Genomic DNA, 57,359 nt, shown 5'->3' on the forward strand with positions numbered 1-57,359 from the left:
AAGAGCTCGGGTTACCACAACCTAGGACTCTTCCCCTTCAAGACGCTCCACTCACAGTAGAATACGGCACTCTCAGGCAGGAATATCTCCCCTCTCTTCCACCCCTTCTGAAAAAACCAACTTGTTCAGCGCTTCCAAAAGGGACGTTTCTTCTTTAGCACTTTATTCGCGATTCCCACAGCCTCACGGAATGTTTTCTTAGTCAGGTTTTTTGCTAGCAAAAGAGTTCTCTTGCTCAGAAAACGTCGGGCGTCGAAGTTTTGGCTTCGAGGGTGGCTGTGCTCTCCCTTTCGGTTGAGTCTGGCTAAAAAATGGCCATATCTCTTCAGGGCGCTCGCTAACTCTTCCTCGGTCGCTTCTAGGCCAATTGTCCGAGCGGCCAGGCTCACTTGGTCTTTAGTAAACGGGATCTTTTTGCCATATTGAAGGGGGAGAACGCGCTCAGGATTTTCCCGAGCAGCCTCGAGGGCAGCCGAAACATGATGGACCCAAAGAGGGAGAAATCTCTGGAAAAACGTGTCCAAATCAACCCCTTCTGCCGACTCCTGCTTCTGAGCGCGAAGGAAGTGGTAATGAGAATAGAGGCAGCTCAGAGGCGATCGGAAGAGATAGAGAATGGGCCCCGAAGACCGGACACGGACTTGGCTGAGATTATGAGATTTAAACAAGGGGCGAATCAGCTGGCTTACTGGTTGCGGTCTGGCCCTCCGAGCATTGTAGGCATTGGGGACGACCTCGCTCGATTTAAAGCAGTCTTTGACTTTGGAAGACCTGGCTTTTTCAAAGTCGAGCTGGTAAGTATAGAGCTCTTCGGGATGTCGCCCCAAACGCTGATTGACAAGGTCCGCCAAGAGCAGGCGAAGCCAACGGGAGCCGGACCTCGGAAAACAGACGAGGAAATGGTCGTCTCTCTCGATCGCGTTCACGAACCGCTCAGGAAGCGGCATGAATTCTTCAGGGATGTTGGCTTGTTCGGAAGAAGGCGGGGCGGAAGCACGAGGCACATTCAAAGCCAGGAGGGAAAAATTGAGTGTTGGGAACGTAGCAACCGTCGAATTTTCGCTTGCTTCCACTTGTCGCTTTCTTTGCTCGAGTTGCTGAACCATCTTTTTTCTCTCAGGGGACTGGTAGGAATTCGCGTTGGTCCAACCAAGGAATGAAGCGACCCACCCTCCTGCGAGGCGTGACCCTCGGGAATTTTTCTAGAAACTCCGGTTGCCTTGAGACGGTGTCTCACTACGATCCCTTATGCGCCATCCTCAACTTCTTACCCTATGTGTCGTAGTGCTGTCTTTCGGCAGTGTTTTCGCTGAAGAATTCAGGCCCATTGAGCCTTTGACGGTCATTGGTTCACCGGAACTGGTGAAACAACAGACGGGCTCAGCCGCATTCGTGGACGCGGAAGAGTTTCGTCGCCAAGGTTACACCAATGTGAATCGAATCCTCCAGCGGATCCCAGGGGTTTATGTCCGAGAGGAGGACGGTTACGGAAACTTCATCAATATCTCCATCCGGGGCGCGGACGGCACTCGCTCTGAAAAGGTGACTATCATGGAAGACGGGATTCTCTCGGCTCCGGCTCCTTATTCAGCGCCGGCCGCCTATTACAACCCGAAAACCGCTCGTATGGCAGGGATCGAGGTCCTCAAGGGTTCAAGTCAGGTCCGCTATGGGCCGCACACCACTGGAGGCGTGATCAACTTCCTTTCCACGCCCGTGCCCGAAGAGCGCTCAGGATACCTTCGGTATACCTTCGGGAGCGACAATACCCAGCTCATTCATGGTTGGTATGGCGATGTTTTTGAGACTGACTTTGGCAAGTTTGGCTTCGTGGCGGAGTGGCACGGCCAATCCACAGACGGCTACCGCAGCATTCCCGGCGTCGATCAAGATACTGGTTTTGATCTCTACGAGCCCATGTTGAAAATCTATTGGGAGCCGAAAACCAGCTTTGAACAGCGCTTTGAGTTCAAGGTCGGCTACACTGATTTCGATGCGGACGAGAGCTACCTTGGGCTGGCCGAGAGTGACCTCGATCGCAATCCTTACAGCCGTTACCTGGGGTCGGCTCTCGACAACTTCGACTCCGACCACCTCCGGCTTTACCTCCGCTGGACCGGCCGTCCCACGGACAATCTCAGCCTTGAATCCACCGCCTACTACAATCGCTTCAATCGGAATTGGTTCCGGATCGACCACGTGGGCACGACCCAAAACCCAGCTGTCGATTCCCGAGGCCGCATCGTCGGGCGGAGTGATTTGCACCTTGCCCTCTTGGAGAACGGTAACGCTTTCCTCCCCGTCCTTCGGGGCGACGCTCCGGGCGCTTACGGCATCCGAGCCAGTAATCGCTCGTATGCCTCCCTTGGTATCCAGAATGCGGCCACTTATACCCTCTCCACTGGACCCGTGGATCATGCCCTTACTGGTGGCTTCCGTTTCCATCACGATTACGTGGACCGCTTCCAGTGGGTGGACATCTACAACACGGATGGCAATGGAAACCTGACCCTGGCTCGGAGCGGAACTCCTGGAGATGAATCGGATCGGCGCCAAGAGACGACTGCGGCTTCGATTTTCCTTCAAGACGAGGTCACTTGGAACAAACTGAAAGTCGTCCCCGGTGTCCGCTTTGAGTTTTTGGACTACGATCTCAACGAGCGTGGTGTCGGGGAATCTGGAAATCTCGATACCTGGGCCGCTGGGATCAGTGCCAGCTATGAGCTGACCGACGAAAGTCTCCTTTTCGGTGGGATCCACCGTGGAATCTCAACTCCTGGACCGGCCGAGTTCTTCTCTCGCGGAATCGAAGTGGAAGAGTCAATCGGATATGAATTGGGCATTCGCCACAGCAAAGAGGACTATTTCTATGCGGAACTGGTCGGCTTTTTGACTGATTTCGAAAACTTGGTGGGAACGGACGCCGGTCTTGGAGCAGCTTTGTCCAATAGCGTGAATGCCGGGGAAGCCACCACTTGGGGCTTCGAGGGCACGGTCAGCTATGATTATGCCGCCCAAAAAGGTTGGGGCTTTGGTCTCCCAGCTTATTTCAACGCCACCTTCACCAGCGCGGAACTTGAGAGCGCGCTCAGTAGCGGCGGCGGCGATGGCATTTTCGCCGGTGGCACCGCCGGTGCCGATATTCCCTATGTCCCAGCCTGGACACTCGCTGCCGGCATCGCCCTACAATATGAGAAGTTTGCTTTCAATGTGGACGCGATCTGGGTCGATGAAACCTTTGGAACCGCCGCTAACCTGGATGGTCCGGTCACCACTAGCCGCCAAGGCAAAACGGACAGCTACTTCCTCCTCGACCTGTCCGCCTCCTACGCTATCAACAAATACCTGACCATCCTCGGTGGTATCCAGAATGTTTTCGACACGGAGTATGTCAGCAGCCGACTGCCCGAAGGTCCCCGGGTGGGTGCCCCGCGCAGCTTGTATGCTGGCTTTGAAACCAGATTCTGAGCCGAAGGAGCTCGATTTTCCTTTCCTGGGCGGCTTCGACGAAGCCGCCCAGGTTTTTTATCTATTTGTCTTTGATCAGGCCTCCCGTGCGATTCAGAAAGCCCGGCTGTCGGGAAATCCCTGTCACGAAGAGGCTCGTTCCACCCTTTGCTAGTTGAATCAGGAATTCATGCCGCTCCCCGAAGGGTTTCTCAGCGCCCTTCAGCCGACAGACTCCTTTTTGGTCTGTTTCCCTCGTTCTGGATCTCGTTGGTTGCGGCTTCTGCTCTCAGACATAGTCAACCAACTCCTCGACCGAGATCCGAGCGGGCTGTATGACACTCAACTGGAAGTCGAGACCGGGACACTCCGTTACCAATCGAACTGCCTCGAAGCCAAAGAAGTCATCCCCAATGGTTACGTGGACCCACGAGAGCTCCCCGTGGAGCTGAGCGGTCTCATCGATCCAATTTTCAAGTCTCACAATTTCACACAACTCTCCTCCCGCCCCTCCGCTCGCATTCTCTACCTCTTCCGAAAGCCCGAGAACTGCTTGTTTTCGCACTACCACTACCTCCTCAAAAAAAAGCACCCCTCCACTCTCGAGCAGACTCTCTCGGAGTTCTTCCTTCAGTGGTTCCCTGTATGGACCAAGCACGTTTCGGCGGTCACCCTCAAGGCCACTCCAGACCCTTCCCCCTTCGCCCTGGTCCAATACCAAGACGAGATCCCGTTTTCCTGCCAGCAACTTCGACTGGCCGCTCGCTTCCTTCATCTGGACTACTCCTCCGGCATGGAGAAAGCCGCCTTTGATCGATTCTCTTGCTTTCTCACAACGCTCAATCAATCGGGAGAACACAGCTACCCTCGCTGTCAAAATATCGATCTCTCGGACTTATTGGAAACTCCCGCCCTCCGAGAAGTCTGGGCCCGCAGCCGCGCCGCTTTTGAGAAGGCCAGTCGGCTGGCTACGCAGCACTTGCGCTCGGACGGGGAGGAAAGAAGAAGTTGATTGGCAAATAAGCGCTCGCCTCCTAAGGTGACCTCCCGCCATAGTGGCGGAAAAAACCTATACCTTCATGTCATCCCAAGCACTTCAAGTCGGTTTTGTCGGGGGCGGGCCCCGTGCCATGGAACATCTCTCCGGCCTCCGCTCCTTAGCCGGGGAGATTCAAGTCAGCTTCCTTTGCGATGTCAGCGAAGCCGCCTTGGAGCGGGCCAAATCCCTCCTCCCAGGCACAGCTCTCGGGACAGATTTGGACGCTCTTGTAAAGAGCCACCCTTGCGACCTGCTCGTCCTATGTCTTCCGCCTTTTGCTTCCCGTAAGAAAATCGCCGCCAGCCTCGGGCAAGCGCCTCACCTCAGAGCCATTCTGGTAGAAAAGCCTGCCGCGGCCTCGGTCGCCTTGGCTGAAGAAGCTTTCGGCAAGCTGACCATACCGGTCTTTCTCTGCCATCAAATGAGGCTCCTCCCTTGGTTCGAGGCCTTCCAAAACCAGGTCGCCGTCCTCCGCCAAAGAGGGCCCGTGGAGTTTCAGGGAAACTGCCTAGGGAAGCTCTTCGACCAAGGCATTCATTTGCTCGATCTCGTTTACTCTCTAGTCGGCTCTCTACCGGAGGAGGTCTCCCAGGTCATAGCCGAAGAGGACCCGGCCCGAGTTAGCGCCCAAGCACCGGTGCCAGCCAACTGGCGAGTGGACCGTAAGCACCCAGGGCCCGTCCAAACCAACATTCAGGCCCAATGGACCTCGGGCGATTCTCTCTCCTTCAGCTGTGGCCCCAACGGCGCTCCCGACTGGTTGGACAAGAAACTCCGAGTCCAGCAGGGAGAAGATTGGGTCGAAATCACGACCGATGGGGTCCGGCACGGTGGGCCCTTTTTTGCGGAAACTGAAAACATCCAAGGAAGCACCCAAGAATATCTGGGGGCCACCACCAGCTGCTACCGGGAAATCCGAAGATGGCTTCTCGAGGAGGGGGAAGCGCCCAGACTGCCGCGCTTGCAAGATCACTTGCCCCAAATGAGCTGGTGCGAGAATATCGAGCGCTTTCCGCAAAAAGAGCGCCTACCCAAGCCGCACTGGATTCGGGAAAACCAAACGACACCGCAGATCGGCGTCGTCATCCCGCTGAGCGACCATCGGAACATGGCCCCGATCTGCGTTCGCAGTTGGACCCAAGGGCAGGAAGCCGCTCCCGATGACTTCCAGCTCATTCTCATCGCCAATCGAGACACCCGAGAACTGGGTGAATCCCTCCGGCCCTTCCTGAGAGACCACGACCTGATCCTCCAGACTGAGCAACCTTCGGCCGCTCTGGGCCAGGGAGACATGGAAGAGTATGTCGCTGGGATCGAAGCCACCGATTCCGAATGGCTTTTTCTCACGGAACCCCATTGCGAGGCCCCACCAGAATTGACCGCGGAGATCCGCCACTATTTTGAGAACAACGAGGCCGCCGGATTCTGTTCCTCTTGCACGGACGGCTACGCCACTCCCTGGGGCCGGATGGAAGCCCTCTTCTTTGGCGAAGGGTTCCATGACTGGCGGCAGCCCGGCCACTGGGCGAAGATGGTCATCCGTGGCTTTGGAATTCGCCGAAAGGCCTACGAATTGGCTGGAGGGCTCCGGCTGGACTACGGCCGTTTCAGTGAATGGCTGCTGGCAGGCGACCTCCATAGACAAGGGCTCTACATCGCGCACGCTCCCGGTGTTCGAGTGATTCATCACTACACTCCAGACAAAATTTACCTCGACGAAGCAATCGAGGAATTCGTCAAGGGGCAGGCGAAATACCTGCTCGACGTGCCGGAAGACGATCGGCTCCCCTACTTCCCCAATCCTCCGCTCGACTTCCCAGGCGCGCTCGATTGGCGCGAACTGGAGCGGAAGGCAGTCAAACTTGCCGGCCATAAAAGAGCCGGTTGGCTTCCTTCCCTCTCCCCTGTCCAGAAGGCGGCTCTCACCCGCGACTGGAACGCTTGGCTGGTGAGACTACTTGCTTGGTGGAACCCCAAGGGGGCTCTCCCCTTTTTCGCCCGCTACTATGAAGCCCAGACCCTGCGCTGCCTTCTGCATTACCTCGAACTGGCTTCCCGAAACGCCTCTCCCGCCGCCAGACTGGGTGACGAGCAACGTTGGGAGGCGCAAGAAAGTGGGATTCCTCTTCTTCCGGGAATGTTCCAGAAGGAAAACTATCAAGGCAAAGCCTTTCACTGGGCCAAACCCGTCTTCGGTATTCCTCTGACCATCTCCCCGCAGGCCAAAACCCTCGAGCTCTCCGCCCTGCCGCTGGTCAAGGCCAATGGGAAAGGATCTCCTGCTCTCTTGTGCAGCCTCTCTCCGGAAAAGAAAATCGAGGCCGAGGTCGAACGCGATGACGATCTCATCAAATTCCAATTCGATCTCAGCCAAATCGAGCGGGCGGAGTCTTCTCAAGACTGCTGGGTCGGCATCATGTCTCAACCCATTGAGGCGGCCTCCCCTGAAACGCGCGAACTCGCCCTCCCCGTCACCTCCATCTCACTAGTAAGCTAAGCCTCTCGCCATTTCCCTTGATCCCGGATCAAGAGCTGGGGTAGCCGAAGCGGACTAAGGTCTCGGCGAAGGTTTGGTTGAGTTGGGTAAGGGTTACGCGGGAGAGGTGTTCGCGAAATTGTTGAGTTTTCCCACTTCGCTGGTGACCACCCACTTCTTCGACCGTCTTGGGTCGAGATCGTTCCCTGAGTTCTTCGAGCGCTCCTGTTTTCACAGGCACGAATTCACTCAACCGTTCGGCAAAGGTTTCCCAATCCTCGATCATATCCTCATAACGCAGGAGAAGCGCCTCGTTGGCGTTTTCTATCAATTCCGCCGCAAGCTGGAAGTTCTCTTGCAGTCGCGAGGAATACCCCAGCGCATAATCATCTATACTCAACGACAAAAGATACGCCCGGGACTTTCGCTGTCGCTCAGCAATCTCGGGAACGGTGCTTTCCCGATGGGAGTAGCGAAAGGAAAAGTAAGCGGAGACGATGATGTCGCGGGGATCCCTTACAAAAAATAAACAGCGCTTGCCGGCCACAAACTCGCTGGTAGCCGCCTGCCGAATCAAATACCAGTATTCCTGCGTTGGCTCCTTTTCGGAGTTGGTGGCCGGAATTGCTGACAAGCGCAAGGGGCCGTAAACATGGCCCTTGGGATGAAACACGATTTGCTGGGCTTGAGTGATCTCGCCAGCGCTGATTTGGCGAGCGTAATCAATATGGTGATACCCGAGAAATTGCTTCAAGCCGAAGACCGAGAACAAGGTGCTGGCGCTCTTGTGAAAGGTATAGAAGAAGATGGATTCGGGAGGCTCCTGGCTCTCTCTCCCGCTCCCCCCTTCAGGACGCTCTCTTTTTGAAGCGAAGAGTCTTCTTAAAAACTTCATAGGGGCGGTGTGCGGGAGCTACGGGCGGTTGCATCCGGCAGGCTATCAGACGGTCTGGGCAAATTGCAGTTCCACCACTCGCCGATAGCCATCACAACTCTCAACAAGCTGGTGGTGGGAACCATGCGAGAACAAACGACCTTCCTTCATAAAGAGAATGCAGTCCGAATTGAGGACCGTCGCCAGCCGGTGGGCAATGGCAATGACTGTCTTGCCTTCGGCCAAGCGGTCCAAGGCCTCTTTGATCCGCTGTTCTGATTCGGAGTCGAGAGCCGAGGTCGCCTCATCCAAGAGTAAGATGGGGGCATCTTTCAGAAACGCCCGCGCGATTGAGACGCGCTGCTGCTGTCCTCCCGAGAGCTTGGTTCCCTTGTCCCCCACGATCGTTTCATACCCCTCCTCCTGGGCGAGGATGAAGTCGTGGGCATGGGCTTTACGGGCCGCCTCCTCGATTTCTTCCCGAGTGGCATCCAATTTTCCGTAGCGAATGTTGTTCTCGATGGTGTCGTGAAAGAGAAAGCTATCCTGGCTGACAAAGGCCACCAGTTTTCTTAGCTCTCGCTGCTTGATCTCGCGCAAGTTTTCCTCATCCAGAAAAATATTGCCTTTACGGGGATCATAAAATCGGAGGATGAGCGAAAAGAGAGTCGACTTCCCGGCCCCGCTCTCGCCCACCAAGGCATACCGGCAATTCTTTTGGAAATCGAAGGTGAAGTTTTTGACCGCACTGACCTTTTTTGAATAGGAGAAAGTGACCTCGTCGAATCGAATGGAGGCCGCTTCGGGAGAGGCCGGTTTGGCCTCGGGGTCATCCTCGACGGACACCGGCGCATCAATCACACTGAAGACCCCATTGGCCGCAATCATGAATCGCTTGGTCTGGATCTGGAGGCGACTGAAGGCCTTCACATGGGGATACATCGCAATCAATGTGATGTAGCGGAACCAGAAATCATTGGCCTCCATCCCCACGCTGGAGGCATAGACCAGACCGGCAGCGATGCCGAGGGAAGCGACCGTTTCGACTAAGGGAGGGACAATCTCGAGCGCCTTGGTCCAACGCATCTGCATGCGAATCATCCCATCACTCGCCTCCTGGAAGCGCCCTTCTTCATAGGGCTCGCGGGCATAGGACTTGATGAGTTTGATCCCCGCCATGGATTCCTGGATTCGCACCAGCAATTGCCCGGCTTGCTCCTCTTCGTTTCGTCCGGAATGTCGCACCCGGTTCCCAAAGTAGATCACCGGAAACATGCAGAGGGGAAAGACGAAGAGGGCACAGATCGCGAACATCCAATCCGCCGAAAAGAGCGCCACCACGTAGGAGAGAATGGCTACCGGGTGTTTCACCGCGTCCACCACCAGGGTGACCCCGGCTTTGGAGAGCATTTGGGATTGGTTGAAGAGAGTCTGAATGAGGTGCCCTGACTTTCGCTGATTGAAGAATTTCAGCGATTGCGCCATCAGCTTTTCATAGACCTCTCGCCGGATTTCCTGGAGCGCCTTGTTGCTCACCAAAATCATGAAATAGCGATTCAAATAGGTCAGCAGACCCCGACCGGCCATCATGAGAGGAATGATTCCACAGACACCCATCACGCCCCACAAACCGGAAGCGCTGTCTTCCGCCTCGGTGGCGGCGGCTTCCACAATCTTGCCGGCCGGACCCTCGGCGGTGATCTCGCCGATCAAAGCAAAATCAATAATCGCTTTGAAGACAAAGAGCATCAAGGCGTTGAAGGGGCCAGCGATCGCTCCGAAGACCAAGGCGAGGATCAAGAGCTTCTTGAAGGGCTTGATGTATTTGGCAGAGCGCTTGAGGTGAGCGAGTTCCTGCTTTTCAAAAAGTCGAAAACGCATGGTGGGCGGTCTCCCTACGCAGGCGGTCGGACATTGACAAGTGCTTAATCCATCGCCCCGCTTGGTGGCCTTTCAGCGGAAAAGAAGCACGGGAACATGACAGGTCCGCAAGAGGGCGGTGGTGGTGCTGCCGATGATGAGCTGCCGGATGCGGGAGTGGCCGTAGGCGCCCATGACCAAGAGATCGATGCCGCGGGCTTCCACTTCGGCCGCGATGGTTTCTTCCGGATCACCCACCACGAACTCTGCTTCGACCCGCCGATGGGCCCCCCGCAAGCCAGTGGCCACGTTTTGTAATTCCCGCTCGAGCGATTCATTTTCCCGACCCGTCGAGAGCAAGGTGATCTTCAGCTCCTCAAACAAAGGGTTGGTGGCGGCAAAATGGACCGCTTTCAAGGCACTCGGGCCACGATCGAAGGCGATGAGGACCTTTTGGATCGGCTGGAAGGCTCGGGAGGCCACTAGAACCGGAATCTGCGAAGAACGCACCACTCGCTCCAAATTGCTCCCGATGTGCCCCTTGGCGAAATCGGCGTGCTCACCCCGCTTCCCGATAATCACCAGAGACGCGTCCTCCTCAAGATCGACCAAGTTTTCCACTAGCGAACCATGGCGCTGCAAGGTGACAACCGGCTCCACCCCCGCCTCGGCCAGTTGCTTCGCGCCGTCTTCGAGCAAGGCCTTTCCCCGAAGCCGGGCCACGCGAGCGTGGGCCTCATCCAGCTCCACCAACTGCTGCAGCAACTCCTGACCCGCGTCGAAGCCAATGCTGCCGGTGAGGTCGGCAGCGGGCCGCGATTCCTCCCGCTCAATCACGTGCACGAGGGTCACACCCCAGCCGGTCTTCCCAGCCACCCAGGCCGCGTGTTGATGGAGGCTGGCCGCGTAGAGGGAGCCGTCGGTGCAGGCAAGGAGGTGAGACATGAGCAGAGGGGGAAGGCCAACTAATGATCCATCAGGCGGGCTTCCGCATCCGGTTTGTCATGGATCGCTAACTTACCGACGAGCGTGGCACTGGCTTCGTTCATTCCGAGCACCTCCACCTCGGTGCCTTCGCGGCGGAATTTGAGGACGACTTTGTCTAAGGCGCCGACTGAGGTGAGGTCCCAGAAGTGCGCGTGCGAGACGTCGATCACCACCTTGGAAAGCACTTCCCGGAAATCAAAGGCCTCGATAAAGCGATCCGAAGAAGCAAAAAACAGCTGCCCTCGTGCGGTGTAAGTCCGTGTTTCACTCCCTGCATCCAACTGACTCGTCACAACCATCAATTGGGAAACTTGTCGCGCAAAGAAGATCGCGCTCATCAGCACGCCCACGCCCACACCGATGGCAAGGTTGTGCGACCAAATCACCGTCACGACGGTCGCAATCATGACAGCGCTGGAAGACTTAGGGTGGACGGCCAGATTCTTGAAGGATGACCAACTGAAAGTCCCGATCGACACCATGACCATCACGGCCACGAGCGCCGGCATGGGAATCTGCTTCACCCAAGGGCCGCAGAGCACGCAGAGAATGATGAGGACCACTCCCGCCACCAGGGTGGAGAGTCGCGTCCGGCCCCCGGACTTCACATTGATGACCGATTGCCCGATCATGGCGCAGCCCGCCATGCCGCCGAAGAAGCTCGTGATCATGTTGGCCAGCCCTTGGCCGCGGGCCTCGCGGTTTTTATCGCTCGGCGTGTCCGTGAGATCGTCCACGATCTGGGCCGTCATGAGCGATTCCAATAGGCCCACACCGGCGATGCTGACCGAGTAGGGAAGGATGATGAAAAAGGTGGCCCACGTCACGGGGACCTCAATCCAGGCGAACGATGGCAAAGCTGTAGGCAGCTGCCCCAGGTCCCCCACCGTCCGCAAATCCAAGCCACCCCAAACGGCGATCAGCGTCAGCACCACAATCGCCACTAGGGGCGAAGGGACCGCTTTGGTAAGCCTCGGTAGAAGGTAAATGATGGCCAAGCCCCCTCCCACCATGGCGTAGCTAATCCAGTTGACCTTGGCGATCGAGAGATCCAATTCGGGGAGCTGAGCCAAGAAAATGAGGATGGCCAGCGCGTTGACAAAGCCGGTCATGACCGACTTGGAGACAAAGCGCATGACTTCGCTGACCCGGCAAAATCCCAGGATGAGCTGGATGACGCCGGCTAAGAGCGTGGCGGCAAAGAGATACTGGACGCCGTGATCTTCCACCAAGCCCTTGACCAAGAGGGCGGTGGCGGCAGTGGCGGCCGAGATCATTCCGGGACGGCCCCCGGCAAAGGCGATCGTGACGGCGATGAGGAAGGAGGCGTAGAGCCCCACTTGCGGGTCCACTCCCGCGATGATGGAAAACGCGATGGCCTCCGGGATCAAGGCCAAGGCCACGACCAAGCCGGCCAAGATATCGCCTCTGAGATTGGAAAACCAGTGATGGGAAAGACGCTCTAAACTCAAAAGTCGATTGGCTGGTGCTGGGCGGGGCTTGGGGACGGGAGGGCCGCTATCGTGGCACGCTTCCAGATTTGCGCCAGCCTCAAATCCGCCTCACAAAACCCAGCCCAAACGGAGGAATTCCACAATTTCCAATTGGAGCGGGCCCGGTCTCTCGGGCAAGCCGGGCGTGACCCGCAAACGGAGAATCATTCGCTGCTTCATGTCCTCCATGACTTTCTCCAGCTGCGCACTTTTGACCGCCTTGGCCGCTGCCGAGTCTTTCATGGCGTAAGCAAAGCCCGCGGCATCCCCGCTGGCCATTTCAAAGCGGAGGCAGAACCACTCTTCGCTCTCGAGGAACTCATAATTGAAATAGTTCCCGGGGGTCGCCAAAACACGCAGAGCGACCCCGTCTGGCCAATACTCGGGTGCAGCCAAATACTCTTCCAGCGAGGGCGAGTTGTGCCCCAAGTAGGCTGCCACATCCACTTTGGGGCCCAGGTCCGTAGCCACGACGGGGATTCGCAAGACTTCCTCGCTCAAAGGATCGCCAATCTGAAAATAAAAGTAGGGCGCACGCAGTGAGGTTTTCTGAAATTCCAAGACGGAGGTCACCTGGGCCTCGCTTTGGGCCGACCAATCCTGGAGCGTCGCCAAATCGGCCGCCGGATCGCGAACAAAGGCTTGCTTGGCCTCCCATCCGTCCGCCCGCAAAAAGCCAAGCAGCGCCTTCTCCGCCTCGGCGCTGGCTTGCAGTCGCTCCTCCGCAGCCACATCAGGCCCCACGCGGGAGTTGCTTTTTTGCCGGCTGACTGTCAAAAGAGTCAGCAGGGAGACTCCCATGAACACCCCGACCAGAGCCAGGATCAGACGTGGGATTTTGCCGCTGGACTGGGGGGTCGTTTCCCAGGAGGTGAGATCATCGCTTCGGGCTTGGCCCACCCGCCAACGGGCTCCCAAGAACTTCAGTTTCCCCTGCTGGATCGCACGCTGGATGCGGGCCTCGAAGACTTCCGGCACGGGAAAGCGAAGCAGCCCTTTGCTCCGGGAAGCGGTCTTTTCAGTCCGGCTCCGTTCTTTGCTGAGGAGGCCAGACAATTCCTCCTGATAGCTTTCCAGGGAGCTTCGGCACTCTTGGATTCTCTTCCTGAGGGTGTCTGGGGCGACCGCTGGCCGCCCGCCGGCCTGCCCTGCGATTTGCGACAGGGTGACCTGCAAAAGAAAAATCTCCCTCAGGAGGGCTTCTCTGCTTTTCCAAAAGCGCCGCCAAGGAGAGCTATTCTGCTTGGCGGTCTTCGGGGAGCGGGGAGACAACATACTGAAGGGAGAGGTTTGGCGGAAAGAAGTTGCCCCGTCACCCCCGGCACCGCAGGCTGAGAGATGGCAAAAGAGAGCGAAGAATCCCTGCCCCCTCTGAAAAGTCTGCTTCCAGAGAACAAAGGCAAATCATTCGTTCCCCAACCCCGCAAGATAAAAAAACCACCCGAGCCAGGGCCAGGGCTGGCGGACGAACTACGCGGTCTCCTGAAAACCCTGGAAGACGTTCTGCCTGCGATAGAGGCTCAGGAAAAAGAACTCTTCGCTTCCCCAGCAGACTCACCAGGAAGGCCCAAGAAGAAGCAAGCCTTCCAGGTGAAAAAGAACGCGACGCCTCCGGTCGGCGAAAGCAAAGAATCACCTGGCGAAGCGACCTGATACCAAGCTCCAGAATTGGCTGGAAGAATGGAGGGAAGGTGTTGTGGGGAAGAGGCGCTGAAGCGCGGGGAAGGGAGAGCCGGTGTCTTTCGAGCCAGCCCTGCGTTGCTCCTCGGTTACGGTGCCTGCACCGCGCCCTCGTCGCGCCTTGGTCTGGCCCGAAATCCACTCGGCCATTCTACCAGCCAATTCTGCAGCTTGGTATAATCCGGCGGTTTGCCCCTAATCGATCAAAGGCGCGCTTTCCTCTTCAGCCTGGGTCGTGACCAACGGATCTCCTTTGAGGATTCGGACGAAAACAATGTCCTCGATTCGAAAGACCAAGTCACCGGTGTAGGTTTCATCCTCGTAAATCACGAAGTTGTCTTCATTGCTCCAGTAGCGAACGTCTCGAAAGAGAATGGGGCCGGAATCGACTTTCCGATCGAGATACTCCTGGTGGAGCTTTCGCGAAATTCTCCCGTAGTAGAAGTAATCGTCGATTTTTCCCCCGGCTTCTGGAACATTAATCTGGGCATAGACCCAAATGGTGTCTTGATCGATCGTCTGCTCGATCTGGGCGACCGCGTCCTCCATGTTGCAGGAGGCGAAGATGAAAGTGGTGAGGACGAGGAAGGCCGGAAAGGGATGTTTCATGAGCGTAGGGGAGAGAGGGGACGGGAGAACGTCTCCCTCAAAAAACGCTCTCTTTCAACTTCTCACTGCGGCTCCCGCATGGTGATTTCCACGCGACGATTGAGAGCCTGTTCCTGCACTCCGCCCGTGGGGCTCGCGATGGGGGAAGACTCCCCGCGTCCGCGGGCCACGATGCGGCGGGGGTTGATTTGCAGCGATTGCACCAGCCAATCCTTGACCGCTTGGGCTCGCTTGCGACTGAGCTCAAGGTTGTAGGGTTCTCCTCCGAAGGTGTCGGTGTGTCCATCAATCAGGAAGAGTGTCTTGGGATTGCGCTCGATGAGCAGGCCCAGCATCATCATGCTGACTTTGGCCGATTCTCGGAGTTCCCATTCGTTGTAACCGAAAAGGAGGTCGGTCGGCATCAAGATCGGCTTGCCGCGATCGGCGCCCGCTTCGCCGTTCAAGAGGTCCCCGAGGTTGGTGTAACCCTGGAGGGCAGAGGCATTGCTGCCGGAGCCTTGCTTGGCGAGATTTTCCAGATACTCATCCGGATTGGTTCCGGTGGGTAGGCTATCGAGGAGCATTTGTTGATCGCTCGCTTGCGGCTTGAGGGCGGCGGCCGCGTCTTCCAGTTGCCGATCCAACTCCTGCTGCGCTTGCTCGGACATCTCGCTCATGGCGTCGGCGAAACTTTCGGTCGAAGCGGTGACGGAGGGGGAGTCGAGAAAGTTTTCCGGTTGGCTGACCTCAGGGCTGAGGACGGTTTCTCTCTCCGGCAGGATTTGCTGAATATCAATCAGGTCCAATTCTTCGACCTCGGTCACGATTTCCTCGGCCCCCAGGCTAGCGGCGGTTTGTGTCTCTTGTTCACTTTCCTGCCGGCTCATCCCGGAGGCGTCGATCGTGGGCTGGGTCGTGAAGGCCGGCGAGAGCTGATAAATCTGGTATTTCATTCCCACGGGCACTTGAAGGATGTTGAACCAGACCCAGAGCCCGAAATGAATGGCAGCCGCCAAAAGGATGGCCAAAAAGACATAGCCCACGAAGCGACTCCGATTCCGGAAGGTCCGGTAGCGGGTCCGTTTCATGTTTTTCCAGGAATAGTCGGTCGCTTCCATGGGGTCTTTGAGACGAGAATACCGGGTCCTTCATTCGCTGGCAAGCCGGGGATTCCTAGCCGCGAAGGCGTCTCCTCCGGTTCCCGCTTGTCAAAAAAGACCTCTGCGCTTTCTTGCGGCCCCTTTTTTCCACCCTGATTTCATGGCTTCCAAAGATCACACCGACCCCGTCCGCATGGAAAAAATCGTTTCGCTGTGCAAGCGACGCGGCTTCATTTTCCAGTCGGCGGAGCTTTACGGAGGGCTGAACGGGTGCTGGGATTATGGCCCGCTCGGGGCCGAGCTGAAGCGCAATCTCAAGGACTACTGGTGGCGTCGGCACGTCCAGAGTCGCGAGGATGTGGTGGGCATGGATGGCTCGATTTTGACGCATCAGGAAGTCCTCCAGGCAAGCGGGCACGTGGGCGGTTTCTCCGATCCGATGTGCGATGACTTGCTGACGGGCGAGCGGCTCCGAGCCGACCAAATCGAGCCCCAGGATGGGGTGGTGGTGCACTTCGATGGGTTTGAAATAGGAGAAGAGGTCCATCCCAAGTCCAAGCCCTTCAGTGTGCTGGTGCCGAACGATTCAGGGAAGTCTCTCAAAAAGGCCACCCGGATCGCGTCGGAGTATTATTCCAAGCTCCTGCACGGAGGAAAGCGCATGGCTCCGGAATCACTCGATCCACCCATTTCGCCCGTGAGGGGTGAGGTGAAAGCGGTTGCAGGCACCACCGCTTACAACCCCAGCAGCGGAGTGCCGGTGACCGAAGCGCGGGAGTTCAATCTCATGTTCCAAACGACCATGGGGGCCTCCGCCGAGGACAACGATCCCAGCGCCATCGCTTACCTCCGACCCGAAACGGCCCAGTCCATTTTCTGCCAATACAAAAACATCCTCGATTCCAATCGGGTGAAGCTGCCTTTTGGGATTGCTCAAATCGGCAAGTCGTTTCGCAATGAGATCAATCCGCGCAACTACACCTTCCGTTCCCGCGAGTTCGAGCAGATGGAAATCGAGTATTTTTGTCGCCCCGAAGACGGCATGCGCCTGACGGACGAGTGGTTAGAAGAACGCCTCGAGTTCTATCAGGAGATCGGGATCCCGCGCGAGAAGCTTCACCTTTTGGATGTTCCCGATGGCGAGCGCGCTTTCTACTCGAAGAAGACCTACGATATCGAGTACGAATTTCCCTTCGGCATCCAAGAGTTGGAAGGGGTGGCCTATCGCACGGACTACGACCTCGGGGTTCACCAAAAGGCTTCCGGCAAGCCCTTGGAATACTTCGATGAGGAGACGAAGGAAAAGTTTGTTCCCCACGTGGTGGAACCGTCCGCTGGTTGTGACCGAACGGTCTTGGCCCTGATTTGCGAGGCCTTCGATGAGGAGGAAGTGACCAACGACAAGGGCAAGACCGAAGTGCGCACGGTGCTGCGATTCTCTCCCAAGATGGCCCCGATCAAGGCAGCGATTTTCCCGCTTCTGAAGAAGAACCCAGAGCAAGTCCGCCTGGCCCGCCAAATTCAGGAAACGCTGCGCCATCGGATGAATGTCTTCTATGACGAGAGCGGAGCGGTCGGCCGGCGCTATCGTCGGCAGGATGAGATTGGCACGCCTTTTTGCATCACGGTCGATTTCGAAACGCTAGGCGAAAACGACGCCGCCCTCAAAAACACCGTCACGGTGCGCCATCGCGATTCCATGGAGCAGGAGCGCGTCCCCGTGGAAGAGCTGGCGGCTTGGCTGCTGGCGAAGTGGTGAAATGCCTGGTCCTGGCCGCCGGCAAGCCGGCTTTGGCCTACGCCAAGGCGGGGATCGCGGAATACCTCAAGCGCCTATCCCGCTACGGAGGGGTCGATCTCGTTTATGTCAAAGACGGGGCGGCGGAGGCGGTTTCAGCCCGGCTCTTAGAGAAGTCCAAAGGCTGCCTCCGCATCGCGCTCGACGAGCGAGGGGCCTCGCCCACCACCCGGGAGTGGGCGGCGCAGTTTGAGGAGTGGGCCCTGCGGGGAGAAGCAAAACGGGTGGCCTTTCTGGTGGGGGCCTCGGAAGGGCACAGCGAAGGGCTCCGCCAAGAATGCGATTTGGTGTGGTCACTTTCCGCGCTCACTCTCCAGCACGAACTCGCGCTTTTGGTCCTGCTGGAACAGTTATATCGAGTACAGACACTGCGACGAGGAGAGCCCTATCATCGCTGATTTTCCCCCTCCTCAGGAGGCCATTCCTCTGGAGTTTTCCGGAAGGCTCGGGTAGGTTGTAGGCCTCTGCCATGTCTGCATCGCCGGAAGAAGAAGCCCCCGTTCCTGAAGCGCCCGCGTGGCGCGCGCTGCTCTTGGAGCGCCCTGGCTCGGCCCGCGATGCCCTCCAAGCCGCTCTCCAAGAAGAGGGCTTTGCGACCCGGGTTTGTGAGACCGACTCCGAGGCTATGCAGTCCTTTGCGGAGGAGAGTTTAGTCGTATGCAATCTGAGCTTGGCCTCCGCCGGGGAACCCCATCAAATGGTGAATTGGTTTCGCACAAATGCAGCCGCTCCTCAGCTTTACCTCATTGCTTTGGTCGATGGGCCCGAAGCGGAAGCGCTCTGGTTGGATGCCGATACCTCGGCCAACGAGGTGGCGGTCAAGCCGCTCTCCGCTGCTTCCGTCAAGGCCCACGTAGTGGCGGCCGCCGCTTGGCTAACCCGACAACAAGAGCGCTTGGAGGAGGGCAAGTCGATGGCCTCGCCGCCGGCTCAGATCCGCCTGCACGGCGCTCTCCTGCGGGCGCGGGCTGCGGTCGGCTCTCCCGGTCGGCGGACGGGGGGCGCCCCCTCCGCCCCGTGGCCCCCGCCCCCGGCGGAGAGCCCACCCAAGGAGCTGCCTCCGCTCAAGGCCGGGGCCAAGCCGCTCTCCCCCAAGCCGCGTGACTTGCCACAAGACGAGTCTTCCCACGCCAGCAATGGCTCGGGGGACCGGGTAGCCGATATGTTGCGGACCGTGGTCGAGAATTCGCCCAGCGCGATGGCGCTGCTTGATCGCGACTTGGCCATCCTCGTTTCCAACGAGGCATGGAACGAGCTGTTTTCCATGAACCAAGTCGAGGTCCCGCAACCGCAGCTCGATGCGATCTTTCCCAGCATGGGAGAAGAGTGGAAGGCGATCTTTCAGCGCTGCCTGGATGGGGCGTCGGAGAGGGTCGAGGGAAGGCCCTTTGAGGTGTGGGAGAACGAAGAAATTTTTCTCCGCTGGGACATCCGGCCTTGGAAATCGAGAGAGGGGAAGCCGGGCGGTTTGATTGTGAATTGCGACCGGCCCAGCGAGCCTTCCGAGGAGGAGGAGAAGGGGGCCGAAGCGGGCTCTTCGTTCCTGAAAGTCCCGACCGAGGCGAAGTCGACCGCTTGGAGTGAAGCGCTTTTCACCCATCGACAGAGCGTGGCCGTTCTCTTGGGGCTGGATGGTCGCATTCTGCGAGCGAGCCAAGGGCTGGCGGCGCTGCTGGGAAGCGAGGTCGAGGAGCTGGAGGAAGAACCTTTTTGGAAGGCGCTCTCGGTGGTGGATGGGGTCTCGGCCGAGCAGCGCTTTCACTCGGCAGTGGAATCGCTGCGAGCGGGCGGGCTTTTCTCCTACCCGGTGGCCCAGCGCGAAGACTTGCAGGTCGGTCCGGATGAGCGCATCGGCCTGGAGTGGAGGAGTTTTCCGGTGGCGGAGGAAGCGGGGCAAGTAACGGCCGTCCTGCGCTTGGGGCAGGAGCTGAAATCCCGGGCGACCCCGATGCCTACGGCGAGCGCGGAGGAGAGTCGCGGGCTGGTCCTCGACAGTCTTCCGGGGCTCGTGGTGCAGACGGACGCGGACGGCGAAATTCTCCATGCCAACGCCCGCTTTCGCGACTTCGCTCCCGCTTCCCAAGGGCAGGGCGTTCGGATGGAGGACCTCCTGGATGAGGAGGAGGTGGATGACTTCCGCTTTGCCCTGCGCAAATCGCTGGCTCAGGAGCTGCCGCTTCACTGGAAGGGGCGCTTGCGGACTGGGGACGAGACTTGGGAGGACGTCGTGCTGGAGTCGGAAGCGCCGACCGGCAAGAAGGCCCGCCAGTTGGCCTTCACCATGATGATCCGTACGGCCGAGGGCACGGCGCTCGCTCTTCCGGGAGAGGCCAGCCTGCAACAGGCCGTCGAGCAGGCCAATCGCTTCCGCATGGACGCCGAGGAGCTGGCGGGCGCGCTCGAGGAGAACAACCTCATCTTGGCCGAGCAGCTCGAGCTCAAAAAAGCCCTCGAGGGCAAGGTGGCGCAGCTCAAGCGGCAGCTGCTGGAGAGCGAGCGCCCTCCCGCCCCTCTGGAAGAAGAGAGCGCGGTGGTGGCGGAGCTCGAGGCTTGGAAGCAGGAAGCCGAGGGACGTTTGCAGTCGCTGCGGGAAGAGTTGGAAGAAGCCCACCTTTTCCGAGAAGAGGCGGAGGATTTGACCGATTCGCTGGAGGCGGAGCGCAATGACCTGGCGCTTCGCGTGGAGGAGCTGGAAGCCCGGCCCCCGGCGGAAGCCCTTCATCAATTCGCCAACGCCATCGACGAAGCGGCCGAGAATCCGCTCCCTCCGGGACTGGAGGGCTTGCAGATCGCCGATCACATGCCCTTCGGCGTGGCGGTGCTCGATCACGAAGGGGCCATCTTGTATGCCAATCCCCAGCATCGTGGCATCTTGGGGCACGAACTGGAGATCGGTCGAGAGTTCGAGGAATGGCTGGTGGCCGCCTGTCCCAATCCTGAGGGCGAAACGGCTCTCTTGGAGCTCTGGCGGATTGACTGCTGGCGCAAACAAATCACGCGCGTCTTTTCCTTGGTCACGAGCGAGGGCTTGCTCAAGGAAATCGAAATCCGCCCTCGGCTCCATCACAGTGGGGCGCTTGTGCTGGTGATGACCGATGTCACGGAGTCCCGCCACAATGAGGAGGGGCTGCGGGCGAGCGAGGCCAAGTTCCGCGCCATCTTCAAGGACGCCGGCGTGGGCATCGCGCTGGTGGATGAGAACCAAGAAGTGCTCGATGCCAACCACGCGCTCACCCGGATGCTCGGCTTCGAACGACGCGATCTCTGCCACATGGGAATCGAGGATTGGGTCGCCGCCAGCGATCTCCCCAAGCTGCGGGCGCTTCGTGAAAATGGCATCAATGGTTCCAGCGAGACGGAACTGCGCTTGGTTCATCGGGATGGCTTTCCGGTCTGGACTCGCTCCAGCATGAGCTTGGTCTACGATGGGGAAGGGCAGCTGCAACTGCGCGCTTTCTTCTTCAATGACATCTCGGCCGCCAAGTCCGCCCAAGCCGATCTCCGCACCAGCCAGGAGCAAAATCTGGCGCTCTTGGAGGCCATTCCGGATTTGATTCTCTTGGTGAATCGGACCGGAAAAATCGAGGATTTGATCCTGCCGAATGAGTTCAGCCTCGATCTCGATGAAGGGGCGGTCGGCCAAAGTCTCGGGACCGTCCTGCCGGAAGCCGCCCCTCATTTGGAACACGTCGAAGCCAAACTGCTCGGCGAAAGTGGGTTCAACCACAGCTTCGAGTTTGAGCGGCAGCACTTCGACGGCACCCAGCTCTCCTACGATGGGCGGCTTTCCGCCTGTGGGCAGGACAGCTACGTCCTGGTGATCCGGGATATCACGGGGACCCGCCAATCCCTGGAAGCCATCCGGCGGCAGGCCCTGACTTTCGCCAACATCAGCGACGCCGTGGTGCTCACCAATCTCAAGGGCCGCATCATCGACCTCAATCCGTCCGCCGAGCGCTTCTTCGGTTACTCCCGGAAAGAAGTGCTCGGAAAGGGGCTCTACCGGCTCTACTCACCGGAGGCGCCGCGCGAGTTCAATCGCAAACTCTCCTCGGCCATGCACCAGCAGGGTTTCTTCGAAGGGCAGATTCCCTTCGCCCGCAAGGACGGTAAGGTCGGCCGGGGGGAGGTCCGTTTCGTGCCGTTGGAAGAGCCGGGCCAACCGGCCCGGGGACTTCTCGCGATCAATCGACTCACGCGGGCCGAAGTGGCTCCGGTCGAATCCTCCGGGAGCGTGGCCGGTGGAGAATCGAGTGGCCTGCTGCGCTCGGTCCATCACCGCGTGAAGAACAATCTCCAGATCATCGCGAGCCTGCTCAATCTGCAAATCGTCGGCATGGACAATCGCGAGGCCAAGGAAGCCCTCCGAGCCAGCCAGAACCGCGTCACCACCATCGCGTTCATCCATCAGCAACTTCACAAGGGGGAGGACTTGACCGAGGTTTCCTTGGCCAAATTCCTCGATCTCCTGGCCCCGCATCTTTTCCATGGCTACCACCGGGAGGACCTCCAGGTGAAGCTGGAAAAGCGGGTCGAGGATTCTTTCCGTGTCTCTATCGAGCAAGCCATCCCCTTGGCCCTCATTTTGAACGAACTGCTGACGAATGCGCTCCTGCACGCCTTTGCCAATCGGCCCACCGGGGAGATCGAAGTCGGGGCCCAGGTCGATCGGGGTCGGGAGCGAGGGGCGGTCGTTTGGGTGCGGGACAATGGAGCCGGCTTGCCGGCCAAGGTCGATCCCCAGCAGTCCCCGGGCCTCGGCCTGCAGATCGTGCAAACGCTTGGCCAACAACTCAGCGCCCAAGTCGAATGGGCTCGCTCCCATGGCACGGAGTGCCGCATCCGTTTTGAGCTGAGGTAGCCTCGGCTGCCGCGAGCGTGGATTTTGGCTGGCAGGAAATCGCCCTTAGGTCATTTTGCGCCCATGGCGGCCTCCAGTCCTTACCCTCTCTCGATTTCCATCGTGACCTGCGATCAGGCGGAGAGCCTAGAGCGCTGCCTGGCAAGCGCCGCCGAGCTGGCCAAGGAAATCGTGATCGTGGACTCCGGCTCCCGCGACCACAGTCGCGAGGTGGCGGAAAAGTACGGGGCCAAGTGGATCGAGCAGGAGTGGCTCGGCTACCGGGACCAAAAAAACTTCGCCCTCGACCACTGCGAAGAGCCTTGGGTCCTGGCGCTCGACACCGATGAAGAACTCTCCGCCCCTCTCAAAGAATCTCTCCGCAGCTTTTTTGACGACGATCTCGTCTACATCTACAGCGGGGCCGAGTTCAACCGGCGAGTCTGGTTCCTCGGCCGCTGGATTTACTATGGCGATTGGTATCCCGATCAAAAGCTGCGTCTTTTCCGGCGTGACCTGGCCCGGTGGGGGGGGAGCATCGAGCATGATCGGATCGACTTGCGGGAGGGCGAAACTCGCTTCCTCGAGGGCGACCTCAATCACTTCTCCTTCCCGGACATGGCCAGCTTTGTTTCCAAAATCAATACCTTCGGCCAGGCTTATCTGGAAAGGCAATTGGCGGCCGGGAAGCGATTTTCGCTGGTCGATGCCGTCTTTCGGCCTTGGTGGCGCTTCTTCCGCTGCTACATCCTGCGGAAAGGCTTTCTCGATGGCTTTGCCGGCTATTGGGTCGCCAAATCGATCGCTTACATGACCTTCGTCCGCCACAGCCGTCTGCGGGAGTATGAGACCCGGGAGGAGCGGCCGCGGGACTGATGCGGTTGGCCATTTTGCACCACCAGTTTGGGATCGGCGGCGGCTTGGAGCGCTACCTCGGTCATTTGGTGAAAGGGTTGGTGGCACGCGGTCACCGTTTGGACGTGATTGCGGGCCGGGTCGCCGGAGAGCGACCCGAGGGAGTGAGCTTTCATGAGTTGGGTCGGTTTCCTGTGAGCCGGACCTGGCGAATGATCGACTTTGTGAAACGAGCCGAGGCCAAGGCAGCCTCACTAGAAGTGGACTGGCGACTTGGCTTCGGACTCACGGGCGTGCAGGACATCCACCGGGCTGGGGGGGGATGCCACGCGGAGTATTCCGCTCTCTTGCCATGGTGGAAACGCTGGGCTCCGAAAAACTTGGTGGAACGCTCTCTCGAGAAGCGACGCTACACCGGCGGGGGCACGCGCCACTTCGCCGTCAATTCCTTCCAGGTGGCCGAGCAGCTTTCCCGGCGTTACGACGTGGATCCCGAGCGCTTCACCGTCCTCCACACGGCCGTGGATTCCGATCTCTATCACCCCGCCACCGGGGGAGCCCAGCGCGCGCAATTTTGTCAGGACCAGGGAATCGAACCCTCTCGACCGCTCTTCCTTTTCGCTTCTTTCGATCACAAGCGAAAAGGATTGGGCGCCCTTTTGGAAGCTTGGCCCGGGTTGAGCGGCACCCTTTGTGTGGCCGGAGAGTGGCCGGATGGCTTTTGGCTTCGCCAAGTCCAACGCTATGGATTGCAGGAGCGGATTCGATGGCTCGGCCCCGACTTGGTCCTAGCGGAGGTTTTGCAGAGCGTGGACGCCTTCGTGCACCCCACCCGCTATGACGCTTGCGCCAATACCGCCCTCCAGGCCATGGCAAGCGGCTTGCCCTGCCTCCTCTCGGCTCGAGATGGGGTGCAGGATCAGGTGCGAGACCGGGAAAATGCCTTCCGACTGGAAGACCCCGAGGATCCCGCCCAACTGCACGCGCTTCTTCTGGAAATGGAGCAAAGCCCGCGAGAGCGCCTGGAAGCGCTGGGGCGGGCGGCCCGGGAGACGGTCGTCCCTTTGACCGCGGCGCGTCACTTGGACGCTTGGGAGTCCCTCTTTGAGAGGCTGGCGTCTGGCCGGGCTTGACGCTGCGGCGCATTCCCTGCTAGGAAAACCTGGCTCTTCCTTGACTCTCATGACTGCCACCTCCGCCCAGCGCCTCTTGATCGGGCTCCTGACCGTCTCGGTCACGACGAGTCTGGTCTGGGCCCTTCTGGAGAGCGATTTTCTCCGCCCGGCCGTCGAGCCCACCCCAGTCAGGGAGGAGGTTCCCTCGATCGCCCACTTGCCAGAAATCCCGGCCCCTGCGCCCCCTGAGATAGTGGAAAGGGAGGAGGGCTCCTCGGAGCTGCCGGCGGATCTGAGCTGGTATGAGGTGCTCGAAATCGTTTGGAGTGGGCTACAGGCGGAAGGGGTTTTGGAATCGCTCGACCAAGAGCAGTTCACCCGGCTGGCGGATGCCTTTGATACCATGAACGAGCGGGGCCCGGTCCTCAGCCCGCCGGCCGCACCGCAAGCCAGGCCAGCCCCTCCCTCCGCGGCCGTCATGAAACGAGAGGCCGCCTCCCTCACGGACTCTTTGGAAGCGGTTGATTCGGCGCTCGATCAACTGATCGAAGGCAGCATCGCCTTCGATCTGCCCTCCATCATGAAGAAGGGGAAAGCGACCCGCATCCAACTCCTGCTCGATCCGAGAAAAACCCAAGAGGAGCTGGCCGCCATAGCCCAAGAAAATGGCTTGGTCGAAAGCGAGCGCATCCTGCTCTCGGACATCATGCTGGCCCGCCTCCAGGGAAATGGCCTCTCCATCTTGGCGCTCTCCAGCGAGCAGCAGGCCGTTTCTTTGGCGGGGCCGACCACCTGGCAGTGGGACGTGACCCCCCAGGCAAGCGGGAAGCAGACCCTGTTTCTCTCTTTGGACGCGCTTCTCTTCGTGGATGGGGAGCGCCAGGCGCGCACCTTGCGAACCTTTGAGCGGGAGATTGAGGTCGAAGTGGCTTGGGGCGAGGACTTGCTCCAAACGCTGCAAGTTCACTGGCAGTGGATGACCGGCAGCGTGTTGATTCCGCTCGGCAGCTTGATCGCTGGAAGACGATTAGGCGGGAGGGGGACGGCATGATCGGCGGTTCGGCGGGCCGCTTGAGATGACTTGGTTCAAGCGGCTGCGTCGGCGCGCAGCTTGGCTTCGATGAAGCCATCGAGCGCGCCGTCCATGACCTCGGTGATGTTTCCGGTTTCATGGTTGGTCCGGTGGTCTTTCACCATTTGGTAGGGCTGAAAGACGTAGGAGCGGATTTGGCTGCCCCAGGCGATTTCTCCCTTTTCTCCGTATTGCTGCTCAGCGGCCGACTTCTTCTTGTCCTCCTCAATCTGGTAGAGTTTGGCTTTGAGCATTTGGAGGGCGAGTTCGCGGTTGCGACCTTGAGAGCGCTCCCGTTGGCAGGCCACGACCACGCCGGTCGGCTCATGCGTCATGCGGACCGCGGTTTCCACTTTGTTGACGTTCTGGCCGCCCTTTCCGCCCGAGCGAAAGGTGTCCACTTTGATGTCGGCTGGGTTGACGTCGATGTTGATGTCGTCATCGATTTCCGGGGAGACATCCACGCTGGCAAAGGAAGTGTGACGGCGGGACTGGGAGTCGAAAGGAGAGATGCGGACCAGTCGATGGACCCCGCGCTCGGCGTGGAGGTAGCCATAAGCGTTTTCGCCTTTGACCAAGATGGTGGCCCCGCGGATGCCGGCTTCTTCCCCTTCGGAGTAGTCGACCATTTCCGTCTCGAAGCCACGACGCTCCGACCAGCGCTGGAACATGCGCAGCAGCATGCTGGCCCAGTCGCACGACTCGGTCCCGCCGGCTCCGGCGCTCACGGTGAGGTAGGCGTTGTTGCGGTCGAAGTCCCCACTCATGAGTTGGAGGAGTTCGAAGGCATCGAGAGCTTGGCCGGCGGCTTCGAATTCGGTCGCCACTTCTTCGGCCATCTCCTCGGAGCCATCTTCTTGGGCCAGTTCCAGAAGGGCGTCGAGGTCGTGGATGCGGGCGTCCAGTTCCAAGAGGGGATGCAGGCGGGCTTTCAGTCGATTGGCCTCGGCCATTTTGCCCTGGGCTTGGTCGGAATCGTCCCAAAAGTCAGGCGCAGTCATCTCCTTTTCCAGGGCCTCGATCTGCGAGGAGAGGGAAGCGACGTCCAGGTATTTCCGCAGTTCTCCCAAGCGGGCCAGGAGCGGGCCGGTATCAAAAGAGTTGAGGTCGAGGGCGACGTTGCGGTCCATGGGAGAGTTTCCGTTTTCCCATTTTCAGTTTCAAGTGCTCGTTTTGCCAATCTCTCGAAGAGGGCCGTCCAAGCCAGGCAGCTCGCGCTTGAAACTTGGCTCGGGAAATCGGAAACTGAGCCTCCCTTGGATTCGCCCGCCTTGGTCCTTCATCGCTATCCCTACTCAGAGACGAGTTGGATCGTGCATTGGTGGACGGAGGCCGAAGGGCGGGTCAAAACGGTGGCCAAGGGAGCGCGGCGTCCCAAAAGTGCCTTGGCTGGTCGGCTGGATTTGTTCTTCACCGCCCGCATCTCGTGGGTTCCCAGCCGAAAGAGCGATCTCCACGTCCTGCGCGAGGCCGATCTCGAGAACCCTCGGCTCCACATTCGAGAACGCTATTGGAATACCATGGCAGCCGCCTACTTCACCGCTTGGCTGGATCGGGTGGAAGGCATGGAAATGGGCGAGGCGGCCGAGCTGTATTCGCTTCTAACGCGGGCCTTGGATTTTTTGAACGACCAGCCGGTCACCCTCAAGGCGGTCCTGCACTTCGAGCGGAAACTGGCTGAGACCCTGGGGATTCTCCAGCCAGGGCGACCGCCGGAAGAAAGTCTCCGCGAGCTTTTTGGGTTGATTCCTTCGCAACGCCTTTCCATAGTCGCGGCCCTAACCAGCAGCGGCTAAACGCTGTTCGTGTGCTTCCCCTCTTCCCTCCCCCTTATCATGACCTCCTTGGGATCGATTTCGGATCGGATTCGCGAGCCCGAAATCCTCAGTCTCTTCGAGAACGGCCACCGTCAGCAAGCGGCTGAAGCGGTCGAAAATCGTATCGAAGAAGCGCGGGCCAGCGGAGGTCCCGCCCTCTTCCAAGCCCTGGAATTGCGAGGCGATCTGGCTTTCTGCATGGCGGACCCGGTCAAAGCGACGCAGGCTTACGAGGAAGCGCTCGGGGTTCTCCCGGCCAACTCCAGCCGTCTGGAACCCTCTCTGCGGGCCCGTGTCTTGGGCAATTTGGCGGATCTGTATGATCGCCTGGGGCGGGAAGCGGAGGCCAGCGAGCACTTTGAAAGAGCGGTCGAGCTCTATTTGAAGGTGACCCCGCATCCAATCGAAATCCTGGCCACCCTCAAAAACAATCTGGGGCTTCTTTACAAGAACAGCGGGAACTTTGACCAAAGCGAGACCTGTTACATTGAAGCAGCCAACTACTTCGATTCCCTCCATGGTGAGAATTCGGAGGAGGTGGCGGATGTCCTCAACAACTTGGGAGGCCTCTACGCCATGGCGGGTTTCGACGAGCAAGCGCAGTCGACCTACGAACGGGCCCTGCGAGTCCGCCAGGTGCTCCACGCCGGCGGTCACACCGATGTGGGACAAACTCAGGGCAACCTAGCGGTCTTCCATGCCAACCTCGGGCAGGAGGAGCAGGCCCAAACCTATTTTGTGAACGCGCTCAAAACGCTCAAAAAGCACCCGGGCGATGGCGAGGAGCTGGAAATCGTGGTGGGAAATTACCAGGCCTGGCTGGAATCGCTCGGCCGGGACCCCCAGGCGGACGCCGCCCTCGCCAAAGCGCGCAAAGCCTTGGCCGCTCTCGGCTAGCGGGGCTCTTCTGGGGTGGCCGGGCGGGTGGTTTGGGCGATGGCTTCGTCGACCGGGAGTTGCGTGAAGCGACTGGGAGAGACGATCCCCGCCGAGAGAATGAGCTTGGTGGCTTCCTCCACCTTCATGTTGCAGGGAATGACGTGGTCATTGTCCATGATGAGGGTGAAGCCGGTCAGCGGATTGGGAGAGGTGGGCAAAAAGGCGGCCGTGACATTTTTCCCGAGGTCGGGGTCATAGTATTGATTGGTGACAAAGCCGATCAAGCGGCAGCCCGGCGCGGGGTATTCCACATAGACCACGCCCTTGAACTGGCGCTCCTTGGACCCCATGCCTCGGATGGCGTCGATGACTTGTTTGATGGTGTTGTAGACCCAATTCAGCCCCGGCATCCGCTGGAGGAAGTGACCAAAGAATTCCACGATCCGTTGCCCGATCTGCCGGGACAGCAGGAAGCCGAGCAAGCCGAAGAGGACGAGCGGCAGGGTCAGATTGAGCAGCCAACTCCAGAAAGGCCCTAAGACTTCCTGCGGGGACCACTGGGTGCCAAAGGCGCTCCCGAAAAAACGAAAGGCAAACTCGACGATCGAATTCCCGAACCGGAGAAGCTGCTGATAGAGCACGATCAGCAGCCAGACGGTCAGGACCGTAGGCAGGGCAAAGCCAATCCCCGCCAGGAGACGCTGGCGAATGATTTTGAAAGAAAGGGGCTCTTTTTCGGCCGGCTCGCTCGGGCTCATGATGTTTCTCGCTGGCCTTGGTTACGCGTTCCGAACCATTCCATGGCAAAGACCATCCCAAAGCCCAGGACCAGCCACCCCAGGGCCATCCAGGTCGAAGCCTCAGCCAGGGAAGGCAGGAGCCAGTCGTAACCGGCCACCTTGGGCTGGCCATCTTTCAGAAGCAGCTCGCCTGCCTCGTTCAAGAGATAGACCTCGTTTTTCCAGGGCCAGATTACCAGGAGCGAGCCCGCGACGAAGCCGGTCAAGAGGCCGATGGCGGTGTCGTGGTGCTTAGCGAAGACCCAATCGAGCAAGCGCGCCAAGACCAGGAGACCCAGCATCGCGCCCAGACCCACGGGCAGGAGGATCCCGAAGTCCAAGTCCGAGACGGCCTCCAACATAATCAGTTGGTAGTTGCCCAGAAGGACCAAGACATAGGATCCAGAGATTCCCGGGATGATCATGCTGGAGACGGCCGCCACCCCACAGATCACGAGATACCAGAGCGCGGCGTTTTCTTCGGCCGGCTTCATGAGCGCAATGGCCAGGGCCAAACCGGTTCCGACAAGAAGAGAGGTGAGGCTGCCAAAGGACCATTTTTTGACCAGGCGTCCCACGAAGAGGATGGAGGCCAAGATGAGGCCAAAAAAGAAGGCCCAGAGCATGGTGGGGTAGTTCTCGAAGAGGTATTTCAGGATCTTGGCGAGCGAGAGGATGCTCACGAGCACACCCAAGCCCAGCGGCAGGAGAAAGCTGAAGTGGATGTGGGCGAGAAAGTCGCGGATTTTGAAAGTCAGCAGGAGCTGGATGCCCTCGCGATCGAAGGATTTGAGGGAGCGGATGAGGGTCTCGTAGATCCCGGTGAGAAAGGCCACCGTGCCGCCTGAGACCCCGGGAATGACATTGGCCGCTCCCATGGCCGCGCCCTTGAGAAAGAGGGGAATTGCTTGCTTCATCCGACGCCTGAGCATGGGAGCCGCTCCCAGGAATGCAAAGCCTAATTAGCGCCCTCGATTTCCCGATTCGACCCAATTCGAAAAAGGGAGAGCGCCTTCGGGGGTGGGCTCTCCGCGAATCTCCCTGCTTAGAAAGCGCAAAGCACCCTCCGAACGACGCTCTCATCGAGGCGCTTGCCCTTTGTGAGCCTTTCCCTTAGGCTTTGGCCCCCGGGGAGGCTGGATCCCCTCTGCCAATGAACACCGTCGAAATCGAAGGCTACGAAACCCTGGAGCTGATTGGGGAAGGGGTTTGCGGCTATGTCTACCGGGTTCGTTATGAGGGGCAGAGCAATCGTGCGCTCAAGGTTTTCAAGGCCATGGCGGTCAACCGCACCTTAGTGGAGGCCAGCCTCCAGAGGCTCTTCAGTCTCCCCCCGCATCCGGGGATCATTTCGCTGCATGAGTTCGACTTTCGGAGCCGTCCCTCCTACTACGTCACGGCCTTTCTGGCAGAGGAAGAAAGCACTGGCCCGGGGACGAAACGCTTTCTGCCTCAGACCCTTTCCCGGGTGGTGGAGACGCTCGACTACCAAGGCTCGACCCAGCTCATCCGCCAAATCGCCGAGGCGCTCGCCTTTCTCCACAAGCACGGCATCGCCCACTGCAATCTCAAGCCGGGCAATATTTTCCTGACTGAAAAAGGAAAGCAGGTGCAGCTGACCGACTTCGGGCAGGGCTTTGTCTCCGGGATTTATCATCTGGATCCCACGACCTCCCTCCTCTACGCCAGTCCGGAACAATTGACCCATCCCGAGGGCGCGGAGGAAGGGGTGGCTTACGGCTGGGACGTGTTTGCCTTTGGGGTGATTGCCTATCGCCTCCTCAACAAGCGCTTCCCCCGCGCCAACAGCGCGGCCGAGGCCATCCAACGCGCTCGCGAAGCGGGCGAGCCGCTCCCGGAAATTTCTCCCGGCGAACTGGCCGAGAAGTTCCGAGACGAGCCAGTCGTCACTTGGGACAAACCAGCTAAGACGGACGCCGAGAGGCAACTTCGGGAAGTGATCGAAGTTTGCCTCAGTTTGGACGCACAGAGCCGGTATGTGGATATGCGGGAGGTGCTCATCGAGCTGGATCGGATTGATCGCGAGCGCAATGAGCAGCGGGAGCGGGATCGGCTGGCGCGTGAGAAAAAGAAAGCCCAGCGCGTCCTGTTTTTGACGCGCGGGGGAGCCCTTTTGCTGGCCTTGCTTTTGATCGCGGTGGCGGTCACGGCGACGGTTTACCAAGTGCGCTATCGCCAGGAGCTGGAACGCAATGCGCGCATCGATGAGATCCATGCCGAAGAAATCGAAGCTAAGGAAAACGAGGTCCAAGCCCGGGAGGCCGAGTCCCTCCGCGAGGTGAGAGACGCCAAGGCGGTGCGGGACATCGCCCGGAGTGCCGAGAACCGGGCCTTGGTCAACTTGCAGCGGGCGCAGGAGGCCACCGATCGGCTCTTCCAAGTGGTGCGGGACCGGCGCCCTGTCTCCCACCCCGGCTTCCAAGCCTACGAGGACGAGGCCGAGTGGGCCCTCGCCTTCTATGATTCTTTCTTAGAGGAGTTGGAAGGCAATAGCCTGCTGCGGTTGGAGCGGGCCCGAGCCCTCCAGAATCGCGCGGATCTGCTCCTGGATCTAGATCGGGATGACGCGGCGCTCGATGGCTACAAAGAGGCCTGTGTGGCCTGGATCGCCCTGCGCGAGGGACCAGATGACATCGATCCCACCGAAGCCACCATGCGCTTGGCGGAATCCTCGCTCGAGTTGAGTCGACTGCAATTCCGCATCGGCAGCCTGGAACTGGCCAAGGACGCGGTCCGCCGGACCATCGACCTCATGAAGACCGAAAGCGAGGCCAACCCCATCGACGTCAGCCCCCTGCGCTTGTTGGCGGCTGGCTTGGTGCAAGAGGGCGTTCTCGCTCGCAAGGAAGAAGACATCGAAGGGGCCATGGCGCGTCACCAAGCGGCGGTCGAGATCTACCGTCGCCTGGCCCGCAGTGAGGGCCGAGAAGGGGAATTCCGTTCCCGCCTGGCCCGTTCCTACGTCAATATGGGCCAGATGCTGCAAGAGCAGGACGATCTGGAAGAAGCCCAGCGCCTCCACCACTTGGCTCTCTCCGAGCTGATGACGGTCTATGAGAAATTTCCGCAATACCAACTGCCGCGCTACGAGTTGGCCTGCGCCTTGGAAGAGTTGGGTGCCATCGAAAATCAAATTGGCGCTCCCGACGCCGCGCGGGACTTCTTCGAACGGGCGGTGGAAATCCTCGAGGGCCTGGTGGAGGAGAATGATCGCCCCGAGGAATACCGCTATCACCTGGCGCTCAATTTGGCCAACGAGAGCCAATTCCTGCGAGACGAAGGCCAAACTGAATCGGCCATGGACCGGCTGGAACGGGCCATCGAGTTTCTCCAAGGACTCGTGGAAGAGAAGCCCGAGCTGACCTACTACCGCTACCAACTGGCCCTCAAGGAATACCAGATGGCGGAGCTTTTGGTGGATGAGCAGGAGTATGGCAGCAGCACCGCCCTGGCCGAAAAGGCGGTCGCCAAATTGGAAGAGCTGTTGCGCTCCGAGCGCTTGGAAGCGAGCCAGCAGAAGCAGATTCAGCTCAGCATCGCTTTTCTCTATGGCGATCTCGGCCATGTCCTGGAAGAGCAGGAAAACCGGCAGGAGGCGGCGCTTTACTTTGGCAAAGCGGTCGACCAGTGGAAGGTCCTGGCGGAGCGACACAGCGGCGACTTGCTCATCGAAGACGGGCTCGCCTGGAGTGAAGAACGTTTGCAGCAACTCGAATTCTAGCGGCCATGACCGGGATACGAACGAGTCTTCTGGCGCTCGGTGGTCTCATCGGGCTCAGCAGCTGTGCGCTGGTCCCCGGGAGCACCCGGGTTCCGCCAGAGGAGCAGATCGTTGGCCGCCACCACTTCTACCACGAGCCGCGCCAGCCTGACCTCCGGGGGAGCTACCTCTGGGGCGTGGCCAAAGCCAACCCCAACTGGTGGTGGAAAAATAGCGACACCCCCTTGGCCGAGTGGTGGCGGCCCGAAGAGCCGGACCAAGGCAAGCGCCAGCGCAGTTGGTATCGCCGCAATCCTCTCCACAACTTCACCCACTACATCGTGGGGGTGAGCGATCGTCCTTTTGTTCGCCGCGGCATCGAAGCGGCCCACATTTGGAACCAGGAGAGAGGACTCAATCTGGCCGTCCTTTCGGCTGGGCCCCTCCTTCACCTTCCGTTTGTCAGCTACCAAGGCCGTTTGCTGGAGTGCTACCTCGGCTGGAGAGAGTCTGGGAACTTCGGGGCCGCCCTCCGGACCGCCGAAGCGGACTGATACCAACCTCCAGAATTCACTGGAAGAATGGAGGGAAGGTGATGTGGGGAAGAGGCGCTGAAGCGCGGGGAAGGGAGAGCCGGAGTCTTTCGAGCCAGCCCTGCGTTGCTCCTCGGTTACGGTGCCTGCATCGCGCCCTCGTCGCGCCTTGGTCTGGCCCGAAATCCACTCGGCCATTCTAGCAGTGAATTCTGCAGCTTGGTATGAGCCCCAGAGGAGTGGCCCAGGCACCCCGCCGGGGACATTCTCAAGCCGCATCTTGATTTTCAGGGGAGGGATTGGAAGCTCGCATCCATCCCACTTCCATCTAGACTCTTCTCCATGACTTACCGAAACCTCCTCTCGCTCTCTTTTTTGCTCCTGGCGGGCGCTTCTCTCAGCAGTTGTTCCCCTTCCGGCGAATCGGGTGAAGGCGGAGGAAAACGATTCCTCAGCGTGGGCACGGCCCCTCCCGGCGGCGCCTTTTTCGTGGTGGGGGGAGCGATCGCGGAAACTTTGGGAACGCACGCTGGCGAAGGCCAGTGGACCATCACGGCGGAGTCCACCATGGGAACCCAGGAGAACATTCGCCGACTGGCGGCCGGGGAACTCGACCTCGCCATGGCCAATGCCGCCATCTCCTACTTTGCCTCTCGGGGAGGGCAGGACTGGGGCCAGGCGCAGCCCATTCAAAGCGTGATGACCCTTGCTCCCAACGTGGCCTTCTTCATCACTCCAACCAGTTCCCAAGTAAAATCGATGGCCGACCTCCGGGGCAAGCGGGTGGTGATCGGCCCTCCCGGGGCCGGCTTCGAGCACTTCGTGGAACCCATTTTGGAAGCGCATGGCCTGAAATTGTCGGAGCTGACGCCCCTTTATGGCACCCAGGCCGCCGCCGTCGACATGCTTTCGGATGGCTCGGCCGCGGCTGCCTTCCTGGGCGGAGCGATCCCGACCGCCTCCATCACGCAAGCCTCCGCTTCGGGCGAGATCTTGTTCGTGCCCTTTGAGGAGAGCGCCCGCCAAAAGCTGATTGAGGAATACGCTTTCTTTCATCCGGCGGTCGTGAAGGCAGGGACCTACCGGGGACAGGAAGTCGATTTTCCCTGTCTCAACGTCGGTTCAATGCACCTGATTACGGGAGCGGCCATGGAGGAAGAAACGATCTACCAATTGACGAAGGCGCTCTACGACCACCGCGCGGAGGTGGTGGCCAAGCACCCGGCAGGCAAAGCCATCAACCCGAAAAACGCAGCCCGGCCGGTCGGGACCGCCTTTCATCCGGGAGCCATTCGATTCTACCAGGAGATCGGGATCTGGGCGGAGTGAAGCATCCTCTTCTTTCCTCGGGGAAGCGGCCTAGCTGATGAAATTTCTCAACTCCCTCATCGCGGGGCTCCTGATCGTCTTCACGATCTCGGAGGTCAACTACCCCTTCTTCCAGCCGCAGTCGAGCCTGGCCGTCTTCGCCATGGCCGGCCTGGTGCTCTGCTTCCTGAATTTCCCTTTTCTTCAAAAATGGAAAGACCAGAAGTGGTCCCAGATCCTGGATGGCGTCTTGGCCCTCTTGGCGGTGTTCTCCTGCGGCTACCTCATTGTGCAAACCGAGCCGCTTTTTTCGGGGATGTGGTCAGAGGGGCAGCCGCTGGGAAATCGCCCCGGGCAGGAGACGGGGTTCGACATGGCCATCGCGCTCGTGTTGTTCGTGCTGGTTTTGGAATCCGCGCGGCGCTGCATGGGCTGGGCCTTGCCTACACTGGCCATCCTCTTCGCCGTCTACGCGCTCACGGGTCCGAACTTGCCGGACTGGTTGATCCCCCATCGCGGGTATGACCTGGAGCGAGTGGTCTCCCAAACCGTCCTCCACGGCCAGGGGGTCTTCGGCGTGGCCTTGGGGGTCATGTTTCGCTACGTTTTCCTCTTTGTGGTCTTCGGGGCCTTTCTGAGCGCCACGGGAGCGACGGGGTTCATCATCGAGTTCGCTCGTCGCGTCTTCCGCCACAGCACGGGCGCGCCCGCCAAAGTGGCGGTCGTGAGCAGTGGCTTCATGGGCTCGCTCTCGGGAAGCGCGGTCGCCAACGTCGTCACGACTGGCACCTTCACCATCCCGATGATGCGGGCAGCTCGCTTTCGGCGAGAGATTGCGGGCGGGATCGAAGCGGCTTCCAGCTCGGGTGGGGCCCTGGTGCCCCCGGTCATGGGGGCGGCCGCCTATCTCATGTTGGAGATTGTGCAACCGGCCGTGACTTACTTGCAGGTCATCCAGTCGGCCCTCATCCCGGCCATTCTCTACTACCTCTCCATTTTTCTCTTCGTCCACTTTCTCTCGCTCCGGATCGCTTCGGAGCCTCTGGCCTCGGGAGAAGAAGAGGACGAGGAGGCGTCCTCGGCGGCGGCCGTTTCGGAGGAAGCCGAAAAGCTGGAGCCTTACAAAGGAGTCTTGTTTCTCGGGTCGCTCGCCAGTTTGATTGGGTTTCTTCTGCTAGGGGTGACTCCTTTTCGAGCGGTCACCCTGGCCCTGGCCGTCCTGCTGGCCTTGAGTTTCTTCCGTCCGGAAACCCGTCTCAATGCGGCCAAATTGGTGGAAGCCATTCGAGGGGCGGGGCGGGATGTGGTTCCCCTGATCTGTGCCGCGGCCTGCGTCGGGATCATCATTGGGGTGGTCACGCTGACCGGCGTGGGAACCCGCTTCCCCGCCCTGATTTTGCCTTTGGCGGAGGACAATTTACTGGGAGCGCTCTTCCTCATTATGGCGGGGTCCCTCATCTTGGGGATGGGCCTGCCCTCGGTCGTTTGCTACCTGCTGATGGCCACCCTCATCGGACCGGTTCTTGGGAAGCTGGAGGTGGTGCCGCTGGCGGCCCATTTCTTCATCTTTTACTTTGGGATGATGAGCATGGTGACGCCCCCGGTGGCCCTGGCGGCCTACGCAGCCAGCTCCGTGGCGGGGTCCAAGATTCTCCCCACCAGCATGGCGGCCTTCCGGGTGGCCTTGGTCGGCTTCACCCTGCCGTTCATGTTTGTTTTTCGCCCCGAACTCTTGCTGCTGGCTCCCGAGGGGGAATCGCTCTCGATCGTGGCAGTGGTCTACGCCACCACCATCGGTGTCCTGGGGATTCTGGCCTTCGCGGCCGGGCTTTCCGGGTATTTTCTGAGTCGACTCCAGGCCGGATGGCGGGCGGCTCTTTTCCTAGCGGCCGCCCTCATGCTCTACCCAGGGAAAGCCATTCTCTTCCCGCGCGATTGGTGGCTGACGTGGCATGACTTGGCCGGCGTGGGCTTGCTGGCGCTGGTAGCGCTGCTCACTCGCAAGCGGAAAGACCAGACCGCGAAGATCGACCGGTAGCTTTCAGGTTTCGGCTGGCAAGCAGGCGGCGGTTCTCCCTTTGGATCTGGCCCATTGGATCTGGCAGCTAGGCTTTGGGGGGGGCAGGGGTCTGGTGTTCAGGGGGCAGGGGGGTGGCGTGGTGAAGGGTGAGCTGGGTGAAGGGGATGATCCAGCCTTGCTGGTTGCACACTTCGGTGCAGAGGCGAGCGAGGGCGCGCTCCAGTCGGCGATAGCGATCGGCCACTTTGCCCGAGAAGTCCGCCAGCACGATGTAATCGAGGGAGGAGGCTCCCGCTGCTTTGAATTCCACTTGCAAGTTGAGCAGGTGATCGGCCCCGACGGCGGCCTGCAGTTGGCTTTCCAAGTGGCTTTGGAAGAGGGGCGCCACTCGGTCGGTCGCAATGCGCTGATGCTGGTAGTCGATCCCAAAGGTGGTGCTGAGGCGGAAATTGTGACTGAGGTTCTCGGGGGTCATTTCGAGAAAGGTTCCCGTGGGAATGGTGATGCGGGAGCCACCCAGTTTCACGAGATGGACGAACTCGGGCGTTTGTTGGACGATTTTTCCATAGAGGCCATTCTGGAGGACGACCCAGTCGTTTTCCCCGGTCGGAAACCAGGCTTCGTTTTCGGCGATCGGGCGAGAGTGGAGGTCCAGGACGGTGCCGACGGGCAGCCGCATGAGGCCTCCTTCCAAGGCCGGATTGACGAAGGTGGAGTAGAAATTGAGTTTGCGGACCTGCCAGGGAACCCCTTCGTAGACGAGTCGCTCGCCCTCGCGGACCGGCCCGAGATTGAGAATGAGGCGGAGTTGGTCGAAGAAGCGGGGCAGGGTGTGCTTGAGGGCCCAGGCCAGCCCCAGGAGAAAGAGAATGACGAGCGAGAGCAGCAGCCAGTCCCCGGCGGCATAGAAGGTGATGACGGCCGCCAGGACGGAAAGGACGCTGATGCCGAGGTTGTAAGAGAGGTCGAAGACCCGGGTGTAGAAGTTGCGCCGCCCCCGGCGATGGAGCGGACTGAAGCGAAGGACCACCTTGCGGTAGAGGACCTTCATTCCCCAAATGAGAAGGACAATGGCCAGGAGAGCGAAGAGGACATTTTGCCCCCGGGTGCGGAAGAAATGGTCCATGACCTCGGAGCTGGTCTCCCAGAAGGAGCGGCGATTGGCCTGGTATTCCGCTAGCTCCACTTCCTTGGCCTGGAGGCGGGCGTCTAGCTCGCGCACCCGGCTCTGCCAGAGGCCGAGCAGCTCTTGCAAGACGGGCTGGAGATCGGCTTCCGGGGTTTGGGCCACCGTTTGCTGGAGATTGGAGACCGCGGTCTGGGCCAACTGCAAGCGGCCCTTGAGCTTGCGGATCTCGGAGCGGACGGCTTCGGCCTCGCGCGCTTCGGAGGAGGCGGCCCGCACTTCCGAGAGAAAGGGCTTGAGGAGTTCTTCGGCTTCTTTGGCGAGCGAAAAGGGGATTTCCGAGCTGGCCTCCCATTGCTCCGAATCGATGCCGGTGGCGACGTTTTGGAAGGTTTGTTCCTGAAGGGCCCGGCGGGCCCGCAGTTCTCCGATTTCTCGGGTCAGCTCTTCGATGAGGTCCGGAGAGGATTCCGCTTGCAGTTCCGCTCGCTTCTCGGTCAGTTCCGCCTCCAGCTTGGCAATCGATTGGTAGAGAGACTGGAGGGAGCCGATTTGTTCAGAGCCGGGACCGCTCTGGGCGAGCGCGCTCGCAGGGAGCCCTCCCAGAGCAAGCAGGACGAGGAGAAGTCGAACCAAGGGCATGGGATAGTGGAGATGGGTTCCTTCTGCTGGACAAGGGGGGGTTGTTTTCAGTTTTCAGTTTTCAGTTTTCAGTTTTCAGTTTTCAGTTTTCGGTTTTCGGTTTTCGGTTTTCGGTTTTCGGTTTTCGGGTTTCGGTTTTCGGGTTTCGGGTTTCGGGTTTCGGGTGGCGGTTTTGGCAGTTGGTATTACACCCGGAAGAGGCTGCCTAGTTTTTTGCCCAAGACGATGCTGGCGCCGAAGATGCAGATGGCCAGGAAGACCATGGCCCAGACGCCGAGGGCGGAGGCCAGGAGGTGGCCGTTGCCGAGGGTGCCGAAGAGTTCGTAGATGGCTTTGGTGATGGGGTAGTGCTCCGATTTCTGGGCCAGGATGAGTGAGTCGCTCACTTCCAACATGGCGAAGGAGAAGGCCAGGAGGCAGCCCGCGATGAGGTTGGCTACGATCAAGGGCAAGGTGATTTTTTGCATGGCTCGCAAGGGGGTGCAGCCGAGGTTTTGGGCGGCTTCTTCCAGCATGACGGGCGTTTGCTGGAAGCCGGCCGCGGCTGAGCGGACGACGTAGGGCAGGCGGCGGACGGCGTAGGCGATGACGAGGAGGAGGATGGGATTGTCTCCAATGCGCATCCAGGAGAGCGGCTCGCCCTCGCGGCTCATGGCGAGGTAGCCGAAGGCCAGCACCAGTCCGGGGACGGCCAGCGGGAGCATGGAAAAGATGTCGAGCAGTTGCCGTCCAGGCAAGGTGGTTCGGACGATGACGTAGGCGATCGCGATGCCGAGGATGAGGTCGAGGAAGGTGGAGAGAGAGGCGTAGAGGAGGCTGTTTTGGATGGAGGGGACGGCCATGGGGTCGCCCAAGGCATCGCTAAAGTTTTTCAGGGTGAGCGATTCTGGAATGAGGGTGCCATACCAGTCGGTCGAGAAGGCGAGAAAGATGACGCCGAGGTGCGGGATGACGGCGGCCGCAAAGACGAATGCAAAGAGGCCGCTCGCGGCCAGGCCTTTCGGGAGGGAGAGTTGCTTCGGCGCGCTGGCGACCGAGGCGCGAGTGGCCTGGAGGGTCTGGGCCCCGCCGAAGGCGATTTTCGAGATGGAGAAGAGGAGGACCGAGACCAGCAGCACGATCACGATGAGGGCGTAGGGGAAGGGGTTGCTCCCGATCTCTTTCAGCCCGTCGAAGATCTGAACTGGGGTGACCCGGGTGTAATCGAAGATGAGCGGCACACCCAGTTCCGTGAAGGACCAGATGAAGACGATGGCCCCGCCCGCGAAGATCCCGGGCATGGTGAGCGGGACGGTGATGCGGAAGAATTTGCGCCAAGGCGGGCATTTCAGGTTGGTGGCCGCCTCTTCCATGGCGGGGTCCAAGTTGGCGAGGGACGCGCTCAGATTGAGGTAGAGGATGGGGTAGAGGTGGAGGGCGTTCATGAGGACGATGCCGAGAACGCGGTATTGGGAGAGCCAGTCGACCGGCTGGTCCGGGCTCAGCAGGCCAAGATTCTCCAAGATGGCATTGAGGGAGCCCTCTACGCCGAGAAATTGCTTCAGCCCGATGGCTCCCACGAAGGGCGGCAGGATGAGCGGCACCAAGATGAGCGAGCTGAAGAGCCCCTTGGCTGGAAAGACAAAGCGATTGGCCAGGTAGGCCAGCGGGAGGGCGATGACGAAGCTCAGGAGGGTGGAGGCGACCGCGATCCAAAAGGCATTGCTCAAGCCTTCCCGGTAAATCTCGTTTTCAAAGACCTGCTCGACATAGCGAGTGGTGAAGCCGCCGTCTTGGCCCAGAAAGGCCTGCTGGGTCGTCAGGAAGACGGGGTAGAGGAAGAAAACCCCGAAAAAGGCACTCACCAAGAGGAGCACCAGAATGGAAAGCGGCTTGCTCATGGAAGGGCGGCCTTGGCGAGGGCGTAGGCGCGTTGGTAGTTTTTGCGGAAGGAGCCGGCCAACTGCTTGGCGAGGATGACGGTTTCCAGTTGGTTATCCGAGCGGAGAACGCGGCGGATGCCATCGCCCGAGTTTCCGTAGTTCACGAGGTCCACGTTCGAGAAGACGCCATAGGCTTGGCGGGGGAGTTGGCCGTTTTCCTGATGCGCTTTCAGGATGGCTTTCCAAGCAGTTTTCTGCTCGGGATGAGGGTCGAGGCACATGACCCGCACGATGAATTGGATGCTGGAGAAGCGACTGCCGGTCAGTTCGGGCAGGTAGACGAAGGGCTCTTCGACGTCGTAGGGGAGGGCCTCGGGGTCGGCGAAGTAGGGCAGGTATTCTTCGGTGTAGAGGTCGCGGCGGAGCGGGAGGCGGCGCAGGGAGCGTTCTTCCGGGCCGCCCGGGGCACCGACTTTGAAGTCCCAGAGTTTTTGACCTTCGAGGGAGAGGACGAAGTCGATGAAGTCTTCGGCGAGCGCTTTGTTGGGAGCGCCTTTGAGGATGGCGATGGGATCGACGCTATAGCTGGAGCCGCCGCGCGGGGTGACGAAGCCGACCCGGGATTGGCCGGTCGCGGGGTCGGCCACCGCTTCGGCCAAGGTGCGTCCGTAGAAGTCGATCGACATGCCGACGGCTGCATTCCCTTGGGCCACATCCAGGGGGATCTTGGCCGATTCGTTGGTGAAGTAGCGGGCGTTGCCGCTGATGCGCTGGATGAGTTGCATGGCTTTCGTCCAGCCAAGGGTCTTGGCGTCTTCGATGGCGTTCGGGCGGTAGGCTTTTTCGGGAGGGATGGAGGCGATGGCGTTTTGGAGCTGCTCTTGGATGAGCATTTCAAAGGCTTTGGTGGAGGAGCCGCTTTTGGTGGGGTCGACCAGGCCGACCTTGCCCACGAAGGCGGGGTGAGCCAGGTCTTCCCATTCGTCCGGGACGCCTTCGAAGCCGAGCCGGGCCAAGGCATCCCGATTGTAGATGATGCCGAAGGAGGAGAGGCAGGTGCCGACCCATTCCCCGCCTTCGTGGTAGTAGACCTCGCCCGAGAAGCTGGCCGGGATGATGTCGTCCTGGAACCATTCAGGGTGGCGGGAGAAGACTTCGGTGGCCTCGAGTTGGCCGGCTTTTTGTTGCTGCTCGAAGTCGTAGACTCCGCCACCGAAAAAGAGGTCGATGCCGATGCCGATTCGCTCGTTTTTGCGAGAGTGGACGAATTCGGCGTCGATGAATTTCCGGATTTCGGAGGTGCCGCCGGGGACGCGCCAGTCGAGGACGATCTTGCGCCCGTGCTCGGCCAGCATGTGTTGGCGGAAGGCTTTGTCGAACTCGCGGCGGATGGTTTCGTTGTGGGGCGTGATGAGGACGAGGGTGTCCTCGGGCGGGGCTTCTTTATGCGGCCCCCCCCGGCGAAGCCCCAAGGGCAGGGCCAAGGTGATGAGCAGGGCGGTGAAGACGATGGTGAGCCGCAGGCGCATGGCGTCAGGGGCGAAGGATGACGACGTCTTCCGGTTTGGCAACCGCGTGCAGGACGGTGTCGGAAGCAGTCGAGAGGTGGGCCGGGTTCAGTTCAGCGATCCGAAGACGGGTGGAGCTGGCGGTGGGCTCGAATTCGTACTGGGCGGTTTCCCCCAGGTAGGTGCGGTCTTTTAGGTGACCGGAGACGGCGTTCTGGGCTGCGCTTTCGCTTTGCAAGAGGAAGCACTCTGGGCGGATGGAAAGCCGGCACGCGCTGCCTTTTTCCGGGTTCCATTTGGGGTCGGTCAAGCGACCGCGAAAGGTCCCATAAGCGGTCTCCACTTCGGAGGTGGAGGTGCCGTGGGAGCGGATGTGGCCATCCAGGAAATTGGTTTCGCCGATGAAGGAGGCGACGGTTTGGCTGAGAGGATTGCGGAAGACGTCTTCAGGGCTTCCGACTTGCGCCAGGCTGCCTTTTTCTAAGATGGCCATGCGGTCGGCCACCGAGAGGGCTTCCTTCTGATCGTGCGTGACATAGACGGTGGTGAGCTTGAATTCCTTGGCGATCCGGCGGATCTCCGAGCGCATTTCCAAGCGCAACTGCGCATCGAGATTGGAGAGGGGTTCGTCCAGGAGAAGGCATTTCGGACGGACCACGATGGCGCGGGCCAGGGCCACGCGCTGTTGCTGGCCGCCGGAGAGCTGGTTGATCTTGCGGTCGGCATACTCCTCCATGTGGACCATTTCGAGCGCTTCGATGGTGCTGCGCTCGATGGTTTTCTTGTTCATCTTCCGCTCTTCCAAGCCGAAGGCCACGTTCTTGCCCACGGTCATGTGCGGCCAGAGGGCGTAGTTTTGGAAGACCATGGCGGTGTCCCGCTTGTAGGCTGGGTCCTTGGTGATGTCGACCTCGTCGAAGTAGAGGGCCCCCGAGTCCGGCTGGTAGAAGCCGGCCAGGTGCCGCAGGAGGGTGGTTTTGCCACATCCGCTGGGACCGAGGAGGAAGAAGATTTCGCCCGGCTGGATCTCGAGGTTGATGTTGTTCAGCGCCGTGGTGTCGCCGAAGAACTTGGAGAGCGCGCGGATGCGGATGGATACCATGGGTCGCGTGGGTTCCGGGTCGTTACCGGATTGCGCGACAAAGTCAACTTCCTAGGACCCTTCCCCTCCAGGACCTCCACCACCTCACGGATAGGGCTTGAAGGTATTCACGGGCACGGGGTAGCGACGGAACTCGTTGCGCAGCTTCCGGTTGGCCCGGATGAAGGGAGTGGGATCGTGGTAGACCGAGAAGTCCTTCTTGTAGCTGGAGCGGTGCATCCCGACGTAGATGTTTTTGCGGATCTCGAAGTGGAGGTGGGCGGCATACATGCCGCGGTTGGTGCCGATGGTGCCCAGGAGCTGGCCCCTTTGGAGGATGGCCCCTTTCTTGACTTTGATTTCGTTGAGGTGGCCGTAGAGGGAGTCGATGAGGCGGAGCTTGCCGGTTTTTCGGTCGCGGTAGATATGCCGCACAATCACGACATTGCCCCAGCCGACCTTGACGTCGTGCGCTTGGACCACGATGCCCTTCCCGATGCTGTAGACGGGGGCCCCGAGGTCGCTATTGCCCCCGCGCTTGTCATTCCAGTCTTCTCCGAGGTGCCCATTGGGCCAGAAGCCGCGGGCCTTGTAGTAGCCTTCGGCGTCCGGTTTGCCGACCGGGAAGTCGAAGCCATCCGCCATCGGGATGCGCTTGGTTTCAGCAGAAAGCGAAGAGGCCCCCGCCCACAAGACGAGGGCCGGGGCCAGCAAGAGGATGGCGGGGGAGCGGGCGATCATGGGTGCAGGGGCCTGGGGTGGGAAAGGAAGACCGGAAACGCCCTTCTGCAATCGGGAATTGTCTAGGCCAAGCCTTCGAACCAGCCCGCCCAAATGAGGCTGGCTACCAGGAGGCCGACCGCGATGCGATACCAGCCGAAGAGCTGGAGGCCGTGTCGGTTGAGGTAGCCGACCATCCATTTGACCGCGAAGACGGCCGAGATCAGGGCGGCCAGTCCGCCTACCAAGAGGCTGCCCCACCCGTAGGTCGCCAGCATGAGCGGGCCGAACTCGACCGCGTCCTTGCAGGTGGCGGCTCCGAGGGTGAGCAGGCCCAGCAGGAAGGAAAACTCGACCGAGCGGCGCATCGAGAGGCCCACCAGCAGTCCGCCCACGATCACCATGAGGGAGCGGCTGGTGCCCGGCCACATGGCGACACATTGGAACAAGCCGATCAGCAAGGATTGCCTGAGGGTGGGGACGGGGAGGGTGCCGCTTTCGCCGAGCTCTTCCGCCTTCGGCTTGCGGGCCAGCACCAGGATGAGGATCCCGCCCACGATCCAGGCCATGACGACCGGCCAGAGGCCAAAGAGATATTCCTTGATTATGTGATTGAAGGCGAGGCCGATCGCGACCGCTGGCAGGAAGGCCACCACGAGGGCCAGCGCCAAGCGGAGTCCCTCGGGATCGCGCCCCAGGAGGCCCAAGGCCATCCGGCGGACGCTGGGAAAGTAGAGGCCGAGCACGGCTAGGATGGCCCCGCCCTGGATGCTGATGGCGTAGGCGTCGGCCGCCTGCTTGCGCTCCGGTGTGTCCATTGGGATGCCGAGGAAGCGTTGCGTGACGATGAGGTGGCCGGTCGAGGAGATGGGGAGGTATTCAGTCAGTCCTTCCACGATCCCGAGGACCCCCGCCTGCCAGAGGTTCATTTCCGGGGTGGCCGAGACTTCCGGCTCTTGCGCAGCCAGGGGCCCGGAGGCCAAGGCCAAGGCGGCCAGAATAAGAAGATCTTTCATGGCTGCCATCAGAGTGCGCTCGGGCCGGTCTCGCCCGTCCGGATGCGGAGAGCGGTCAGGATGGGGGAGACGAAGATTTTGCCATCTCCCACTCGGCCGGTGAAGGCGGATTCGAGGACGGCGTCCACCACTCGTGGGGAGAGGTCATCGTCCACGATGACTTCGAGCTGGAGCTTGGGGAGGGTTTCGGAGTTGTATTCGCTGCCTCGGTAGATCTGACTGTGGCCGTGTTGTCGGCCATAGCCCTCGACTTCGGTCAGGGTGATCCCCTGGACGCCAATCTCCGCCAAGGCCTCTTTCACTTCTTCCAGTTTGAAGGGCTTGATGATGGCTTGGACTTTCTTCATGCGAGCGAGGAGGAGCGCCGAGTCCAGTTTGCTGTAGGGGCGGGAATTTCAGCTCGCAAGAAATTTCCCAAGGGCCCGCGCTAGCGTCGGGTGAAGCGAACTTCAGCAATGACGCCCCCGCCATGGGGAGCGCCCAAGCGTTCGCCCACGTTCACTTCCGGAAAGTAGTAGAAGCGGGAGTCTTTCAGCTCGCTGCTGCGAAGGAGACGGGAGAAGATGAAGAAGAGGAGGGTGACGAGGACCGCTCCGCCCACCACGAAAATGTAGAGTTTGAGGTTTTCTCGGTTGGTCACCAAGTCCTCGGTTTTGGAAGCGGCCAATTCGGTTCGGAAGAACTCCTCGGCCACCACGGTGACGGCGCTCTCCAAGCGATCTGCCACCCTCTCTTGCTGGCGGGCGGCCACGGAGGCGGTCCGAAAAATCCGCTCAAGTTCGAAGCGGGGCAGAAATTCTTCCAGCTTTTCGGCCGCCCCGAAGCTCAGTTTGTGCTCGCCCCGGACGTAGAGCACGATGACGCCATTGCGCCCGGTGGGCTCGATCCAGTGCTGGTAGAGCTGCTCCGCATACTGGTCCGGCGTGAGGGAGATCATGCTGGTGGAGGAGACCGCGTAGACGAAAATGTTTTTCTCTTCCGCCAGCTGGAGGAGCTTTTGGCTGAGGGCGGCTTCGCGGGCCTCTTCGAAGAAGCGACTGGTATCGAGAATATGAGAGGCGGGCAGATCGGGCAGGTCCTCAGCCAGCGCGGGCAGGGGGAGGGTGGCCAAGAGGCCCAGGAGAAGGGTGCGCAGGGCGGTCATGGCTGGGCTTTTTGGGGAGCTTTTTTCGATGGTTCTTTGAAGGAGAGGTAGATGAAGAGGAAGGCGGCCACGAAGATGCAGGAGTCAGCGATATTGAAGCAAGGGTAATTGTAGCTGCCGAAGTAGAAATCGAGAAAATCGACGACGTAGCCATGCACCAGGCGATCGGTCAGGTTGCCCAAAATGCCGGAGAGCAGAAGCGAGACGGCCACCTGATTCAGGCGGCCCGGGAAGAGTCCCCGCCGCCAGAGGAGGGCGATGGTGACCATGGCGAGCGTGGCCACGATGGCGAAGATGACATTGGCTCCGCCGGCCTGCCCAAACATCCCAAAGGCCACGCCGCGATTGTGCACGCGCGTGAGGTAGAAGAAGTTTTCGATCACGGTCAGGTGGCCGGCGAAGACCTGGTCCGGGTCGGGAAAAGTCCGTAGCGCCCAGAGCTTGGTCAGCTGGTCGAGCACGTAAAACGGGAGCGTGAGGAACCAGAGAAATTTCATGGCGCTTCAGGCGACGGGCACTTCTTCCAGAACCGCTTCGGCGCAGCGCTGGCAGAGTGTGGGGTGGGATGCGATGGTCCCGACGTCGGGCAGTTGCTTCCAGCAGCGCTCGCAGCGTTTTTCCTGAGAGCGGGCGATCCGCACGGAGAGAGAGTCGCTCCCGCTCAGCTGCACCTGACTCAGGATCAAGAACTCGGCCACGACCTCTTGGTCGAGCGAGGTGAGCTGCGAGGAGGGCGGGAGGCTGAGAGCCACTTCCGCTTCCAGGTTGCTGCCGATGGTTTTGGCTTGGCGGGCTTTCTCCAGTTCTTGCTGGAGGGGATCACGGACTTGGAGGAGTTCCTCGATGACGGGCGTGGCGCTCTTTTGGGCGAAGGCGGGATCGGGCGTGGGAAAGTCTTGTTCGTGAACGCTTTCCGCCTGGCCGAAGTGTTCCCAGACTTCGTCCGCTGTGAATGCGAGGATGGGCGCCAGGAGCCGGGTGAGGTCGGAGACCAGGGTTTGGATGGCGGTCTGCGAGGACCGGCGACGCAGGGACTTGGCGGGGTCGCAGTAAAGGCGATCTTTGGTGATGTCGATGTAGAGGGCGCTGAGGTCGACTGAGAAGAACTGCGTCACCAGGATGAAGACTTTCCGAAAGTCATAGGCTTGGTAGGCGGCCAGGCAGTCCTGGGTGAGGTCGTGCAGCTTTTCGAGGATCCAGCGGTCGATGAGCGTCAAGTCCTCGGCTGGGACGGTGTCGGTCGCAGGGTCGAAGTCGGCCAGGTTGCCGAGCAGGACCCGGAAGGTGTTGCGGAGGCTGCGGTAGTTGTTGATGACCTGTTTGAAGAGGTCGTCGGAGAAGGGGACCTCGGTCTGGTAGTCGACACTGCTGACCCAGAGGCGCACGATGTCGGCCCCATATTTGTTGTAGTAGTGCTCGGCGTTGACGGGCTTGTCACCGGACTTGGAAATTTTCTGGCCACTGGTGTCCGTGACGAAGCCGTGGGTGATGACGGTTTTGTAAGGAGCGGCCCCCCGCACGGCGGTGCTGAGCATGAGGGAACTCTGAAACCAGCCGCGATGCTGATCGGTCGCTTCCAGATAAAGGTCAGCAGGTGCCTCCAACTCGGGATGGCGGTCGAGGACGGCCACGTGACTGCTCCCGGAGTCGATCCAGACATCGAGCGTGTCCCGGCATTTGGTGGTGCCGGCGGGGAGGCCAAGGCGCTCGGCCCATTCCTCATCGCTGAGGGTGAACCAGAGATGGCTGCCCTCTTTTTCGATGAGGGCGGCGACTTGGCGAGCGAGCTCGGCATTGAGCAGCGGCTGGCCCTGAGCATCGTAGAAGACCGGCAGGGGAACGCCCCAGGTGCGCTGGCGGCTGATGCACCAGTCGGGCCGGCTTTCGACGGTGCCCGCGATGCGATTGCGCCCCCAGGCGGGGAGCCATCGGACGCGCTCGACTTCCTCCAGAGCTTGGCCGCGGAGGGCGTCGATCTGGACAAAGAATTGCTCGACCGCGCGAAAGAGGATGGGCGTTTTCGAGCGCCAACAGTAGGGATACTGGTGCTGGTGGCGCTCTTCCCCGAGAAGACGGCCGCGAGACTGGAGGAGAGCGACGACCGCGGGGTTGGCGTCGAAGACGAGCCGGCCGACCAGTTCCGGGATGCCGACTTCCTCAGTATAGGTCCCATCGTCCGCCACGGGCGAGAGGACCTCCAGGCCCTGCTCGCGGCCGGCTTGATAGTCATCGGCCCCATGACCCGGGGCGATGTGGACGGCGCCAGTCCCGGTCTCGGCGGTCACGAAGAGAGCGGTGAAGACTGGGGCGGTGCGATCGAGGAAAGGGTGTTGGGCCAGCGAGCCTTCCAGCGCTCGTCCGCGGTGGTGGGAGAGTTCTTCCACCAGCTGCCAACCGGTTTTCTCGGCGAAGCTTTCCAGGAGCGCCCGAGCGACCAGGAGGGTTTTGCGGCCGGAGCCCTCTTGCTGGAATTGGCCGAGGACATACTCGAACTCTCCATGGAGAGCGATCCCGAGATTGGAGGGCAGGGTCCAGGGAGTGGTGGTCCAGATGACGAACGATCCCTGCCCTTCCAAGGGGCCGCCCACGATGGGGAATTCTGCGAAGACGGCGGGGGAGACTTTGTCCTGGTATTCCACTTCCGCTTCGGCCAGGGCGGTTTGAGCCCCGTAGCTCCAGAGGACGGGCTTCTTGCTCCGGTAGACGATGTCCTTTTCCACCATCTTGGCGAAGACGCGCATGACGTCGGCCTCGTACGCCGGATCGAGGGTGAGGTAGGGATGTTCCCAATCGCCAAAGACGCCCAGGCGCTTGAAGGACTGCCGCTGGATCTCGATGAACTTGCGGGCATAGGCCTCGGATTTTTGGCGGATTTCCACGGGACGGAGCCCGCGGGATTCCTTGACGACCCGGAACTCGATCGGCAGGCCATGGCAGTCCCAGCCCGGCACAAAAGGCACGTAGTGGCCCGCCATGGTGCGGGATTTGACCACGAAGTCCTTGAGGACCTTGTTGAGCGCGGTGCCCATGTGGACGTCGCCATTGGCGAAAGGTGGGCCATCGTGGAGGATATATTTGGGCGCTTGGGCTGCCTGGCGCTTTTGGGCAATGCGCTGGGAGAGCCGGGAAGCTTCCCATTTTTTCAAACGGAGCGGTTCCTTTTTCACCAAGTCCCCCCGCATGGGGAAAGTGGTTTGAGGCAGGTGCAGCGTGTCTTTATAGCGCTTGCCGGATGGGTCGCTCATGATGTCGATCTCGGGAAAAAAGGCCGACCCTAGCATCCCGGTTTTCTAGGGTCAATGTCCGCTTTCCCAAGGGCTTGCGCCCCGAAGGACAGCAGGGTATACTCCCCTTCCTGCCCCCATCCCACCTATGGACGCCACCAAAATCCTCCTCATTCTTTCCTTTCCCCTTTTGATCGCTGCGATGGGGATTTCGTTCTACAATCGCAATCAGGCGAAAGAGGACCGTTTGGCAGATGAGCGAGCCCGGGAACGGGAAATCGATGCCGAGCGCCGAGGCAGCTTCAAGGAGGAGGACTTTGGCCTCCTGGGCACGGGCCGGGAGAGCCAAGTGGATTCGGCCCCTCCCGAGGTGGCGGTGAGCGGCACCCCTTCCCTGGCGCCCGCGGCCGGGCCGGAGCGACGGGCTTTTTTGGAGGAATTGGAGGCGATGCGCGAGGAGTTGGAGGCGACCAAGGGGGAGCTGAGCCTGATGGAAGAGGAACGCCAGATTTTGGACGGGGAGTTCCAACGGCAGCGGGCTTTGCAGGCGGAGGTGGCCCGTCCGGGGAGTCGGCTGCCTTCGTTTGCGCGGGTGACCGATTCGGACGCGGAGTGGAATTTTGTGATCATTGATGCTGGGACCAATTCGGGGGTGAGTCGCGGGATGACCTTTCGCATCCGCCGTGAGGGAAGTGTGGTGGGGGATCTGTTGGTGAGGGAAGTGGAGCCGGACCAAGCGGTCGGGGAGCTGGTTCAGGGGAGTCTTCAGGGGGAGTTCCCTCGGCCGGGGGATGAGATCATCGTGGCCAATGCGGGCTGATTTTTGACTTCGGGGGGATCCGCCGTTTGATCGGCTCTTCCTTCCCCGCGCTTCAGCGCCTCTTCCCCACACCACCTTCCCTCCATTCTGCCAGTGAATTCTGGAGGTTGGTATTAGCGTCGGACGGCGTTCCAGGAATCGACTCGGCTATTCTTGAATTCCACTTCAGCGACTTGGGTCGGCAAGTAGATGATTTCCGGCCCGACCGAGACGCCGTAGTAGCCGAAGCGACGCCCGAAGCCGCCGTGAAATCCTCCAGAGAGCCCGGTGAAGACGGGCTCGTCTCGGGTGTAGACCCAGCGTTCCACCCGCGAGGAGCCCGATTGGCCTTCGCTCCGGCGGCTGGGTCGGCCCCAGGCGATTTCGACCCCCGCTTTGGGCATGCCGACCGCGATGTTGCCCGAGCGAGCCAGGCTCTGCTCTTTGGGTGAGAGCGCTTGAAAGCCGAGCGGGTTGCGTTCGATGCGCCGGTCGATGAGCGCTTGTTGGGAGGCGCAGCCTCCGAGCAAGAGGGCCGTGAGAGACAAGAGAAGGGAGAGCTTCATGGTGTGATTTACGTTTGCGGGCTGGCGGCAGGGAGAGGGGCCCTAGCGGGTAGCGATGAACAGGACCATCCTGGTCCGGTGACTATTCCTTTTTTGTGTCGGGTTCGTTCTTTCTGAACGCCTGCTGCTGGGAGTTTTCAACGGCTGACTTCGAGGCGCAGGAAGCGCTGGTCCTGGCTAGGGAAGCGCGCTTCCAGCCAGTCGAAGTCGCCCCCGCTGCGCGAGAGCTGGAGCGCGTCCTCTCCTAGCGGGGTCCAGTCAGAGAGGTTGCTGGAGCTGAAGACACGATACGTCACCCCACCCGAGTCATAACGCTGCGCAAAGCCATAGCTCGGGCTGGGGCCCGCGAGGGAGGAGGGGGTGAGGCTGTTCCGGGCGTCAGGCAGGAGGGGGTTGGTCCCGAGGGCGTATTCCATGAGGTTGCTGCGGCCGTCGAGGTCGAAGTCCTGACTATCTGCTCCGAGATCGACGCCCCAAGAGGCGAACCAGGCGTCGACCGGGCTGGCCACGGTCCCACGATTGCCTTCGAAGGGGGCGTAGCGTGAGCGGTTGTTGAATTGCCCATCGCTTTCAAATTGGTTGGCTGCGTCGGCGGTGTAGGCGGCGGCATTGTCCCGCGGTCTCCAGGCGTCCACGCTCTCGAGATAGGCGTCGAGTTCGGCCCAGAGAGCGGCGGCGATGGCGTTGTCTCCCGGCGAGGTGTTGATGTTGGCGACTTCTCCTGGGTCGGTCGAGAGGTCGAAGAGCATGTTGGGATTGTCGACCGAGATGTCCGTCCGGATGGTGGCATCATAGGAATGGATCAGCTTGTAGCGCCCTTTGATGATTGCGGAGAAGGGGTTGGAGTTCCGGTAGTGAGGAGAGTGGAAGTAGAGGGAGCGATCCAGCAGGCTCTCCGGGGGCGTTTCGCCTTCTAAGAGCGCCTTCAGGCTGAGGCCATCGATCTCACTCAGGCTTTCGGGATCCCCTCCGGCCCAGTCATAAAAGGTGGGGAGGAGGTCGTAGGTGGTGACGTTCACGGTGCTGACGCCTCCGGGGAGCACCCCCGGGCCCTTGATCATCATGGGCACCCGGAGTCCGCCTTGCCAGAGGAACCATTTGTCCCCGTGGAAGGGCTGGGAGAAGTTTTGCGTGTTGAAGCGGCGGTAGCCATTGTCGGATTTGAAGACGATGTAGGTCTTTTCGGTGATTCCGAGGCTTTCCAGCTCGTCCATGAGTCGGCCGAGGGTTTGGTCCATGTCGTAGAGCATCCCAAAGAAGGCGGCGGGGTCCCGTTTTCGGCTGAGTTGGGTGACATCCGTCCGATCGCGATTGTAGGCGACCACGTCGGGGTCGTTTTGGAAGAGCGCGCGCGAGGAGGGAAAGCATTCCCAGGGGTTGTGCACGGCGTAGTGGGAGAGTTGGATGTAGAAGGGATGGCCAGCCTCTTGCTGGGCGTTCATGAAGGCGATGGCCTTGTCCGTCATTTCGGTCATCCGCTTGGGGTTGCTGATGTCGTCAGGGATCTGGGTGTCGTTGGAGTCGTAGGTTTCGCCTTCGTTGTTGTCGGTGTCTCCATCGGATTCGAGGTAGCCTTCCACGGCCGGGTCGGAGGCCAGGTGCCATTTTCCGTAGTGCGCCGAGCGGTAACCAAAGGCGCTCAAGGCTTCTGGGATGGTGGTGACGGTGTCGGAAAAGGGGAGAGCAATCCCGTTGGGCGTGAGCGGGAAGTTTCCGTAGCGGTTGCGTTCATCGAACTCCAACCCTCGGACCGAGCCGGATAGGAAGAGTCCGATGCGGTTGCGGGCGGTCGTTTGTCCGGTCTGGAGGTTGGCCCTGGTGGGGGTGCATTGGGGGGCCGAGGAGTAGGCGTTGCGCAGGAGCATGCCTTCGTCCGCCAGCTTCTGCATGTTCCAGTAGTAGGGCTGGCCAGGTTGATTCGGGTCTTGCAGACGACGCATGATTTCCTGGGCCGAGTTTTCCATCCGCTCGTCCATGCGGACGGGCGTGTCATACCAGGCCATGTCGTCGGTCAAGAACATGATGATGTTCGGCGGGGAGAGCCATTTCGAGACGAGTTCTTCCCGCTCGGCTTGGAAGAGGCTGCTGGCGAGCGCGCGGTCGTAGAGGCGGACTTCTCCGATGAGTCCGTGGAAGAACTGGGTTTCTTGATCGAGGCTTCCCAGGGAGACGGGCTGGGCCGTTGAGAAATCGGCGGCCGGGGCGGAGCCCGAGACGGTTTGGGAACTGAGGGATTCCCAGATTTGGTAGGTGGCTTGCGCGGCGTCGTAGTTGAGCCCCAAGACGATGGTTTCTGTCCCTTGGAGGTTGCTGGCGGAGCTGGCCAGAATTTGGTTTGCGAGGCGAATTTGGAGCTGCCCCACGGGGGTGTAGCCAATTTGGAGGCCGGTGCTGCCATCGGTGGAGTTGCCGAAGACGTCGTTGAATTGGCCGGGGAGGAGGGAGTCGACTTTGAAGGCCAGCAGCAAGCTGAAGCCGCCCGTGGCGGTGGAGTGGTCCAGCCAGGTCTGCGAGGCCGAGGTGTCCAAGAGCTGGAGGCTGCTGCGATTCGGGCCGAAGGCCAGGCCCGGGAGGCCGGAGGCCGTTTGCGTGGGGCCGGGGTAGGTGACGCTGCCCACGCCAGGGCTGGCCGAATTGTTGTTTCCAGATTGGTCCAGCCAGGAGGTGACGGGTTGGCCCAGGACGCTGGCGGCCACCGAGGCGTCCAGAGTTTGGAGGGTGGGGACCCGGGGTGTGAAGGAGACTTCATTGCTCAAGCCGCTTTCCGCTCCGGAGCTGTGAGTGGCGGAGACGCGGTAGAAGGAAGTCTGTCCGGTGGGGGCGGTGGTGTCTTCGAATTGGCTGCTGGTGGCGGTGCCCAAGAGCTGGTCGCTGGTGGTCACAGGAGAGCTGGTGGATCGGTAGATGGTGTAAAAGTCGAGTTCGGGAGAGGAGAGGTCATCCCAATCCAGGAGCACGCCGGTTTCGCTCCCGGAGGCGACCAGTCCGCTGGGGGGGGCGGTGACGGAGGCTTCGGTCAAGGCGAGGGTCATGGTCTGCAGCCGACCGGTTCCGGCCAGGGCGAAGGCGGATTGCTCGGTGATGGGCAAGCTGCCAGTCCAGCTGTTGGCTGTCGCCACCAAGGTGCCTGCGCCCGAGGCGCCCGGAGTGCCGGTCAACTGCCAGAATTCCGCGTTCGCATTGCTGAAGGTGAGCCCAGTCAGGACGAGGCTTTTGCCGGTGGGCACGGTGAAGGAGCTGAGATCAAAGGTCCACAAGATGGCTTCCCCGCCGTCGACTGAGGCATTGCCATTGCCATCGCTGACGCCCAGGCCGGTGTTGTTTCCGCGCACCAGCTCGGGGGTGCCGCCGGTCCAAGTCTGGCCGACCCAGTCGTTTTGGCTGTTGCTGCGACCATCCAATGTCAGCACGAAAGAGCCATCGCTGGCCTCGCCCTGCTGGAAGGATCCGCTGAGGCCGGGAGTGTTGCCCGAAGGGTCGGAGGTCGAGACGGTGGGAGGCGTGCCGTTCAGCCCGCTCACGGTAATGGGGTAGGGATTGAGCTCGGGCCGGACGTTGCCAGAGGAGGCGAAATCGAGCACGATTTGGGCTTCAAGAACGCAGGGCCCAAGGAGGAGCCCCAGGAAGGGGAGCAGACGGGGGGTCATGAAAAGAAGGCAGCACGAAAGCGGCTTGTTTTCAAGAGTCGTTTGGGGGGGAGGAGGGGGAGTCGGACACCAAAAAAGCCGACCGAGGGAATTCCCTGGCCGGCTTTTTTTAGAGATCGCTCGACGCTTGGTTTAGCGCTTTTTCTTAGCGGCTTTTTTCTTGGGTGCGGGGGCGTCGGCCAGAGCGGCTTGGGCGGCCGCCAGGCGGGCGACCGGGACGCGGTAGGGGGAGCAACTGACGTAGTTGAGCCCGGTCCGGTGGCAGAAGGCGACCGAGGCCGGATCGCCACCGTGCTCTCCGCAGATGCCGAGCTTGAGCTTTTCTTTCACGGCGCGGCCTTTGGAGGCTCCCATTTCCACGAGCGATCCCACGCCCGTCTGGTCGAGCGAGGCGAAAGGGTTTTTGGGATAGATGTCGTTTTCCTGGTAGCTATTGAGGAAGCTGCCCATGTCATCGCGGCTGACGCCGAGACAGGTCTGGGTCAAGTCGTTCGTGCCGAAGCTGAAGAAGTCGGCAAATTCAGCCACTTCATCGGCGGTGATGGCTCCGCGAGGGATTTCGATCATGGTGCCGACCAAGTATTTGAACTTCACGCCTTTGGCTTCCATGACTTCCGAGGCCACCCGGTGGACGATGGCGGATTGCAGTTCCAGCTCCTTGGCGTAGCCCACGAGCGGGATCATGACTTCGGGCAGGACGGGGTCCCCTTTTTTGGCCAGCTGCGCGGCCGCTTCAAAGATGGCGCGGGCCTGCATTTCGGCGATCTCGGGGTAGGAGATGGCGAGGCGACAGCCACGGTGGCCCAGCATGGGGTTGAATTCGTGGAGTTCGTGGACCCGTTGGGCGATGACTTCGGTTTTCAGTCCGAGCTTTTTCGCCAGGTCGGCTTGCTGCTCGGCGGTGTGGGGCAGGAATTCGTGGAGCGGGGGATCGAGCAAGCGGATGGTGGCCGGCTTGCCTTGGAGGGCTTTGAAGATGGCGGCGAAGTCCTTGCGCTGGTAAGGCAGGAGCTTTTTGAGGGCTTTTTTCCGGTCCGCTTCGTTATCGGCCAGGATCATTTCTCGCATGGCGTCGATGCGGTCTCCTTCGAAGAACATGTGCTCGGTCCGGGTCAGGCCAATGCCTTCGGCCCCAAAGGCGACGGCCGTTTTGACTTGGGCGGGGGTGTCGGCATTGGTCCGCACGCCCATCTTGGTGGCCTTGGCGCACCAGTCCATGAGCTGGACGAAGTTTTGGAATTTCTCGGTTTTTTGCGCGGCCTTTTTGTTTTCGATGAGGCCTGCGATGATTTCGGACGGGGCGGTCGGCACTTCGCCGCCGTAGACTGCGCCCACGGTGCCATCGATGGAGAGGAAGTCCCCTTCTTTGAAGCAGTGGCCATGGGCGCTGACGGTTTTCTTCTCGTAGTCGATCTCGATTTCCGAGGCCCCGCAGACGCAGACTTTGCCCATCTGCCGGGCCACGAGAGCGGCGTGCGAGGAGACGCCCCCACGCGAGGTGAGAATGCCTTCGGCGGCGATCATTCCGCGGAGGTCTTCCGGGGAAGTTTCCACGCGGACGAGGAGAACTTTCTCGCCCTTGAGGTGAGCGGCTTCGGCGCGGTCCGCGTTGAGGTAGATTTTGCCAGTGGCAGCTCCGGGGCCGGCGGGCAGGCCTTTCGCGATTTCGGGCACTTGCTTGATGGCGGCGGCATCGAAGACGGGGGCGAGGAGCTGCTCCAACTGGTCGGCGGGGTTGCGGTCGACGGCGGTTTTCCAGTCGATGAGCCGTTCCTTGACCATGTCGGCCGCGAATTTGAGGGCCGCTGCGGCCGTCCGTTTGCCGTTGCGGGTCTGCAGCATGAAGAGTTTGCCTTCTTGGATGGTGAATTCCACGTCTTGGACGTCGCGGAAGTGCTTCTCCAGGGTTTTGCGGACCTTCATGAGGTCCTTGAATGCCTGGGGCAAGGCTTGCTCCATTTGGGAGACCGGGAAGGGGGTGCGGACCCCGGCCACGACGTCTTCCCCTTGTGCGTTCACGAGGAATTCTCCGTAGAGTTCATTGATGCCATTGGCGGGGTTGCGCGTGAAGGCCACACCGGAGCCGGAGTTTTCCCCGGTGTTGCCGAAGACCATGGCTTGGATGTTGACGGCGGTGCCCCACTCGGCGGGGATGCCGTATTTGCGGCGGTAGACGATGGCCCGGTCATTCATCCAGGAACTGAAGACGGCCCCAGCGGCACCTTCGAGTTGCTCCCAGGGGTCGTCCGGGAAGCCCTGCCCGGTGCGGTCTTTGACCAGTTTTTTGAAGAGGGCCACGAGCTGTTTGTTGTCGTCGGCCGTCAAGTCGGAGTCGACGATGTCTTCCCCGTAGTGCTTTTCTTTGTAGCTCTCGATGGCGTGCTCGAAGGGCTCATGGTCTTCGCCCGGGCGCTTTTGCACCCCGAGCACGACATCGCCATACATTTGAATGAAGCGGCGATAGCAATCCCAAGCGAAGCGCTCGTTGTCGGTGGCGGCGGCCAGGGCGGCCACGGTGGCGTCATTCAGTCCCAGGTTGAGGACGGTGTCCATCATGCCGGGCATGGAATCCCGCGCGCCCGAGCGAACGGCCAAGAGGAGGGGAAAGTTCTTGGCGTCTCCGAATTTGAAGCCCATGATTTTTTCCATGTTGGCCACGCCGGCCTTCATCTGCGCTTTGAGCGATTTCGGGTAGGTCTTTTTGTGGTCGTAGAAATAGGTGCAGACTTCGGTGGTGATGGTGAAGCCAGCGGGGACGGGAAGCCCGATCCGGGTCATTTCGGCGAGGTTGGCCCCTTTGCCGCCGAGAAGGTTTTTCATGGTGCCGTTGCCATCGGCTTTGCCATCTCCCCAGGTGTAGACATATTTGGTGGAGGCGGGGGATTTTTTCTTGGCGGTCTTCTTCTTGGTCGCGGTTTTTGTGGCCATTCTTTTCGAGTTGTGTTGCTAAGGGTTTCCGCTGACTTCCACCGGGTTCAAGGTGCCTGGGAGCGGAAAGGCGGCACCGTAGGCTTCCGGATTGGCTTGTCAATTTGCGAAATGGCAGGGGCCTGGCTCCTTGAAAAAGGCAGTTGGAATGCGTCTCTGAATGAGCTTAGCTCAAGGGTTCTAGATGGCCGCCGAAGAAAAGAGGGAGGAGATCATCGCGAGTATTGTGAAGCGCTTGCGGGCCCGAGGTATGCGACGGACCAAAGCGCTCGATCTGATTCTGCGGGAGCTGGTGCAGATGGAAAAGCCGATCACGATTGGGGATCTCAGCCAGAAGGAGGCAGTCAGCGATCAGTGTGACACGGCCACGGTCTATCGCTTGATCGATCGCTTGGTGGCGGCGGGGGTGGTCCATCGCATCGGTCTGCACGACCGCGCCCTTTATTACCAGCTGAATGTCCCAGGCGAGCACCACGACTACCTCATTTGCGAGGAGTGCGGCATGATTCAGGATCTAGAGCTGGGCTGCCCGGTGCGTGCGCTGGAGGAGGATCTTCGGAAGCATTCCGGCTTCGAGCGCCTGCGCCACGAGTTGGCCTTTTACGGGGTCTGCCCGAAGTGTGCCTGATACCAATCTCCAGAATTCACTGGAAGAATGGAGGGAAGGAGGTGTGGGGAAGAGGCGCTGAAGCGCGGGGAAGGAAGAGCCGGAGTCTTTCGAGCCAGCCCTGCGTTGCTCCTCGGTTACGGTGCCTGCACCGCGCCCTCGTCGCGCCTTGGTCTGGCCCGAAATCCACTCGGCCATTCTACCA

41 protein-coding genes are annotated in these 57,359 nt (G+C 60.4%); 18 read left to right on the top strand and 23 right to left on the bottom strand.

The features are described 5' to 3' along the window. Positions 1 to 479 precede the first annotated feature (479 nt). From AAF555_05095 to AAF555_05110, 4 genes are all read left to right on the top strand, one after another. Positions 480 to 1,160 carry a hypothetical protein gene (locus tag AAF555_05095; protein ID MEM6910941.1) on the top strand — a complete coding sequence of 227 codons (681 nt, stop codon included), beginning with the start codon at positions 480 to 482 and terminating at the stop codon, positions 1,158 to 1,160. Positions 1,161 to 1,362: 202 nt separating this feature from the next. After that, positions 1,363 to 3,468 (top strand): TonB-dependent receptor, encoded by a 2,106-nt coding sequence (locus AAF555_05100; GenBank protein ID MEM6910942.1) that lies wholly within the window; start codon positions 1,363 to 1,365, stop codon positions 3,466 to 3,468. Between the two features lie 169 nt (positions 3,469 to 3,637). After that, positions 3,638 to 4,459 (top strand): sulfotransferase domain-containing protein, encoded by an 822-nt coding sequence (locus AAF555_05105; protein MEM6910943.1) that lies wholly within the window; start codon positions 3,638 to 3,640, stop codon positions 4,457 to 4,459. A 67-nt stretch (positions 4,460 to 4,526) separates the two neighbouring features. Continuing rightward, positions 4,527 to 6,983: a Gfo/Idh/MocA family oxidoreductase gene (locus AAF555_05110; GenBank protein MEM6910944.1), complete on the top strand. Its 2,457-nt coding sequence runs from the start codon at positions 4,527 to 4,529 to the stop codon at positions 6,981 to 6,983. 28 nt (positions 6,984 to 7,011) lie between these two features. Here AAF555_05110 and AAF555_05115 read toward each other — a convergent pair whose 3' ends face one another. From AAF555_05115 to AAF555_05145, 7 genes are all read right to left on the bottom strand, one after another. Next, positions 7,012 to 7,734 (bottom strand): sulfotransferase domain-containing protein, encoded by a 723-nt coding sequence (locus tag AAF555_05115; protein ID MEM6910945.1) that lies wholly within the window; start codon positions 7,732 to 7,734, stop codon positions 7,012 to 7,014. Between the two features lie 168 nt (positions 7,735 to 7,902). Next, entirely contained in the window at positions 7,903 to 9,717 is a 1,815-nt protein-coding gene (locus tag AAF555_05120) for an ABC transporter ATP-binding protein (protein ID MEM6910946.1), read from the bottom strand. A gap of 72 nt (positions 9,718 to 9,789) precedes the next feature. Beyond that, on the bottom strand, positions 9,790 to 10,641 hold the full coding sequence (locus AAF555_05125; protein ID MEM6910947.1) for a universal stress protein: 852 nt from the start codon (positions 10,639 to 10,641) through the stop codon (positions 9,790 to 9,792). Between the two features lie 20 nt (positions 10,642 to 10,661). After that, on the bottom strand, positions 10,662 to 12,155 hold the full coding sequence (locus AAF555_05130) for a SulP family inorganic anion transporter (GenBank protein ID MEM6910948.1): 1,494 nt from the start codon (positions 12,153 to 12,155) through the stop codon (positions 10,662 to 10,664). A 90-nt stretch (positions 12,156 to 12,245) separates the two neighbouring features. Beyond that, positions 12,246 to 13,451 carry a hypothetical protein gene (locus AAF555_05135; protein MEM6910949.1) on the bottom strand — a complete coding sequence of 402 codons (1,206 nt, stop codon included), beginning with the start codon at positions 13,449 to 13,451 and terminating at the stop codon, positions 12,246 to 12,248. A gap of 600 nt (positions 13,452 to 14,051) precedes the next feature. After that, a complete protein-coding gene (locus AAF555_05140; GenBank protein MEM6910950.1) occupies positions 14,052 to 14,465 on the bottom strand; it encodes a hypothetical protein in 414 nt (137 codons plus the stop codon). Between the two features lie 62 nt (positions 14,466 to 14,527). Beyond that, positions 14,528 to 15,565 (bottom strand): OmpA family protein, encoded by a 1,038-nt coding sequence (locus AAF555_05145; protein MEM6910951.1) that lies wholly within the window; start codon positions 15,563 to 15,565, stop codon positions 14,528 to 14,530. Positions 15,566 to 15,707: 142 nt separating this feature from the next. Between AAF555_05145 and AAF555_05150 the strand changes: the two genes are divergently transcribed. The 6 genes from AAF555_05150 to AAF555_05175 all read left to right on the top strand — a co-directional run bounded on the left by AAF555_05150 (position 15,708) and on the right by AAF555_05175 (position 25,206). Beyond that, entirely contained in the window at positions 15,708 to 17,306 is a 1,599-nt protein-coding gene (locus tag AAF555_05150; protein MEM6910952.1) for a glycine--tRNA ligase, read from the top strand. Next, entirely contained in the window at positions 17,303 to 17,743 is a 441-nt protein-coding gene (locus AAF555_05155) for a 23S rRNA (pseudouridine(1915)-N(3))-methyltransferase RlmH (protein ID MEM6910953.1), read from the top strand. The genes AAF555_05150 and AAF555_05155 overlap by 4 nt, the downstream gene beginning before the upstream one ends. Before the next feature lie 71 nt (positions 17,744 to 17,814). Continuing rightward, the gene (locus tag AAF555_05160; protein ID MEM6910954.1) at positions 17,815 to 22,206 is read left to right on the top strand and encodes a PAS domain S-box protein; all 4,392 of its coding nucleotides are present in this window, start codon (positions 17,815 to 17,817) and stop codon (positions 22,204 to 22,206) included. Positions 22,207 to 22,269: 63 nt separating this feature from the next. Next, positions 22,270 to 23,061, top strand: coding sequence for a glycosyltransferase family 2 protein (locus AAF555_05165; protein ID MEM6910955.1), 792 nt, complete (start codon positions 22,270 to 22,272; stop codon positions 23,059 to 23,061). Beyond that, on the top strand, positions 23,061 to 24,173 hold the full coding sequence (locus tag AAF555_05170; GenBank protein MEM6910956.1) for a glycosyltransferase family 4 protein: 1,113 nt from the start codon (positions 23,061 to 23,063) through the stop codon (positions 24,171 to 24,173). The genes AAF555_05165 and AAF555_05170 overlap by 1 nt, the downstream gene beginning before the upstream one ends. Positions 24,174 to 24,222: 49 nt before the next feature. Further along, positions 24,223 to 25,206, top strand: a complete 984-nt coding sequence (locus AAF555_05175; GenBank protein ID MEM6910957.1) for a hypothetical protein — start codon at positions 24,223 to 24,225, stop codon at positions 25,204 to 25,206. Between the two features lie 35 nt (positions 25,207 to 25,241). On the opposite strand, the gene prfB is transcribed toward AAF555_05175, so the two are convergent. After that, on the bottom strand, positions 25,242 to 26,357 hold the full coding sequence (prfB, locus tag AAF555_05180; protein MEM6910958.1) for a peptide chain release factor 2: 1,116 nt from the start codon (positions 26,355 to 26,357) through the stop codon (positions 25,242 to 25,244). A 126-nt stretch (positions 26,358 to 26,483) separates the two neighbouring features. On the opposite strand from prfB, the gene recO reads away from it, so the two are divergent. Further along, entirely contained in the window at positions 26,484 to 27,023 is a 540-nt protein-coding gene (gene recO, locus AAF555_05185; GenBank protein MEM6910959.1) for a DNA repair protein RecO, read from the top strand. A gap of 39 nt (positions 27,024 to 27,062) precedes the next feature. After that, positions 27,063 to 27,941: a tetratricopeptide repeat protein gene (locus AAF555_05190; GenBank protein MEM6910960.1), complete on the top strand. Its 879-nt coding sequence runs from the start codon at positions 27,063 to 27,065 to the stop codon at positions 27,939 to 27,941. Here the strand turns inward: AAF555_05190 and AAF555_05195 are convergent. Beyond that, positions 27,938 to 28,681, bottom strand: coding sequence for a DUF502 domain-containing protein (locus tag AAF555_05195; GenBank protein ID MEM6910961.1), 744 nt, complete (start codon positions 28,679 to 28,681; stop codon positions 27,938 to 27,940). The two genes, AAF555_05190 and AAF555_05195, sit on opposite strands and share 4 nt — an antisense overlap. Beyond that, positions 28,678 to 29,619, bottom strand: a complete 942-nt coding sequence (locus tag AAF555_05200) for a DUF368 domain-containing protein (GenBank protein ID MEM6910962.1) — start codon at positions 29,617 to 29,619, stop codon at positions 28,678 to 28,680. The genes AAF555_05195 and AAF555_05200 overlap by 4 nt, the downstream gene beginning before the upstream one ends. 236 nt (positions 29,620 to 29,855) lie before the next feature. On the opposite strand from AAF555_05200, the gene AAF555_05205 reads away from it, so the two are divergent. The 4 genes from AAF555_05205 (at position 29,856) to AAF555_05220 (ending at position 36,302) form a co-directional block, all read left to right on the top strand. Beyond that, complete coding sequence (locus tag AAF555_05205) at positions 29,856 to 32,444, top strand: protein kinase (GenBank protein MEM6910963.1); 2,589 nt, start codon at positions 29,856 to 29,858, stop codon at positions 32,442 to 32,444. 5 nt (positions 32,445 to 32,449) lie between these two features. Continuing rightward, positions 32,450 to 32,977, top strand: coding sequence for a hypothetical protein (locus AAF555_05210; protein ID MEM6910964.1), 528 nt, complete (start codon positions 32,450 to 32,452; stop codon positions 32,975 to 32,977). Between the two features lie 321 nt (positions 32,978 to 33,298). Continuing rightward, on the top strand, positions 33,299 to 34,285 hold the full coding sequence (locus tag AAF555_05215) for a TAXI family TRAP transporter solute-binding subunit (protein MEM6910965.1): 987 nt from the start codon (positions 33,299 to 33,301) through the stop codon (positions 34,283 to 34,285). Positions 34,286 to 34,322: 37 nt separating this feature from the next. Further along, positions 34,323 to 36,302: a TRAP transporter fused permease subunit gene (locus AAF555_05220; protein ID MEM6910966.1), complete on the top strand. Its 1,980-nt coding sequence runs from the start codon at positions 34,323 to 34,325 to the stop codon at positions 36,300 to 36,302. A 67-nt stretch (positions 36,303 to 36,369) separates the two neighbouring features. On the opposite strand, the gene AAF555_05225 is transcribed toward AAF555_05220, so the two are convergent. The 10 genes from AAF555_05225 to ileS all read right to left on the bottom strand — a co-directional run bounded on the left by AAF555_05225 (position 36,370) and on the right by ileS (position 48,664). Beyond that, complete coding sequence (locus AAF555_05225) at positions 36,370 to 38,052, bottom strand: hypothetical protein (GenBank protein MEM6910967.1); 1,683 nt, start codon at positions 38,050 to 38,052, stop codon at positions 36,370 to 36,372. Between the two features lie 185 nt (positions 38,053 to 38,237). Then, a complete protein-coding gene (locus AAF555_05230; GenBank protein ID MEM6910968.1) occupies positions 38,238 to 39,932 on the bottom strand; it encodes an iron ABC transporter permease in 1,695 nt (564 codons plus the stop codon). Next, positions 39,929 to 41,443 (bottom strand): extracellular solute-binding protein, encoded by a 1,515-nt coding sequence (locus tag AAF555_05235; protein ID MEM6910969.1) that lies wholly within the window; start codon positions 41,441 to 41,443, stop codon positions 39,929 to 39,931. Before AAF555_05235 ends, AAF555_05230 begins: the two co-directional genes overlap by 4 nt. A 4-nt stretch (positions 41,444 to 41,447) precedes the next feature. Continuing rightward, on the bottom strand, positions 41,448 to 42,524 hold the full coding sequence (locus AAF555_05240; protein ID MEM6910970.1) for an ABC transporter ATP-binding protein: 1,077 nt from the start codon (positions 42,522 to 42,524) through the stop codon (positions 41,448 to 41,450). Positions 42,525 to 42,608: 84 nt separating this feature from the next. Continuing rightward, complete coding sequence (locus tag AAF555_05245; protein ID MEM6910971.1) at positions 42,609 to 43,244, bottom strand: M23 family metallopeptidase; 636 nt, start codon at positions 43,242 to 43,244, stop codon at positions 42,609 to 42,611. 62 nt (positions 43,245 to 43,306) lie between these two features. Further along, positions 43,307 to 44,239 carry an undecaprenyl-diphosphate phosphatase gene (locus AAF555_05250; GenBank protein MEM6910972.1) on the bottom strand — a complete coding sequence of 311 codons (933 nt, stop codon included), beginning with the start codon at positions 44,237 to 44,239 and terminating at the stop codon, positions 43,307 to 43,309. An 8-nt stretch (positions 44,240 to 44,247) separates the two neighbouring features. Then, on the bottom strand, positions 44,248 to 44,586 hold the full coding sequence (locus AAF555_05255) for a P-II family nitrogen regulator (GenBank protein MEM6910973.1): 339 nt from the start codon (positions 44,584 to 44,586) through the stop codon (positions 44,248 to 44,250). A gap of 80 nt (positions 44,587 to 44,666) precedes the next feature. Then, positions 44,667 to 45,383, bottom strand: coding sequence for a TPM domain-containing protein (locus tag AAF555_05260; GenBank protein MEM6910974.1), 717 nt, complete (start codon positions 45,381 to 45,383; stop codon positions 44,667 to 44,669). Beyond that, entirely contained in the window at positions 45,380 to 45,880 is a 501-nt protein-coding gene (gene lspA, locus AAF555_05265) for a signal peptidase II (GenBank protein MEM6910975.1), read from the bottom strand. Before lspA ends, AAF555_05260 begins: the two co-directional genes overlap by 4 nt. 6 nt (positions 45,881 to 45,886) lie before the next feature. Continuing rightward, positions 45,887 to 48,664 carry an isoleucine--tRNA ligase gene (gene ileS / locus AAF555_05270; protein MEM6910976.1) on the bottom strand — a complete coding sequence of 926 codons (2,778 nt, stop codon included), beginning with the start codon at positions 48,662 to 48,664 and terminating at the stop codon, positions 45,887 to 45,889. Positions 48,665 to 48,755: 91 nt separating this feature from the next. Here ileS and AAF555_05275 point away from each other — a divergent pair, with 91 nt between their 5' ends. After that, complete coding sequence (locus AAF555_05275; GenBank protein MEM6910977.1) at positions 48,756 to 49,427, top strand: hypothetical protein; 672 nt, start codon at positions 48,756 to 48,758, stop codon at positions 49,425 to 49,427. 113 nt (positions 49,428 to 49,540) lie between these two features. Here AAF555_05275 and AAF555_05280 read toward each other — a convergent pair whose 3' ends face one another. The 3 genes from AAF555_05280 to ppdK form a co-directional block, all read right to left on the bottom strand. Beyond that, complete coding sequence (locus AAF555_05280; protein ID MEM6910978.1) at positions 49,541 to 49,972, bottom strand: hypothetical protein; 432 nt, start codon at positions 49,970 to 49,972, stop codon at positions 49,541 to 49,543. A 137-nt stretch (positions 49,973 to 50,109) separates the two neighbouring features. Next, positions 50,110 to 53,619, bottom strand: a complete 3,510-nt coding sequence (locus tag AAF555_05285; GenBank protein ID MEM6910979.1) for a sulfatase-like hydrolase/transferase — start codon at positions 53,617 to 53,619, stop codon at positions 50,110 to 50,112. A gap of 132 nt (positions 53,620 to 53,751) precedes the next feature. Continuing rightward, positions 53,752 to 56,547: a pyruvate, phosphate dikinase gene (ppdK, locus tag AAF555_05290; protein MEM6910980.1), complete on the bottom strand. Its 2,796-nt coding sequence runs from the start codon at positions 56,545 to 56,547 to the stop codon at positions 53,752 to 53,754. A gap of 184 nt (positions 56,548 to 56,731) precedes the next feature. On the opposite strand from ppdK, the gene AAF555_05295 reads away from it, so the two are divergent. Then, positions 56,732 to 57,175 carry a transcriptional repressor gene (locus tag AAF555_05295; protein ID MEM6910981.1) on the top strand — a complete coding sequence of 148 codons (444 nt, stop codon included), beginning with the start codon at positions 56,732 to 56,734 and terminating at the stop codon, positions 57,173 to 57,175. Positions 57,176 to 57,359 lie beyond the last annotated feature (184 nt).

The organism is Verrucomicrobiota bacterium (assembly GCA_039027815.1).
Lineage (GTDB): Bacteria > Verrucomicrobiota > Verrucomicrobiia > Verrucomicrobiales > JBCCJK01 > JBCCJK01.

Coding starts and splice junctions, on each gene's coding strand:
- AAF555_05095 (MEM6910941.1), top strand. CDS start 480: ATGATGGACCCAAAGAGGGAGAAATCTCTGGAAAAACGTGTCCAAATC.
- AAF555_05105 (MEM6910943.1), top strand. CDS start 3,638: ATGCCGCTCCCCGAAGGGTTTCTCAGCGCCCTTCAGCCGACAGACTCC.
- AAF555_05110 (MEM6910944.1), top strand. CDS start 4,527: ATGTCATCCCAAGCACTTCAAGTCGGTTTTGTCGGGGGCGGGCCCCGT.
- AAF555_05120 (MEM6910946.1), bottom strand. CDS start 9,717: ATGCGTTTTCGACTTTTTGAAAAGCAGGAACTCGCTCACCTCAAGCGC.
- AAF555_05125 (MEM6910947.1), bottom strand. CDS start 10,641: ATGTCTCACCTCCTTGCCTGCACCGACGGCTCCCTCTACGCGGCCAGC.
- AAF555_05135 (MEM6910949.1), bottom strand. CDS start 13,451: ATGTTGTCTCCCCGCTCCCCGAAGACCGCCAAGCAGAATAGCTCTCCT.
- AAF555_05140 (MEM6910950.1), bottom strand. CDS start 14,465: ATGAAACATCCCTTTCCGGCCTTCCTCGTCCTCACCACTTTCATCTTC.
- AAF555_05145 (MEM6910951.1), bottom strand. CDS start 15,565: ATGGAAGCGACCGACTATTCCTGGAAAAACATGAAACGGACCCGCTAC.
- AAF555_05150 (MEM6910952.1), top strand. CDS start 15,708: ATGGCTTCCAAAGATCACACCGACCCCGTCCGCATGGAAAAAATCGTT.
- AAF555_05160 (MEM6910954.1), top strand. CDS start 17,815: ATGTCTGCATCGCCGGAAGAAGAAGCCCCCGTTCCTGAAGCGCCCGCG.
- AAF555_05165 (MEM6910955.1), top strand. CDS start 22,270: ATGGCGGCCTCCAGTCCTTACCCTCTCTCGATTTCCATCGTGACCTGC.
- AAF555_05170 (MEM6910956.1), top strand. CDS start 23,061: ATGCGGTTGGCCATTTTGCACCACCAGTTTGGGATCGGCGGCGGCTTG.
- AAF555_05175 (MEM6910957.1), top strand. CDS start 24,223: ATGACTGCCACCTCCGCCCAGCGCCTCTTGATCGGGCTCCTGACCGTC.
- prfB (MEM6910958.1), bottom strand. CDS start 26,357: ATGGACCGCAACGTCGCCCTCGACCTCAACTCTTTTGATACCGGCCCG.
- AAF555_05190 (MEM6910960.1), top strand. CDS start 27,063: ATGACCTCCTTGGGATCGATTTCGGATCGGATTCGCGAGCCCGAAATC.
- AAF555_05195 (MEM6910961.1), bottom strand. CDS start 28,681: ATGAGCCCGAGCGAGCCGGCCGAAAAAGAGCCCCTTTCTTTCAAAATC.
- AAF555_05200 (MEM6910962.1), bottom strand. CDS start 29,619: ATGAAGCAAGCAATTCCCCTCTTTCTCAAGGGCGCGGCCATGGGAGCG.
- AAF555_05205 (MEM6910963.1), top strand. CDS start 29,856: ATGAACACCGTCGAAATCGAAGGCTACGAAACCCTGGAGCTGATTGGG.
- AAF555_05210 (MEM6910964.1), top strand. CDS start 32,450: ATGACCGGGATACGAACGAGTCTTCTGGCGCTCGGTGGTCTCATCGGG.
- AAF555_05215 (MEM6910965.1), top strand. CDS start 33,299: ATGACTTACCGAAACCTCCTCTCGCTCTCTTTTTTGCTCCTGGCGGGC.
- AAF555_05220 (MEM6910966.1), top strand. CDS start 34,323: ATGAAATTTCTCAACTCCCTCATCGCGGGGCTCCTGATCGTCTTCACG.
- AAF555_05225 (MEM6910967.1), bottom strand. CDS start 38,052: ATGCCCTTGGTTCGACTTCTCCTCGTCCTGCTTGCTCTGGGAGGGCTC.
- AAF555_05230 (MEM6910968.1), bottom strand. CDS start 39,932: ATGAGCAAGCCGCTTTCCATTCTGGTGCTCCTCTTGGTGAGTGCCTTT.
- AAF555_05235 (MEM6910969.1), bottom strand. CDS start 41,443: ATGCGCCTGCGGCTCACCATCGTCTTCACCGCCCTGCTCATCACCTTG.
- AAF555_05240 (MEM6910970.1), bottom strand. CDS start 42,524: ATGGTATCCATCCGCATCCGCGCGCTCTCCAAGTTCTTCGGCGACACC.
- AAF555_05245 (MEM6910971.1), bottom strand. CDS start 43,244: ATGATCGCCCGCTCCCCCGCCATCCTCTTGCTGGCCCCGGCCCTCGTC.
- AAF555_05250 (MEM6910972.1), bottom strand. CDS start 44,239: ATGAAAGATCTTCTTATTCTGGCCGCCTTGGCCTTGGCCTCCGGGCCC.
- AAF555_05255 (MEM6910973.1), bottom strand. CDS start 44,586: ATGAAGAAAGTCCAAGCCATCATCAAGCCCTTCAAACTGGAAGAAGTG.
- AAF555_05260 (MEM6910974.1), bottom strand. CDS start 45,383: ATGACCGCCCTGCGCACCCTTCTCCTGGGCCTCTTGGCCACCCTCCCC.
- lspA (MEM6910975.1), bottom strand. CDS start 45,880: ATGAAATTTCTCTGGTTCCTCACGCTCCCGTTTTACGTGCTCGACCAG.
- ileS (MEM6910976.1), bottom strand. CDS start 48,664: ATGCTAGGGTCGGCCTTTTTTCCCGAGATCGACATCATGAGCGACCCA.
- AAF555_05275 (MEM6910977.1), top strand. CDS start 48,756: ATGGACGCCACCAAAATCCTCCTCATTCTTTCCTTTCCCCTTTTGATC.
- AAF555_05280 (MEM6910978.1), bottom strand. CDS start 49,972: ATGAAGCTCTCCCTTCTCTTGTCTCTCACGGCCCTCTTGCTCGGAGGC.
- AAF555_05285 (MEM6910979.1), bottom strand. CDS start 53,619: ATGACCCCCCGTCTGCTCCCCTTCCTGGGGCTCCTCCTTGGGCCCTGC.
- ppdK (MEM6910980.1), bottom strand. CDS start 56,547: ATGGCCACAAAAACCGCGACCAAGAAGAAGACCGCCAAGAAAAAATCC.
- AAF555_05295 (MEM6910981.1), top strand. CDS start 56,732: ATGGCCGCCGAAGAAAAGAGGGAGGAGATCATCGCGAGTATTGTGAAG.